At 64.6% G+C, this 57,671-nt stretch carries 43 protein-coding genes (1 of these 43 running past the window's edge); 19 read left to right on the top strand and 24 right to left on the bottom strand.

The window, feature by feature from the left end; all coding sequences use genetic code 11:
• Nucleotides 1-128 precede the first annotated feature (128 nt).
• Both HB634_RS15070 and HB634_RS15075 read left to right on the top strand, forming a co-directional pair.
• Nucleotides 129-1,733 carry an ExeA family protein gene (locus tag HB634_RS15070; protein ID WP_063571106.1) on the top strand — a complete coding sequence of 535 codons (1,605 nt, stop codon included), beginning with the start codon at nucleotides 129-131 and terminating at the stop codon, nucleotides 1,731-1,733.
• Between the two features lie 2 nt (nucleotides 1,734-1,735).
• Complete coding sequence (locus HB634_RS15075; protein ID WP_063571107.1) at nucleotides 1,736-2,419, top strand: rhomboid family intramembrane serine protease; 684 nt, start codon at nucleotides 1,736-1,738, stop codon at nucleotides 2,417-2,419.
• Here HB634_RS15075 and HB634_RS15080 read toward each other — a convergent pair.
• Nucleotides 2,408-3,148 (bottom strand): glutamine amidotransferase, encoded by a 741-nt coding sequence (locus HB634_RS15080; protein WP_063571108.1) that lies wholly within the window; start codon nucleotides 3,146-3,148, stop codon nucleotides 2,408-2,410. The genes HB634_RS15075 and HB634_RS15080 overlap by 12 nt on opposite strands.
• Complete coding sequence (locus HB634_RS15085) at nucleotides 3,145-4,962, bottom strand: GspE/PulE family protein (RefSeq protein WP_213949142.1); 1,818 nt, start codon at nucleotides 4,960-4,962, stop codon at nucleotides 3,145-3,147. Before HB634_RS15085 ends, HB634_RS15080 begins: the two co-directional genes overlap by 4 nt.
• Before the next feature lie 65 nt (nucleotides 4,963-5,027).
• Here HB634_RS15085 and glyQ point away from each other — a divergent pair, with 65 nt between their 5' ends.
• Together glyQ and glyS are read left to right on the top strand one after the other, a co-directional pair.
• The gene (gene glyQ / locus HB634_RS15090; protein WP_063571110.1) at nucleotides 5,028-5,942 is read left to right on the top strand and encodes a glycine--tRNA ligase subunit alpha; all 915 of its coding nucleotides are present in this window, start codon (nucleotides 5,028-5,030) and stop codon (nucleotides 5,940-5,942) included.
• Nucleotides 5,932-8,076: a glycine--tRNA ligase subunit beta gene (glyS, locus tag HB634_RS15095; protein WP_213949143.1), complete on the top strand. Its 2,145-nt coding sequence runs from the start codon at nucleotides 5,932-5,934 to the stop codon at nucleotides 8,074-8,076. The genes glyQ and glyS overlap by 11 nt, the downstream gene beginning before the upstream one ends.
• Before the next feature lie 70 nt (nucleotides 8,077-8,146).
• On the opposite strand, the gene HB634_RS15100 is transcribed toward glyS, so the two are convergent.
• Nucleotides 8,147-8,758 (bottom strand): helix-turn-helix transcriptional regulator, encoded by a 612-nt coding sequence (locus HB634_RS15100; protein WP_157504238.1) that lies wholly within the window; start codon nucleotides 8,756-8,758, stop codon nucleotides 8,147-8,149.
• 576 nt (nucleotides 8,759-9,334) lie between these two features.
• Between HB634_RS15100 and HB634_RS15105 the strand changes: the two genes are divergently transcribed.
• The 3 genes from HB634_RS15105 to HB634_RS15115 all read left to right on the top strand — a co-directional run bounded on the left by HB634_RS15105 (nucleotide 9,335) and on the right by HB634_RS15115 (nucleotide 17,088).
• The gene (locus HB634_RS15105; protein WP_213949144.1) at nucleotides 9,335-12,379 is read left to right on the top strand and encodes a TonB-dependent receptor; all 3,045 of its coding nucleotides are present in this window, start codon (nucleotides 9,335-9,337) and stop codon (nucleotides 12,377-12,379) included.
• A 489-nt stretch (nucleotides 12,380-12,868) separates the two neighbouring features.
• The gene (locus HB634_RS15110; RefSeq protein ID WP_213949145.1) at nucleotides 12,869-15,913 is read left to right on the top strand and encodes a TonB-dependent receptor; all 3,045 of its coding nucleotides are present in this window, start codon (nucleotides 12,869-12,871) and stop codon (nucleotides 15,911-15,913) included.
• A 323-nt stretch (nucleotides 15,914-16,236) separates the two neighbouring features.
• Nucleotides 16,237-17,088, top strand: a complete 852-nt coding sequence (locus tag HB634_RS15115; RefSeq protein ID WP_213949146.1) for a YbaY family lipoprotein — start codon at nucleotides 16,237-16,239, stop codon at nucleotides 17,086-17,088.
• A 121-nt stretch (nucleotides 17,089-17,209) separates the two neighbouring features.
• On the opposite strand, the gene HB634_RS15120 is transcribed toward HB634_RS15115, so the two are convergent.
• From HB634_RS15120 to mnmG, 4 genes are all read right to left on the bottom strand, one after another.
• The gene (locus HB634_RS15120; RefSeq protein ID WP_213949147.1) at nucleotides 17,210-19,006 is read right to left on the bottom strand and encodes an autotransporter domain-containing protein; all 1,797 of its coding nucleotides are present in this window, start codon (nucleotides 19,004-19,006) and stop codon (nucleotides 17,210-17,212) included.
• A gap of 288 nt (nucleotides 19,007-19,294) precedes the next feature.
• The gene (locus tag HB634_RS15125) at nucleotides 19,295-21,652 is read right to left on the bottom strand and encodes a Tex family protein (protein ID WP_213949148.1); all 2,358 of its coding nucleotides are present in this window, start codon (nucleotides 21,650-21,652) and stop codon (nucleotides 19,295-19,297) included.
• A gap of 104 nt (nucleotides 21,653-21,756) precedes the next feature.
• Entirely contained in the window at nucleotides 21,757-22,527 is a 771-nt protein-coding gene (locus HB634_RS15130; protein WP_213949149.1) for an RDD family protein, read from the bottom strand.
• 85 nt (nucleotides 22,528-22,612) lie between these two features.
• Nucleotides 22,613-24,487 carry a tRNA uridine-5-carboxymethylaminomethyl(34) synthesis enzyme MnmG gene (gene mnmG / locus HB634_RS15135; RefSeq protein ID WP_213949150.1) on the bottom strand — a complete coding sequence of 625 codons (1,875 nt, stop codon included), beginning with the start codon at nucleotides 24,485-24,487 and terminating at the stop codon, nucleotides 22,613-22,615.
• A 584-nt stretch (nucleotides 24,488-25,071) separates the two neighbouring features.
• Here mnmG and HB634_RS15140 point away from each other — a divergent pair.
• Nucleotides 25,072-25,248, top strand: coding sequence for a hypothetical protein (locus tag HB634_RS15140; RefSeq protein ID WP_213949151.1), 177 nt, complete (start codon nucleotides 25,072-25,074; stop codon nucleotides 25,246-25,248).
• 12 nt (nucleotides 25,249-25,260) lie between these two features.
• Here HB634_RS15140 and pepN read toward each other — a convergent pair whose 3' ends face one another.
• Nucleotides 25,261-27,909 (bottom strand): aminopeptidase N, encoded by a 2,649-nt coding sequence (gene pepN, locus HB634_RS15145; protein WP_213949152.1) that lies wholly within the window; start codon nucleotides 27,907-27,909, stop codon nucleotides 25,261-25,263.
• A 76-nt stretch (nucleotides 27,910-27,985) separates the two neighbouring features.
• Here pepN and HB634_RS15150 point away from each other — a divergent pair, with 76 nt between their 5' ends.
• From HB634_RS15150 to HB634_RS15160, 3 genes are all read left to right on the top strand, one after another.
• Nucleotides 27,986-28,990, top strand: coding sequence for an aldose epimerase (locus HB634_RS15150; RefSeq protein ID WP_213949153.1), 1,005 nt, complete (start codon nucleotides 27,986-27,988; stop codon nucleotides 28,988-28,990).
• Complete coding sequence (locus tag HB634_RS15155; protein WP_063572151.1) at nucleotides 28,987-29,931, top strand: pyridoxal-phosphate dependent enzyme; 945 nt, start codon at nucleotides 28,987-28,989, stop codon at nucleotides 29,929-29,931. The genes HB634_RS15150 and HB634_RS15155 overlap by 4 nt, the downstream gene beginning before the upstream one ends.
• A 92-nt stretch (nucleotides 29,932-30,023) precedes the next feature.
• Nucleotides 30,024-30,578 carry a DNA-3-methyladenine glycosylase I gene (locus tag HB634_RS15160; protein WP_063572152.1) on the top strand — a complete coding sequence of 185 codons (555 nt, stop codon included), beginning with the start codon at nucleotides 30,024-30,026 and terminating at the stop codon, nucleotides 30,576-30,578.
• Nucleotides 30,579-30,588: 10 nt separating this feature from the next.
• Here HB634_RS15160 and bioC read toward each other — a convergent pair whose 3' ends face one another.
• From bioC to HB634_RS15190, 6 genes are all read right to left on the bottom strand, one after another.
• Nucleotides 30,589-31,476, bottom strand: a complete 888-nt coding sequence (bioC, locus tag HB634_RS15165) for a malonyl-ACP O-methyltransferase BioC (protein WP_063572153.1) — start codon at nucleotides 31,474-31,476, stop codon at nucleotides 30,589-30,591.
• Nucleotides 31,473-32,246, bottom strand: a complete 774-nt coding sequence (bioH, locus tag HB634_RS15170; RefSeq protein WP_269447978.1) for a pimeloyl-ACP methyl ester esterase BioH — start codon at nucleotides 32,244-32,246, stop codon at nucleotides 31,473-31,475. The genes bioC and bioH overlap by 4 nt, the downstream gene beginning before the upstream one ends.
• A complete protein-coding gene (locus HB634_RS15175; protein WP_063572154.1) occupies nucleotides 32,243-32,980 on the bottom strand; it encodes a sulfurtransferase in 738 nt (245 codons plus the stop codon). The genes bioH and HB634_RS15175 overlap by 4 nt, the downstream gene beginning before the upstream one ends.
• Nucleotides 32,981-33,009: 29 nt before the next feature.
• Nucleotides 33,010-34,224: an 8-amino-7-oxononanoate synthase gene (gene bioF, locus HB634_RS15180; protein WP_213949155.1), complete on the bottom strand. Its 1,215-nt coding sequence runs from the start codon at nucleotides 34,222-34,224 to the stop codon at nucleotides 33,010-33,012.
• On the bottom strand, nucleotides 34,221-35,228 hold the full coding sequence (gene bioB / locus HB634_RS15185; protein WP_213949156.1) for a biotin synthase BioB: 1,008 nt from the start codon (nucleotides 35,226-35,228) through the stop codon (nucleotides 34,221-34,223). The genes bioF and bioB overlap by 4 nt, the downstream gene beginning before the upstream one ends.
• A 346-nt stretch (nucleotides 35,229-35,574) precedes the next feature.
• Entirely contained in the window at nucleotides 35,575-35,847 is a 273-nt protein-coding gene (locus HB634_RS15190; RefSeq protein WP_213949157.1) for a hypothetical protein, read from the bottom strand.
• Nucleotides 35,848-36,206: 359 nt separating this feature from the next.
• Between HB634_RS15190 and HB634_RS15195 the strand changes: the two genes are divergently transcribed.
• The gene (locus HB634_RS15195) at nucleotides 36,207-36,413 is read left to right on the top strand and encodes a hypothetical protein (protein WP_063572572.1); all 207 of its coding nucleotides are present in this window, start codon (nucleotides 36,207-36,209) and stop codon (nucleotides 36,411-36,413) included.
• A gap of 15 nt (nucleotides 36,414-36,428) precedes the next feature.
• Nucleotides 36,429-37,151, top strand: coding sequence for a ComF family protein (locus HB634_RS15200; protein ID WP_213949158.1), 723 nt, complete (start codon nucleotides 36,429-36,431; stop codon nucleotides 37,149-37,151).
• Here the strand turns inward: HB634_RS15200 and HB634_RS15205 are convergent.
• Together HB634_RS15205 and HB634_RS15210 are read right to left on the bottom strand one after the other, a co-directional pair.
• Nucleotides 37,145-38,638, bottom strand: coding sequence for a CehA/McbA family metallohydrolase (locus HB634_RS15205; RefSeq protein WP_213949159.1), 1,494 nt, complete (start codon nucleotides 38,636-38,638; stop codon nucleotides 37,145-37,147). The genes HB634_RS15200 and HB634_RS15205 overlap by 7 nt on opposite strands.
• On the bottom strand, nucleotides 38,638-41,136 hold the full coding sequence (locus HB634_RS15210) for a TonB-dependent receptor (protein ID WP_213949160.1): 2,499 nt from the start codon (nucleotides 41,134-41,136) through the stop codon (nucleotides 38,638-38,640). The genes HB634_RS15205 and HB634_RS15210 overlap by 1 nt, the downstream gene beginning before the upstream one ends.
• A gap of 257 nt (nucleotides 41,137-41,393) precedes the next feature.
• Here HB634_RS15210 and HB634_RS15215 point away from each other — a divergent pair, with 257 nt between their 5' ends.
• Nucleotides 41,394-43,625 (top strand): hypothetical protein, encoded by a 2,232-nt coding sequence (locus HB634_RS15215; RefSeq protein WP_213949161.1) that lies wholly within the window; start codon nucleotides 41,394-41,396, stop codon nucleotides 43,623-43,625.
• A 1-nt stretch (nucleotide 43,626) separates the two neighbouring features.
• Here HB634_RS15215 and ubiA read toward each other — a convergent pair whose 3' ends face one another.
• From ubiA to HB634_RS15255, 8 genes are all read right to left on the bottom strand, one after another.
• Nucleotides 43,627-44,634 (bottom strand): 4-hydroxybenzoate octaprenyltransferase, encoded by a 1,008-nt coding sequence (gene ubiA / locus HB634_RS15220; protein WP_213949162.1) that lies wholly within the window; start codon nucleotides 44,632-44,634, stop codon nucleotides 43,627-43,629.
• A gap of 52 nt (nucleotides 44,635-44,686) precedes the next feature.
• Nucleotides 44,687-44,845, bottom strand: a complete 159-nt coding sequence (locus HB634_RS15225) for a hypothetical protein (RefSeq protein WP_154670741.1) — start codon at nucleotides 44,843-44,845, stop codon at nucleotides 44,687-44,689.
• 83 nt (nucleotides 44,846-44,928) lie between these two features.
• Entirely contained in the window at nucleotides 44,929-46,413 is a 1,485-nt protein-coding gene (locus HB634_RS15230) for a mannitol dehydrogenase family protein (RefSeq protein ID WP_213949163.1), read from the bottom strand.
• Nucleotides 46,414-46,422: 9 nt separating this feature from the next.
• Nucleotides 46,423-47,493, bottom strand: a complete 1,071-nt coding sequence (locus HB634_RS15235; RefSeq protein WP_063571368.1) for an ABC transporter ATP-binding protein — start codon at nucleotides 47,491-47,493, stop codon at nucleotides 46,423-46,425.
• 9 nt (nucleotides 47,494-47,502) lie between these two features.
• Nucleotides 47,503-48,333, bottom strand: a complete 831-nt coding sequence (locus tag HB634_RS15240; RefSeq protein WP_063571367.1) for a carbohydrate ABC transporter permease — start codon at nucleotides 48,331-48,333, stop codon at nucleotides 47,503-47,505.
• Between the two features lie 11 nt (nucleotides 48,334-48,344).
• The gene (locus tag HB634_RS15245; RefSeq protein WP_063571366.1) at nucleotides 48,345-49,223 is read right to left on the bottom strand and encodes a sugar ABC transporter permease; all 879 of its coding nucleotides are present in this window, start codon (nucleotides 49,221-49,223) and stop codon (nucleotides 48,345-48,347) included.
• The gene (locus HB634_RS15250) at nucleotides 49,220-50,587 is read right to left on the bottom strand and encodes a sugar ABC transporter substrate-binding protein (protein ID WP_255548630.1); all 1,368 of its coding nucleotides are present in this window, start codon (nucleotides 50,585-50,587) and stop codon (nucleotides 49,220-49,222) included. The genes HB634_RS15245 and HB634_RS15250 overlap by 4 nt, the downstream gene beginning before the upstream one ends.
• Before the next feature lie 254 nt (nucleotides 50,588-50,841).
• Entirely contained in the window at nucleotides 50,842-51,768 is a 927-nt protein-coding gene (locus HB634_RS15255) for an AraC family transcriptional regulator (RefSeq protein ID WP_082878979.1), read from the bottom strand.
• A 47-nt stretch (nucleotides 51,769-51,815) separates the two neighbouring features.
• Here HB634_RS15255 and HB634_RS15260 point away from each other — a divergent pair, with 47 nt between their 5' ends.
• The 5 genes from HB634_RS15260 to HB634_RS15280 form a co-directional block, all read left to right on the top strand.
• On the top strand, nucleotides 51,816-52,415 hold the full coding sequence (locus HB634_RS15260; RefSeq protein WP_213949164.1) for a short chain dehydrogenase: 600 nt from the start codon (nucleotides 51,816-51,818) through the stop codon (nucleotides 52,413-52,415).
• 347 nt (nucleotides 52,416-52,762) lie between these two features.
• Nucleotides 52,763-53,407 (top strand): hypothetical protein, encoded by a 645-nt coding sequence (locus HB634_RS15265; protein WP_213949165.1) that lies wholly within the window; start codon nucleotides 52,763-52,765, stop codon nucleotides 53,405-53,407.
• Between the two features lie 52 nt (nucleotides 53,408-53,459).
• Complete coding sequence (locus HB634_RS15270; protein ID WP_213949166.1) at nucleotides 53,460-54,194, top strand: fimbria/pilus chaperone family protein; 735 nt, start codon at nucleotides 53,460-53,462, stop codon at nucleotides 54,192-54,194.
• Nucleotides 54,195-54,199: 5 nt separating this feature from the next.
• A complete protein-coding gene (locus HB634_RS15275; protein ID WP_213949167.1) occupies nucleotides 54,200-56,644 on the top strand; it encodes a fimbria/pilus outer membrane usher protein in 2,445 nt (814 codons plus the stop codon).
• A protein-coding gene (locus HB634_RS15280; protein ID WP_213949168.1) for a hypothetical protein crosses the window boundary here: on the top strand, nucleotides 56,641-57,671 show its 5' portion. 151 nt of this gene lie beyond the right edge of the window; the window shows 1,031 of its 1,182 coding nt (coding positions 1-1,031); the start codon lies at nucleotides 56,641-56,643; the stop codon falls past the right edge of the window. Before HB634_RS15275 ends, HB634_RS15280 begins: the two co-directional genes overlap by 4 nt.

Genomic DNA, 57,671 nt, shown 5'->3' on the forward strand with positions numbered 1-57,671 from the left:
CCGGCCCCTGTGGGAGCCGCTTCAGCGGCGATAACCAGATTGCGGCACCCGGCCCGCTGCCGCGGGATCGCCGATGAATCGGCTCCTACAGGGGCCAACGGCCGGGGCCAATCGGCTACATTAGGCTCATGTACTTACAGACCTTCGGGCTGCGCGAGCTGCCATTTGGCGACGCACCGGATCCGCGCTTTGCCTGCCTGTTCGCACGCGAGCGGGAAATTCTCGCGCATGTCGAATATGAGCTGACATCGACGACCTCCAGCGTGACTCTCGTGACAGGCGAGGCTGGTGTCGGCAAGAGCCTGCTTTGCCTGTTGGTGGAAGCGGATGCACCCAACCACGGGGTGCGCGCCGTTCGTCAGGCTGCCGGTGACTATGCGCTGGAAACGGTAGCGTGGCTGCGCGCCATGTATGCGGGGTTCGGGTTGCCGTTACCCCTGAGTGCCGAGGCCAACACGGAAGACCATCTGGTCGATGGGCTCGCTGCCGGTCTCGGGAGGATTTCCCAACACGGCAACCACCGGTACCTCTTGATCCTGGATGACGCCGATCAGCTTGCCGATGACGATCTGGCGATCGTCGAGCGCTTGCTCCTCGCCTGCGAGAACGTCGACGCACCTTTCCACATCCTGCTCGCGGGTCTGCCGGCACTGCGCGAACGACTGTCCGGCCCGTCGGCGCCATCGATCGCGGCTCATGTGCGCAGCCGTATGCCCATGCCGGTGTTGAGTGGTGATGAGAGCGAGCGCTATGTTCGTCACCGGCTCCACGTCGCAGGCACGACCCACATGCCTTTCAGCCGTCTCGGCCTGCGCACGCTTCGCGACGATGGCAAAGGCAACCCTCGCCGCCTCAACGCGTTGGCACACCGTGCCCTCGAGCGCGCAGCTGAGCGGGGCGAACAGTCGATAGGCGAGCGGGCGCTCGGATTCGTCGCCCGAGAGGTGCTGCCGCAACATGCTCGGTACTGGCTCCGTCGCTATCGGAAACCCCTCCTTGCGGTGGGCGCCATGCTGGCCATCCTGTTCGTCGGCGGTGCCGCGACATGGTTCCTGTCCGGGCGCAGTCCCTCGCGGCCGAAGAACCTTGTCACGGTGACCCCCGAGCAAGCGCTGGCGAAACTGAGTGATGCCTTGCCCGCAGCGGATGTGGGGAAGGTGAGGGTCTGGGGGGAGCTGCTCGCACGATGGCAGGTCGGATCGAAGGACACCTCGGTCGCCAATGCGATGAACTGCGATGCGGTCATTTTCCCTGGCTTTGCCTGCGTCAGCGGGCGGGGTTCACTCGACCAGCTGCGCCGTTTCGACCGGCCGATCGTGCTCGAACTCGACGACGCTCACGCCAGGCAGCAGGTGCTTCTGGTCGGTGCGGGCGACCAGGCCATCCGGCTCTATCTGGGCGGCAAATACGTCGAACTGACCCGTGACGTCTTCGAACGTGTATGGAACGGTCGCTTCTATGCCGTGTTCCGTGTCGACCCCGCCATGCCCGGAAAATTGACTCGTGGCGACGCTGGCGATGGCATGCACTGGCTGCTTGGTCGCCTTCCGCCCGAGGCCAATCCTGGCGGTTCATCGCCGTCGACGACCTTCGATCGGACGGTGGAGGCGCGGGTCCGAAACCTGCAGCAGCGGTTCGGCATTGCGGCCGATGGCGTCGTGGGCCCCGAAACGATGTTCGCGCTGTCGTCGCTGGAAGCAGAAGGGCCGCATCTCGCCCGCGGCGTGCCTTGAGCATGTTCGTCCATGTCGACACGCGCAGGCGCTCGCGCCTGTGCTGGGCCACGATCCTCATCGTCATCGTCTGCGTGGTGTGTTTCGTCGCGCTGGCCCTGAGCGGGTTGGACGAGCGTCTGGCGGTCATGCGGCGCTGGGGCACCGTGCCGGCTCACCTGCTCAGCACTGGACTGCCCCTGTGGCAGCAGCTCAGCGATCCCGCGCTTCTGCGGCTGTTCACGGCGATATTCATCCACGGCGGCTGGTTGCATCTGGTCAGCAACCTGCTCTTCCTCGTCATTTTTAGCCTGCCCGCCGAACGAAGCCTCGGCTCCCCGCGCTTTCTCCTGCTCTTCCTGCTCGGCGGCGTGGTGGCGAACCTGATCGGTGCCATTTCGTTGACCGGAACCGGTGTGCCGATCGTCGGATGCAGCGGAGCCGTATCCGCCGTGGTGGGTGCTTATGTGACGCTGTTTCCGCGGGCGAAGCTCGGCCTCGTGCTTCCTCTGGGCCTCTTCCTCGAGTTCGTGCGCGTGCCGGCATTCGTACTCATCGGCATCTGGGCGCTGGTGCAGCTGCTCTTCAGTTATGCGGGCGCGAGCTATGGCGCCGTCGTGTGGTGGACCCACATCGGCGGCTTTGTCTTCGGCATCGTCTTCGCGTTGTTTTCGCGCGGGGCCATTGTGCGCCGCTTACGCGGCTGACATCTCGCGCGGCGCGTGCAGGTGCTCGCGCACGAAGTGACGCAGCAACCGGGTGGCCACGGGTGTCGCCACGACGGCGGCCAGCATGTCGTCCGGCGCCTGGCCTTCGTCACGAAGCACGTCGTGCTTGCGCCGGATGTAGGCGCGCATCACTTCGGCGGAAAATTCCGGGTGGAACTGCGTACTGACCGCGTGCTTTCCGTAACGGACCAGATGGTGCGGATCGCGTTCAGAGCGCGCAAGGGCGATGGCGTCCGGCGGGAGCTCCATCACGCTCTGTTCGTGAGTGGCATGGGCGTGGAATCTTTCCGGCAGCGAGGCACCGAGTGATTCGTCGGCCGCGCGCTCCGTTAGCGTCGTGAGGCTCACCGTACCCATTTCGCGCCCGCCGGGAAGGTAGTCGACACGGCCGCCGAGCGCATGCGACATCAGCTGGTGCCCGTAGCACACACCCAGAAGCGGCAGGTCGACATCCATCGCATTCCGGATCCAGCCGGCCGTGCGTTCGCTCCACGCCAGTCGTTCGGTCACCATCGATGCGGAACCGGTGATCACCGCGCCGGCACACTCACCGGGCTCGGGGAGTCGATCGCCTTGCTCGACATCGATGATGCGCAGGTGTGTCGCGCGAAGACGCAGGCCAAGCTGGAACCAACGAGGGAAGTCGCCGTGACGTGCGCTGATCACGTCGGGTGCGCGGCCGGTACGCACGATGAGTAGGGGTTTCATGGGGAAATTGTATCGTCGATATCGGTGGGCGGAAGGACGTTGAGGACTTCGCGCGCCGTCGTGACGCCGGCGGCAACCTGCGCCGCCGCGGAGATGCGCAACGGTTTCATCCCGTCGCGCAGGGCGGCGGCACCCAGGCGCGAAAGGTCCAGTTCGGCGGAGATGAGGCCACGCAACCGCGACGAGACGGGCATCATTTCGTAGATGCCGGTACGACCGAGAAAGCCGGTCTTCCGGCACTCCAGGCAACCCACCGATTCGAACACGCGCTCGGGCACGGGAATGTCCCAGCCATGCGTGACGGCACGCCATTCGTCAGGATCCTGCGTCGTTGCCCGCTTGCAGTGCGGGCACAACGTACGCACCAGGCGCTGGGCGACCACGCCGGTGAGCGTGGACTGGATGAGGTAGTGCGGCACGCCCAGGTCGAGCAGGCGCGTCACCGCACTTGGCGAGTCATTCGTATGCAGCGTCGACAGCACCAGGTGACCGGTGAGCGATGCCTGCACCGCCATCTGTGCGGTCTCGAGGTCGCGGATCTCGCCGATCATGATGATGTCCGGATCCTGTCGCAGCAGGGTGCGAACACCTGCGGCGAAATCCAGGTCGATCGAGGCCTGCACCTGCATCTGGTTCAGTTCCGGCGAGACCATTTCGATCGGGTCTTCCACCGTGCACACATTCAATTCCGGCTTGGCCAGATGCTTGAGCGTTGAATAGAGCGTGGTGGTCTTGCCCGAACCCGTCGGGCCGGTGACCAGCACGATGCCATGAGGCCGCTCGACCATGCCGCGCCAGAGCAGGCCTTCCTCTTCCGAGAAGCCGAGCTGCGCGAAGTCCTTCATCACCAGGTCGGGATCGAAGATACGCATGACGATCTTTTCGCCGAATGCCGTCGGCATGCTCGAGATACGCAGCTCGACCTCACGCCCACCGGCCGAACGCGTCTTGATACGGCCGTCCTGCGGGCGGCGCTTTTCAGCGACGTCCATGCGAGCGAGGATCTTGATGCGAGAGGTGACGGCGGTCATCACCGGTGGCGGTAGTTCGAACACCTTCTGCATCACGCCATCGATGCGAAAGCGCATCTGGCCGGCATCGCGACGCGGTTCGAGGTGGATGTCGGAAGCGCGCTGCTCGAAGGCGTACTGCAACAGCCAGTCGACGATGTGCACGACATGCCGGTCGTCGGCACCGAGTTCGCCACCCTTGCCCAGCTCGACCAACTGTTCGAAGTTGATGATCTTGGAGGTGTCGCCGATGCCCTTGGCGTCCTGGGCCAGCTGGATCGATCGCTGCACGCCGTAGAACTCGAGCAGGTAGCGGTTGATGTCGATCGGGCTGGCGACGACGCGGCGTACGTCGCGACGAATCATGTGGGCGAGGTCGGTAGCCCATCCGGCGTCGAAGGGTTCCGCCGTGGCAAACACCACTTCGCTGGTCGTGGAGGACACCGGCAGGATGCGGTGGCGCTGCGCATACGCGCTGCTGACCACCTGGGTGACCTGGGCCACGTTGACCTTCATCGGATCGATTTTCAGATAGGGCAGGTCCGCCTTGGCGGCGACCCATTCCATGAGACCTTCAAGGCTCAGGGGGCGTCCGTCCTCACGACGGTTCACCGGCTTCGCGTTGGCGACGACCACGAGCGGGTGGAGCTCGATCGCGGTCTTGCCGCTCCTGGACCCCATGCGGACGCGTTTGGCATCTTCCCCGGTCAGGTAGCCGTCGACCACCAGGGAGGCCAGCACCTCGTCGAGTTCGAGGCGGCCACGGCGTCCCAGGAGTGCGCCAAGTTGCGGATTGACTACCATCGCTTGCGACCCTGTGTGAATCCCACGCCGCTATACTAGCCCGCTTTATCAAGGACTCGGGAACCATGTCCGCGCCCACTTTCCAAGACGTGATCCAGACCCTGAACCGCTATTGGGCGGACCAGGGCTGCGTGCTGGTCCAGCCCCTCGATACCGAGGTAGGCGCGGGAACCTTCCACCCGGCGACCTTCCTTCGTGCGCTCGGACCCGAGCCCTGGGCAGCCGCCTACGTGCAGCCCTGCCGTCGCCCGACGGATGGCCGCTATGGCGACAATCCCAACCGACTGCAGCACTACTACCAGTACCAGGTAGTGCTCAAGCCGAACCCGGACGACATCATCGAGCTCTACATCGGCTCGCTGAAGGCGCTGGGCATCGACCCGCTGGTCCACGACCTGCGTTTCGTCGAAGACAACTGGGAATCGCCGACGCTGGGCGCCTGGGGTCTGGGCTGGGAAGTCTGGCTCAATGGCATGGAGGTGACGCAGTTCACCTACTTCCAGCAGGCCGGCGGCCTCGAATGCCGTCCCGTCACCGGCGAGATCACCTACGGTCTTGAGCGCCTGGTGATGTACCTGCAGAACGTCGACAGCATTTACGACATCGTCTGGACGCACGCGCCGCACGGCGTGGTCACCTACGGTGACGTGTTCCACCAGAACGAGGTGGAGCAGAGCACCTACAACTTCGAATACGCCAACGTGGCCGAACTGTTCCATTGGTTCGACGTATGCGAAGGCGAAGCCGCCAAGCTGATCGCCGCGGGCCTTCCGCTGCCGGGCTATGAGCAGGTCTGCAAGGCCAGTCATGCGTTCAACCTGCTCGATGCGCGTCGCGCCATCAGCGTGACCGAGCGCCAGCGCTACATTCTGCGCGTCCGCACCCTGGCCCGCGCCGTGGCCGAGGCTTACGTCGCACAGCGCGAGAAGCTCGGCTTTCCCGGCCTGAAGAAACACAAGGAGGCCGTCCATGGCCGATAAGCGCCTGCCGCTCGTCATCGAGCTGGGCACCGAAGAACTGCCGCCGAAGGCTCTCGACGACCTCGCCGCCGCGTTCGCGCGCGGCGTCGTGGAGGGTCTGGAAAAGCGCGGTGTGGCCGCCGACTACGCGTCGGCGAAGGCGTATGCATCGCCCCGCCGCCTCGCTGTGCATATCGCCGATGTCGCCGTCGCGCAGCCCGAACAGACCGTCGAACGCCGTGGCCCCGCCGTTGCCGCCAGCCTTGGCGCGGATGGTGAGCCGAGCAAGGCCCTGGTCGGCTTCGCGCAGTCCTGCGGCGTCGATGTATCGGCGTTGGAAAAACTCGAGACCGACAAGGGCGCCTGGTTCGTTTTCCGGGCCGTGAAGGCCGGGCAGCCGACCGCTGCGTTGCTGCCGGAGATCGTCACTGAATCGCTGAAGGCCCTGCCGATCCCGAAGGCCATGCGTTGGGGCAATCGCGACGACAGCTTCGTGCGTCCGGTCCATACCTTGCTGATGCTGCATGGCGCGGACATCGTCGAAGGCCAGATCCTTGGCCTGACCAGTGGTCGCCTCAGCAACGGTCATCGCTTCCACCATCCCAAGCCGATCCACGTTGCCGACGCGGACAGCTGGCTGGACGCCTTGCGCCACGCGCACGTCCTCGCCGACCCTGCCGAGCGCCGCCAGCGCGTACGCGACGAAGTCGCCCGCGTGGCCACCGGCGGCGTGCCCAGCCTGTCGGACGGGTTGCTCAACGAGATTGCCAATCTCACGGAATGGCCGGTCGGCATCGCCTGCACGTTCGAACGCGCCTTCCTCGACGTGCCGCCGGAAGCCCTGGTCACCACGATGGAGACCAACCAGAAGTTCGTCCCGGTGTTCGATACCGAGGGTCGCCTCACCGAGCACTTCATCGGCGTGGCCAATATCGAGAGCAAGGACCCGGCCGAGATCCGCAAGGGCTACGAGCGGGTCATCCGCCCGCGCTTCGCGGACGCCAAGTTCTTCTGGGACGAAGACCTGAAGTCCCCCCTGGCGGACTACCAGGAAGGTCTGAAGAACGTGACCTACCAGCAATCGCTGGGTAGCCTCTGGGACAAGACCGTCCGCGTGGCGGAACTGGCCCGGGTGATCGCCAACCGTGTCGGTGTCGATGCCGGGCAGGCCACGCACGCCGCGGCCCTCTCCAAGTGCGACCTGCTCACCCGCATGGTTGGAGAGTTCCCCGAACTGCAGGGCGTGATGGGTCGCTATTACGCCTCCCGGCAGGGTATCGACGCGAACGTGGCGGATGCGCTGGACAGTTTCTACCAGCCCCGCTTCGGTGGCGACGCCATCGCTGCTGGCAAGGTCGGCCAGGTGCTGGCCGTTGCCGAGCGCCTGGACACGCTGGCAGGCATCTTCGCCGTGGGCATGAAGCCCAGCGGCAACAAGGATCCCTTCGCCCTGCGCCGCGCCGCGCTGGGCCTGGCTCGTACCCTGATCGAGGGTGGCCTGGACATCGAGTTGCGCGCCACCCTGACCGAGGCCCTGGAGATGATTCCGGAGACGGCCCTGCTGGCAGGTGTGAAGCCGGGCAAAGACGGCAAGGTCCCAGTGGTCGATGTCGGTGCACGTCGTCGCGAGTTGGGCGACGAAGTGCAGGCCTTCGTGCTCGAGCGCCTGCGCGGCTATTACGCCGACCAGGGCTTTTCGACGGACCAGTTTGAAGCCGTGCTTGCCGTGGCTCCGGCTACGCTGCCCGACTTCGATCGGCGCCTGCGCGCGGTGGGTGAGTTCGCACGCCGCAGCGAGGCCGCCAGCCTGGCGGCCGCGAACAAGCGCGTGGCCAACATCCTGCGCAAGCAGGCCGAAGAGGCCGATGCCGCGCCCATTCCGACGACGGTCGACGCCGGGTACTTCGAGTTCGACGCCGAGCGCGAACTATATGCTGCTCTGGCGGCTGCCCGGGCGGAGTCGCAAGGCCTGCTCGCGGCAGGCGACTACACCGGCACTCTGGAGCGCCTGGCGGCGCTTCAGGCACCCGTGGACCGGTTCTTCGACGACGTGCTCGTGAACGCCGAAGATCCGGCGGTGCGCGCAAACCGCCTCGCGCTGCTTGCACAGCTCAAAGCGACCTTCGGCGCCATCGCCGATATCTCCCGCCTCTGATCCGACCGTGCTGCCTCCCACCCTGCCTGCCTTAGCAGGTGTGGTGGGAGCGGCTGCCGTATCCGGCTGATCAGGCCGCCGCGGCGCCCTTGTCGTCCTGGATACGCGACATCAGGGTGCGGCGGAAGGCAATCATACGATCGGCATAGTCGCCCTCGTTCGAGCGGGCGAGGATGGCGTACATCTCCGCAACCAGGTCCGCGTGGCGCACCGGCGAGAAACGGCTTCCCGTCATCTCGATATCCGACTGCAGTAGCTTCATCGCTGCCGCCAGGCGCGATGCGTCGAGTGCCGTCGCCGGCTGGCCGACGGCATGGTGGCTGCCTTCGCGTCCACGCATCGACTCCGACGTCTCGGTGCGGGTCGCCGGGTCATCGCCCGAGCCGTCCAGCATCATCGGGCCTTCGCCCGCTGCCAGCCACACCAGCGAAAGGCCCAGGGTCTTGGCCATGGTCACGCAACGGCCGCGCGACGGGTCGGTATTGCCGTCGCGCCAACTACGTACGACACCTTCCGAGAACCCGCAACGGCGGGCGATCTCACTGACACTGCCCGAGATCTTGATGACCGCGCGAACGCGGCTGGCGAATGAAGAGGCCGGTACGCTGGCATCTCCACGGCTGTTATCCAGGCCGCCCATGGCGGCATCAGCCAGGACGGATCCCCTCGAATTGTCATTCATGCGCATGGAACCTCGTTGTTTTCTACAGGCCGCCCCCCGGCGATTTCGCGAACAAACGCGCGAACCTCGTAATCGGTGTACAGCGATTCCCCTTCGAAAGCCTTTCGGCTGAGAAGTTTCGTAAGTTTGAGGGACTCCACGGTACCGCGCGGATGTTCCAGGCGTCGCATAACCCGTTGAGTAGACGAGCCTAACCCTTTGGTATGAAGCTTTTTACCTAGGAATGTTTCCTAGGCCGAAGTCCTAGTTTTCGTGAGAGCAAATGAAACCCCTCCGTAACCTGCTGGTAAAGCGCAAGATTTTTCGCGCTTAGCACACTGTCGCGTAAGTAATTGCTACAACATGTTTATGGAATGTAAAAATTTCGCATTGCTTACTCGTGAAACCTTACGTATATGTGTCGCGTCGCCTCCACGGGCGATAGTTCGGGGAGCGTGATCGCAGGTTGGATCATGTTGTTTAGAGGGGCATTTTACTGCCGATTCAAACCAGAGCCTGGCGTATGCCGGGCCGGGGTCGGCTTGTCGCTAATCGCAGGTTCCTGCGATAGCGGATTTTAACGGGGAGAAGCATTCAATGAATTCGCGTCAATACCGCGCAGCGTCACTGGGACGTCGCACCGCGCTCGCCCTGGCCATCGGCCTGGGTTCCGTGTCGGGTGCTGTTTTCGCCCAGGCGACCACCGGCTCCATCTTTGGTCAGGCCCCCGAGGGCGCTGGCCAGACCGTCACCGTCACGAGCGACACCGGCGTCAGCCGCACCGTCAACGTCGACTCGGCGGGTCGTTACACGGTGGGCTCGCTGCCCCTGGGTAACTACAAGGTCACCCTGAACCGCGACGGTGCCGCCGTCGACTCGCGTTCGAACGTCACCCTGCGTGTCGGCTCCGGTACGGAAGTCGCCTTCGCGGGCGCCGCCGCTTCTGCCGCCCAGGCGTCCAGCCTCGAAGGCGTCACCGTTTCGGCCAACGCCCTGCCGTCGATCGACGTCAGCGCGGTCGACTCGCGCACCGTCATCACCTCCGAGCAGCTCGCCAAGCTGCCGCTGGGCCGCAGCGCTGAAGCGATCGCCCTGCTTGCACCGGGCGCTGTCGCCGGTAGCTCGTTCTTCACCGGCCCGACCGGTAACGCCCTGGTCTCGATCGCCGGCAGTGCCGTCACCGAGAACGCGTACTACATCAACGGTTTCAACACGACCGATCCGCTCAGCGGCCTCGGTGGCATCACCCTGCCGTACGGTGCGATCGACCAGCAGGAAGTCCTCGCCGGTGGTTACAGCGCCGCGTACGGCCGTTCCGCGGGTGGCGTGATCAGCCAGGTCGGCAAGCGTGGTACCAACGAGTGGCATTTCGGTGCACAGGTGCTGTGGGAGCCGAACGGCACCAAGGCCGACCAGTACAACTACTACCGCCAGATCGGCCCGAACGCCGGTCAGTTCTATGACAACAACCGCAGCGACAAGACCTGGCGCACGACGTACGCCGCGTATGCCGGTGGTCCGCTGATCAAGGACACCCTGTACATCTTCCTTGCCGCAGAGCAGGAGAAGCGCGAAGGTCAGCAGATCACCAATCGCGATGCGCCCTTCGTCTACAAGACGAACTACAAGAATCCCAAGATCTACGCCAAGGTCGACTGGAACATCACCGACAGCAACATTCTTGAAATCACCGGTGCGCAGAACAAGCAGGAATACAACGCGTCGGTCTACAAGTACTCGTATGCGACCGGCCTTCGCGGTGCGTATACCGGTCCGGACGTGGCTGGCGTGCCGCCGAACAAGTCCGGTGCGGACCTTTACTCGGCCAAGTTCACCAGCTACATCACCGATGACCTCACCGTCACCGCGCTGTACGGCAAGATGAAGGGCACGTACTACACCGCGCCCGGCCTGGATGTCACGAACCCGTCGATTCTCACGGCAGGCAACCAGAATCCGGCCTACACGCCCAACGGCACGATCACAAACGGCAACCCGAGCGCACGCGTCAACGACCCGAAGCACAAGTCGACCAATACGAACTTCCGCGTCGACCTGAGCTACCACATCGGTGACCACACGATCGTCGCCGGTATGGATAACCAGAACGTCCGCGACAACAACGACGGTCTGACCACGTCGGGCCCCGGCTATGCCTGGGAATACAGCAAAACCGACCCGGGCAAGCCGATCATCGGCAAGCTGCCGACTGACAGCGCGTACGTTGCTCCGCCGGGCGGCCAGGGTTACTACGTTGCCCGCTACATCTACAGCACGCAGGCGTCCGTCCGTACCGCGCAGCGCGCCCAGTACATCGAAGACACCTGGCAGGTGAACGATCGCTGGTTGGTGAAGGCCGGTGTCCGTAACGACCAGTTCACCAACTACAACCAGAATGGCGAAGCCTATCTGCGTCTGAAGAAGCCGCAGTGGGCCCCGCGCCTGGGCGTCAGCTGGGACGTCAACGGCGATTCCAGCCTGAAGATCTACGCCAACGCGGGTCGTTACTACCTCGCGCTGCCGGCAAGCGTCGCGCTGCGTTCGGCCGGTGCTTCGCTGTACACCCGCGAGTACTACAACTACACGGGCATCGATGCCAACGGCATCCCCCAGGGCCTGACCCCTATCGCCAGCAGCACCGGCGGTCCGATTTCGGCCAACCGCGAGTACGGTATTGCCCGCGACCCGAAGACGGCTGCCGGTACCGACATCAAGTCGGAATACCAGGATGAGTTCATCCTCGGCTTCGATGCCCAGGCATGGGCCGGCTGGACCTACGGCGCCAAGGCCACGGTGCGCAAGCTGCGCAACGCCATCGACGACGTCGGCGACGCCGATGCCATCGAGCGCAAGATGGTCGCCAGCGGTATCGATCCGGACACCATCGGCGAGATCCAGGGCAGCTACCTGTTCAACCCGGGTCGCGCGAACACCTTCCTGGTGCCGAACACGGCCGGCGGCTTCTACAGCGTCAAGATGACCAACGACGACTTCGGCTTCCCGCACTCCAAGCGCAACTACTACGGTCTCGAAATGTTCCTCGAGCACCAGTGGGACGGTAAGTACCAGGTGAAGTTCGATTACCTGTACTCGAAGAGCTACGGCAACTCCGAAGGCCAGGTCCGTTCGGACATCCGCCAGGATACGGTCTCGGCGACGGTCGACTGGGACTACGCGGAAGTGATGCAGTACTCCAACGGCGAACTGGCCAACAGCCGCAAGCACCAGTTCAAGGTGTACGGCTCGTACCAGATCTCCTCGGAATGGCTGGCCTCGGGTAACGTCCTGATCGCATCGGGCACCCCGAAGAGCTGCCTTGGCTTCTACGGTCCGGACCAGACCAACCCGAACCTCGGCTACGGCTCGTTCTACCACTGGTGTGACGGCGAGCCGTCGCAGCCGGGCAAGGCGGGTCACAACCCCTGGACCTACATCCTTACTGGCAGCATCGAATACCGTCCGGAGTGGGCAGACAAGAAGCTGGCCTTCAACGTCACGGTGTTCAACCTGCTCAACCAGCGCAAGGCAACGCAGACGTTCCCGCAGTACGGCAGCACGGATAGCGTGAATCCGCGTTACAACGTGCCGATCTACCAGACGCAGCCGCGCTACGCTCGTTTCGGTATCTCCTACGACTTCTGATGACATCGCCACCGGGGCGATCCGCCCCGGTGGCCTTCACCGGAATAAAAACAAACGAGCCATCAGAACAAAGCATCCACGGACCGGAATGCCAAGCGTCTCCCCAGATGCCACCGGGCTTCCCGGTGGCCTTTTTGAGGCAGGTGCTTGTCAGATAAGGATTTCATCGTTAGATAGCGCTCTCCCAAGCGTTACGTAGACAGTGTGCCGTTGTAAATATTTTGTTGACACGACAAGCCCCCTAAGCCTATGTTCGGCATCGACGAATCTGGGCGGGGCATTCACAAACTGTGATGCTGCTCCCGTTCAGTAAGAGTCGTAGGACTTGTCGGGAGCAGTTTTTATGGGGGCGCTTGTCACTCTGGGAGGAGTGGCGGTGATTCCATCCCCTTGAAACGAGCACCGACGAGGCCGCCAATTTTTTACCGGCCTGGCGTCGGTTTTTGCTCGTTTTCAGACCCGGTTGGGTCGATCTGGGGAGATTTGCTCATGAGTTCTCGCATCATCCGGCAGGGTTCCGCCCTGCGTCATTCGGCGTTGGCTATTGCCCTCGCGATGGGTCTGGGCAGCACGGGCGTCGTTTTCGCCCAGGCCACCAGCGGTAACATCTTCGGTACGGCCCAGCCGGGCGACACCGTTCAGATCTCCGGCAACACCGGCTTCAACCGCGAAATTCCGGTTGACGCGTCCGGCCGTTTCCAGATCAGCAACGTGCCCGTCGGCACGTACAACGTCGACCTCAAGCGCAACGGCGCCGTCGTCGATTCCCGCAAGAACGTCAGCCTGACGGTTGGCAAGGGTTCGGACGTCTCGTTCGCCGCCGCAGCAACTGCCGCTTCGGCGCAGTCGCTCGACTCGGTCACGGTCACCGCCAACAGCCTGCCGCCGGTCGACGTCTCGACGGTCGACTCGCGCACGGTCATCACCTCCGAGCAGCTCGCCAAGCTTCCGCTCGCCCGTACTGCCGAAGCGATCGCGCTGCTGGCTCCGGGTGCTGTCGGTGGTAGCGGTTACTTCAAGGGTCCGACCGGTAACAGCCTGGTCTCGATCGCTGGCGGCTCGGTTACCGAGAACGCGTACTACATCAACGGCTTCAACACCACGGATCCGCTCAGCGGCTTCGGCGGCATCACCCTGCCTTACGGCGCGATCGACCAGCAGGAAATCCTCGCTGGCGGTTACGGTGCGGCCTATGGTCGTTCGGCCGGTGGCGTGATCAGCCAGGTCGGTAAGCGCGGCACGAACGAATGGCACTTCGGTGCGCAGGTCCTTTGGGAGCCGAACGGCGCCGCCTCGGCACCGGGTAACGACCACTATGTGATCAGCGGCCCGAACACCAGCGCCGGCGAGATCTACAAGTACAACGAGCGTGACAAGCAGACCCGCACCGTCGAGTCGGCCTACGTCGGTGGTCCGCTGATCAAGGACAAGCTGTACATCTTCCTCGCCGCTGAGCAGGAGCGTACCGAAGCGACCAACGTCGAAAACCAGGACACGCCGACCTACCAGAGCCAGAGCTACCGTAATCCGAAGTATTACGCCAAGCTCGACTGGAACATCAACGACAGCAACATCCTCGAAGTCACCGGTGCGTCGAACAAGCAGAGCTACAACGCTTCGCAGTACGTTTTCGACTACGACTCGCTGCAGCGCGGCGCGTACATCGGCAAGGACACCTCGGGTAACCCGACGTTGAACAAGACCGGTGCAGATGTGTACTCGGCCAAGTTCACCAGCTACATCACCGACGACCTGACCCTGACGGCCCTCTACGGCAAGATGAAGGGCACGTACTCCACCGACGTGTCGTCGTCGACGAATCCGCACATCTCCGGCCCGAACAGCCAGGATCCGACGCTCAACGGCGGCAACGGCGGCATTTCGAACGACAATCCGGCCAGCCTTACGTTTGCGCCGAACCATAAGTCGACCAACACCAACCTGCGCATCGATCTGAGCTACCACATCGGCGATCACACGATCACCGGCGGTATCGATAACCAGAACATCCGCGACAAGGACGATGGTCAGTACACGACCGGTCCGGGTTATGCGTGGGTCTACGCACAGGGTACGGAAGGCAAGCCGATCGTCGGCGCACCGGGCGACAGCGACTTTGTCGGCAACCCGGGTCCGGGCGGCTATTACGTCGACAAGTACAAGTACAACACCACGGCGTCGGTCCGCACGACGCAGCGCGCTCAGTACATCGAAGATTCCTGGCAGGTCAACGACCGCTGGCTGGTGAAGATCGGTCTGCGTAATGACCAGTTCACCAACTACGACACCAACGGTTCGGCTTACCTGCGTCTGCGTAGCCCGCAGTGGGCGCCGCGCCTGGGTGCCACCTGGGACGTCAACGGCGACTCCAGCCTGAAGATCTACGCCAATGCGGGTCGTTACTACCTCGCCATGCCGGCGTCGGTCGCCCTGCGTTCGGCGGGTCAGTCGCTCTACACCCGCGAGTACTTCACCTACACGGGTATCGATTCGCTCGGCCAGCCGACCGGCCTGACCCCGATCCAGAGTGCCACCGGCGGTCCGATTTCGGCCAACGGCGAGTACGGTGTACAGCGTGATCCGAACACGGCTGCTTCGCGCAACCTGAAGTCGGAATACCAGGATGAGTTCATCCTCGGCTTCGACAAGACCCTGGGCGACAAGTGGGTCTACGGCGCGAAGGCTACGCTGCGCAAGCTGCGTAACGCCATCGATGACGTTGGCGATTCCAACATCATTCGTCAGACGCTGATCAACCAGGGCGTCGATCCGACCACGATCGGTACGATCCAGGGTAGCTACCTGTTCAACCCGGGCCGCGCTTCGCAGTTCCTGGTGCCGAACACGCAGGGCGGCTACTACCAGGCCAACGTGTCGAATGGCGACTTCGGCTTCCCGAAGCTGCAGCGTAACTACTACGGCCTCGAGATGTACCTCGAGCATCCGTTCGATGGTAAGTGGTACGGCAAGCTCGACTACGTCTACTCGAAGAGCTACGGCAACTCGGAAGGCCAGGTTCGCTCGGACATCAACCAGAAGGACGTCTCGGCGACGGTCGACTGGGACTTCCCGCAGTTGATGGAATACTCGGGTGGCGAGCTGTCCAACAGCCGCCGTCACGTGGTCAAGGCCTATGGCTCCTACCAGCTGACGGAAGAGTTCCTGCTCTCCGGCAACCTGTCGATCTCGTCGGGTGCTCCGAAGTCGTGCCTCGGTCAGTACGGTGCGGATGAGTCCGATCCGGTTGGCTACGGTGATTTCTATCACTACTGCTACGGTCAGCCGTCGTCGCCGGGCTCCATGGGTCACACCCCGTGGCTGTACCTGTTCGACCTGAGCGCCGAGTACCGTCCGGTGTGGGCCGACAAGAAGCTCGCGTTCAACATCACGGTGTTCAACGTGTTCAACAGCCGCGAGACGATGCAGATCTATCCGCAGGCCGGTATCACGGGTGCTCCGGAGTCGAACTACAAGGCGACGGTGTTCTCGTCGACGCCGCGTTACGCTCGCTTCGGCATCACCTACGACTTCTGATCCATCGAAGTCGGATCGAAGCCACCAGCCTTCGGGTTGGTGGCCTGGATCGCAGGAAAAAGGCCACCTTCGGGTGGCCTTTTTTTTATAAGTGGTCTGTTCGCAAACCGTTTGTCGATCAGGGGCTTGCCGATTTTCGGCATTTCTGACTGCCAGCTTGCCAACCGGCCCGCAGTTACGAATTCCTAGGGATTTTCACCCTTGACTTTTCCAGCGGCGCATTTGCCGGTATGCTCCAAGGTTCCCCCGGAAGGTCTTGCGCCATGCGCGCGCGTATCTTCCGTGACCCAGTCCTTCTTTCCGTTCCGTTACGAGGTTCGACCATGCGCAGGATTTTCTTGTCGCTCGCATCCGTGGCCGCACTGGCCCTCGCCGGCTGCGGCGGCTCTTCCGATAACGGCCAGCAGGCCGCGGGTGGCACGCCTGAGGCGTCCGGCCCGGCCAACGCCGTTACCGGCAGTGTTTCCCTGCGTGATGCTGGCGCCCAGCTTTCGCCCGACGCCAAGCTCGACCTGAAGCTGATCGACGTGACCGCCGAAGGCTCGCAGCCGCTGGCGACCAAGACGATCGCCCCGGTGACCCTGCCGGCGCAGTTCCAGCTCGACTTCAATGCCACGGACCTCAATCCGAACGACATGTACATCGTTGAGGTGTCCCTGCAGGACGGTGATCGTCATTACTCGTCGCCGCTGAAGACCCCGGTCCTGACCAAGGGCGCGAAGAACGTCGCGAACATCCAGCTGGTCGGCGAAGCCACGCCGGGCGAGAAGGAGCTCAACGGCTTCAACAGCGTCAAGAAGAACATCGGCGGCATGAAGGTCACCCAGGGCACGGCGCTGAAAGACGGCGAGTCCCATGGCTGGCAGATCTTCAAGAAGGGTAACGACGTCCAGTTCGTGCGCGAACTCGTCGATTACGGCGACAAGGGCTTCACTGCTACCGACTTCGCCTACAAGAACGGCAAGCCCTGGGTCGTCATCCAGGAGAAGAAGCCGAGCAAGGACGGCAAGCCGACCTCGACCGAGCGCGCAGGCTGGAACGATGCCGGTGAGCTGGTCCTGAAGGAAAACCAGGCCGGCAGCAAGACCGACGTCCTCTCCGACGACGCCGCCAACGATCTGCGCAAGCAGGCCGAAGCGATGTACGCGAAGGCCGGCGGTAACGGCAAGAAGTAATTCGCACTACTCGCGAAGACAAAAAACGCCGGCTTGCGCCGGCGTTTTTTTTCGCCGCTGAAGCGGCTCCCACACAGAGCGCCAAGGGAATCCCACGTAGGGATCCCCTTGGTCGGCTTGATCAGAATGCCATCTTCACGCCGAGATTCAGGCTGTTGTCTCGCTGCGTCTTGTCGGCGAAACGGCCGCTGTAGGCAGCCCAAGCGCTCCAGGTCTGGTTGAGGTCGGCGGTGACGCCGAGGTCCGCTGTGGCCCAGGTCTTATCGGGCGTGAAGCCCTGCAGCTCGAAGCTGCCGCTCATGCTCATGAGCCCGGCATCGATGTAACGGGCGTCGGCACGACCGTCGCGGTTATAAGCCACTTCTGCGAACGGGTGCAGCACGGTGTTACCGGACTGCCACGAACCCTGCACGCGCCAGCCGGCGGTGGCGATGCGCGAGTTACGGGTCTGCTTGCCGAAGTTCATCGCGGTGCTGTCGCCGCCGTACTCGTTATAGCCGTCGACTTTCAGCTGTTCGAAGGTGAGGCTGACGAACGGGCCGGTCTTCAGCGTCTCGCTACCGAACCACCAGCCGCCCTGCAGGCCACCGCCGACGTGCGAACCGTCAGCCTTGCCCGTTTCCGTGCGACGCGCGGCACCCAGGTCGATGCGACGGTCGATGTCGGTGAAGCTCAGCTGGCCGAAGCTGAGGAAGGTACCGACGTAGCCGCCACCGGCGTGGTAGAACGCGTAGCCCGAGCCGGCGAGATCGGTCATCTTGTAACCGCCACCGCCGGAGAAATCGGCATTGGTCGAGGCCACGCCCATGGCGACGCCCACCGAGATGTTCTCATTGACCTTGGCGTCGGCACCGATGGTCAGGTTGACGTTGTCGCTGTCGGTCTTCGGTGAGGTGTCGCCGCTCTTGAACGTCTGCTGGCCATATTCGGCCGAGGCGAAGACGCGCGTACCAGCACCGAAGTTGTCGGCCATCATCTGGTTGCGCAGCACGCGGGTGTGCGCTTCGCTCGTGGCGAGGCCGGCTTCGCCCAGAAGCGAGATCTTCTGCGGTGCTTCGATGATCGAGAGGGCGTACTGGCCGAGCAGGGCGTGTGCGGCCGTCGTCGGATGGATGCCGTCGGCGAACAGGTAGGTCGACGCAGCATTCGGATCGCGCAGCGTTGCCGGCGTACAGGTGATCGAGCTGGCTGTGGTGCAGGCCGGCACCGTGACGTTGCTGAAGCCGTAGGTGCTCGGGCTGGCGATGACTTCGTTGAGCAGCGCGTAGGTGTCGATCGGCACGATGCCGCGCTGGGCCGAGGCCAGGCCGCCAGAGAGGATGCCGTTGTAGACCTGGGTAAGCTGGGTGATGCCTGCCGAAGCAGCGGCGCCCTGCGACATGGCGGCAGGCGTCTTGCCGACGTCCGGCAGGTTGAAGACGACGATGGTCTTCGCGCCGGCGGCCTGCAGCGCCTTGATCTGGCCGACTTCCTGCGACGCGGCGGTGGCGACGACAACCTGCGCGGTAGCCGGGTTGGCGGTCGCGGCGAGAAGGTCGTTGGCGCCGATCCACATGGTGTAGAGCGTGTTCGGGTCGGCCTTGCCGCCGGTCGAGGTCAGGTACTGCTGGATCTGCGCGCCCGTACCCGGAACCGGGTTCGGGATGGTGGCGCGGGCGCCACCGAAAGCGTAATCGGTGCCGCCGGCCAGCGACGGGTTCAGCGAGAGATTGAAGTACTTCGCGATGTTCTCGACGGCGGTCGAGCCCGGATTGGTCGTGAAGCGGGAAATGACCGGTGAGCCGGACAGAATGGAGACGTTGCCGCTATCGCTCAGGCTGTCGCCGAACGAAACGACCTGGTTGAACCCGTCGGCGTGCGCCCCGGCACTGAACAGAAGGGCCGTACCAATGGCACCGGCAAGATAGCGAATACGCATGTAGATCACTCCGTGTGTGGGGCGTTAGAGAAACGTTACGGTAATGGAAGCCATACGCCGGCGCATGCTGCGCCGCCGCACCAGCAGCCACGCAGGTCGTGGCTGTGAAATGTAGGAGCCGATTCATCGGCGATCCCGCGGCAGCGGGCCAGCTTGTGGCGAGCACCCTTTCGCCGATGAATCGGCTCCTACCTGAGCGGGAGAAGCCGTGGGCGTTAAGAAATTTCTCGGAAGTTGCCGAATAAGTGCGCTTCCACCGGGCGCTCCCCGCCCGGTGGAAGCGTCGCCTTATTTCTTCTGGGCGCGCGAGAACGCGTCGGCAAAGGCGCTGTTCGCCGGTGCGGCGGCGGGCTTGGGCGGCTGCGGCGGACGGCTGCCGCCGCCCTGACCACCGCGACGATTTCCGCCACCACCACCACCACCACCACCGGCCGCGCCATCGTTCGGCTGTGCCGGGCGGCCACCGCGGGCTTCACCGGGCACGTCGTCAAGGCGCATGGTGAGGGCGATACGCTTGCGGGGCAGGTCCACTTCCATGACCTTGACCTTGACCACGTCGCCGGCCTTCACCGCATCACGGGGATCCTTGACGAAGGTGTGCGACAGCGCGGACACGTGAACCAGGCCGTCCTGGTGGACGCCGATATCGACGAAGGCACCGAACGCGGCAACGTTGGTCACGCGGCCTTCGAGCACCATGCCGACTTTCAGGTCCTTCAGGTCCTCGACGCCTTCGGCGAAGCTGGGCGCGACGAACTCCGGGCGCGGATCGCGACCGGGCTTTTCGAGTTCCTTGAGGATGTCGCGCACGGTCGGCACGCCGAAGGTCGTGTCGGTGAAGTCTTCGGGCTTGAGGCCGCGAAGGAAGGACGTATCGCCGATCACCTGCTTCACTTCGCGACCGCACTGCTTGAGGATGCGCTCGACCACCGGGTACGCCTCCGGATGCACGGAGCTGGCATCCAGCGGATTGCTGCCGTCGGAAATGCGCAGGAATCCCGCGCACTGTTCGAAGGCCTTGTCACCGAGGCGAGGCACCTTGAGCAGGTCCTTGCGGCTGGGGAACGGACCGTTGGCATCGCGGTGCTTGACGACGTTTTCCGCGACGCTGCTGGACAGGCCGGCCACGCGTGTGAGCAAGGGTGCCGATGCCGTGTTGACGTCGACGCCGACCGCGTTCACGCAGTCTTCGACGCGGGCGTCCAGGGCACGCGCGAGCTTCACCTGGTTCACGTCGTGCTGGTACTGGCCGACACCGATGGCCTTGGGTTCGATCTTCACCAGCTCGGCCAGCGGATCCTGCAGGCGGCGCGCGATGGAAACGGCGCCGCGGATCGACACGTCGACGTCCGGGAACTCCTTGGAGGCCAACTCGGATGCGGAGTAAACCGACGCGCCTGCTTCGCTGACGACGACCTTGGACAGGTTGAGGTCGGCGTGCTTCTTGATGACTTCCGCCGCGAGTTTGTCGGTCTCGCGCGAGGCGGTGCCGTTGCCGATGGCGATGAGGTTCACGCCGTGCTGCTTGCTCAGCTGCGCGATGCGCGCCACAGATTGATCCCACTGGTTGCGCGGTTCGTGCGGGTAGATCGTATCGAACGCGACCAGCTTGCCGGTGGCATCCACGATGGCCAGCTTGCAGCCGGTGCGGATGCCCGGGTCGAGGCCCATCACGGTTTTCGCGCCAGCGGGTGCGGCGAGCAGGAGATCCTTCAGGTTGTCGCCAAACACGCGGATGGCTTCGTCCTCGGCGCCTTCGCGCACGCGGCCGAACAAATCGAGCGTGAGGTGGAGATGCAGCTTCACGCGCCAGGTCAGCCGCACGGTTTCGCGCAACCAGGCATCGGCAGCGCGGTTTCGGTTGACGATACCGGCACGCGCGGCGACACGGCCTTCGCCCTCGGCATGGCCCTGGTCGGCGTCGGTGCCGGGGTTGAGGTCGATCTCGAGCACACCTTCGTTGCGTGCGCGCATCAGCGCGAGCAGGCGGTGCGACGGGATCTTCGACACGGCTTCGCTATGGTCGAAGTAGTCGCGGAACTTGGCGCCTTCATTCTCCTTGCCGGCAACGACGACGGCGCGGATCTGGCCCTTTTCCCACAGCCAGTCACGAAGTTCGCCGACGAGCGCGGCATCTTCCGCGATGGACTCCATGAGGATGGCGCGCGCGCCGTCCAGGGCGGCCTTGGTGTCGGCAACGCCCTTATCGGCGTCGACGAAGCCCGCAGCGAACGTTTCCGGGTCTTGCGTGGGGTCTTCGCGCAGGCCGAGCGCGAGCGGCTCCAGGCCGGCTTCGCGGGCGATCTGGGCCTTGGTGCGGCGCTTGGGCTTGAACGGGAGGTAGAGATCCTCCAGACGCGCCTTGGTGTCGGCGCTGAGCAGATCCGCCTTGAGGGCGTCGGTCATCTTGCCCTGTTCGACGATGCTGTCGAGGATGGCAGCGCGGCGGTCTTCGAGCTCGCGCAGGTAGCGCAGTCGCTCTTCGAGCAGACGCAGCTGAATGTCATCCAGACCGCCGGTCACTTCCTTGCGGTAGCGGGCGATGAACGGCACGGTGGCGCCGCCGTCGAGAAGTTCCACCGCTGCGCGCACCTGTTCGGGCTTCGCGGCGATGTCCTGGGCAATTCGTTGTTCGATGCTCTGCATGTGGTTCCTGTGCGTTGCTCGGCCGGCCGAAACGTCGGTTCGAGCCGTAGATGATAGCAAGCACAGGCGAGGCCCCGGCCGGGAGGCCGGGGCGGGCAGGGCGATCAGGCGTCGAAGCGGCCGCTATCGCCATGGCGTGGCGCGGCGACCGGCGCCGTGGCCTGGTCCGTACGACCCGTCAATACGTAGGTCTTGGCCAGGAGGTCATGCACGCCCTGCTTGCGCTGGGTGAAGGCGGCGACCACGTAGCAGATCAGCGGAAGCGGCACCGGAAAGCGCAGCACGTTGGTCAGGCGTACGGCATTGCGGCCGGCACTGCGGGCGAGCGAGATGCGCTTGCCCTCGGTGTCGGTGACGCGGATGCCGACGGCCATCTTCCCCGGGGTGGCCTGCCACTTCGAAGCCTCGAAGAGGGTGTAGTACACGAAGCCGACGACCATCAGCACGTAGGTGATCGGCAGCATGGCCTCGCCATAGGCCTGCAGCGCCGCGACCTGGTCGGTCTTCATCTGCTCCATGAAGCTGGTCGCGATGGCGCTGAGCCCCATGCCCAGCGCGATGAAGGTGAACGGCACGATGAGGATGAGGTAGTCGATCACCCAAGCGCCGAAGCGCAGCCAGAAGCCGGCGTATTCGGGCGTGGCCACGTCGGTGACGCCCAGGAAGGGCGGCGGAGACGGCGGCATGGGTGGGACGCCCTCGGCGGCGGCGGGGCGCTCGTCCGGGAACAGCTCCCCCAGCGGACGCCAGTCGACCATGCCGTCGTACCAGCCGAGTTCGTCGGCGCGGCAGGTGCCTTCACGCAGCCACTGACGGATTTCGTCGTCCGTGTAGGGACCAAAGCGCTCACCGTTACGTCCGATCCAGACTTGCATGGCCTACCTTTTCACTGATGCACTGACTATCGCCGATGATGCCAGATGGACCAGCGCACCGCCGCCTGCTGGTTGGCACATGCGCCTACGCGGCGCGGCGCTTCAGGTGCACCAGCAACAGCGAGATCGCTGCCGGGGTCACGCCGCTGATACGCGATGCCTGGCCGATAGTGACGGGAAGTGTCCGCTTCAGCTTGAGCAATACCTCAGCGGAGAGTCCTCGCACGCGGTCGTAGTCGAAACCTTCGGGAATCGCCGTGGCCTCATGTCGGCGCTGACGCTCGATCTCGTCGCGCTGGCGCTCCAGATAGCCGGAGTACTTCGCCTGCACCTCCACCTGCGTGGCGACTTCGGCGTCGTCCACCGGGGGTCCCAGTTCGGGCACGCTGGTGAGGGTGGCGTAGTTGAGTTCGGGCCGACGAAGCAGGTCCAGGGCGTGCGTTTCGCGGCTGACCGCGATACCGAGCGAGCGCTCGATAGCGGCGCCCAGCGCATTGGTCGGCGCCGCCCAGATGCCGCGCAGGCGCGCGGTTTCGCGCTCGGCCGCGTCGCGCTTGGCCTCGAAACGACGGAAGCGTTCCTCCGGGACAACGCCGCGCGCGTAACCGTGTGGCGTCAGTCGGAGGTCGGCGTTGTCTTCGCGCAGGTGCAGGCGATACTCGGCGCGCGAGGTGAACATGCGATACGGCTCAATCGTGCCGTTCGTCGTGAGGTCGTCGATGAGGACGCCGATATAGGCCTCGTCGCGGCGCGGGTACCACGGCGTCTCGCCGCGCACGGCAAGCGCGGCATTCATGCCGGCGATGAGCCCCTGCGCGCCGGCCTCTTCGTAACCGGTCGTGCCGTTGATCTGCCCGGCGAAATACAGCCCGGGAATGCCCTTGGTTTCCAGCCACGGATGCAGGCCTCGCGGATCGAAGTAGTCATATTCGATGGCGTAGCCCGGGCGCGTGATGTGCGCGCGCTCGAAACCGGGGATGGACCGCACCAGCGCGTACTGGATGTCGAAGGGCAGGGAGGTGGAAATGCCGTTGGGGTAGATCTCAAAGGTGTCGAGGCCTTCCGGTTCGACGAAGATCTGGTGCGAGGTCTTGTCGGCGAAGCGGACCACCTTATCTTCGATCGACGGGCAATAACGTGGGCCGACCCCTTCGATCTGTCCGCTATACAGCGGTGACCGATCGAGCGAGCCGCGGATCAGGTCGTGGGTGGCTTCGGTGGTGTGGGTGATCCAGCAACTCACCTGCCGCGGGTGTTCCGCTGCCGAGCCCATGTACGAGAAGTGCGGCATCGGGTCGTCGCCCGGTTGCTCCTCGAGTACCGAGAAGTCGATGCTGCGGCTGTCGATGCGCGGCGGGGTACCCGTCTTGAGGCGGTCGGCGGCGACCGGCAACTCGCGCAGCTTCGCGGCGAGCGTCGACGCCGGCGGATCGCCCGCCCGGCCACCGGCGTATTGCGCCGAACCGATGTGGATCTTGCCGGCAAGGAAGGTGCCTGCGGTCAGCACGACGGCGGGGGCGTGGAAGTCGAGGCCCATCTGGGTACGCACGCCGGCGACGCGACCGTCGATGAGGATGAGGTCTTCGACGGCTTGCTGGAACAGCACGAGATTGGGCTGCGTTTCCACCATGAGCCGTATCGCCGCCTTGTAGAGCGAGCGGTCGGCCTGGCAGCGTGTCGCGCGGACGGCCGGGCCCTTGGACGCATTGAGCGTGCGCCACTGGATGCCGGCGCGATCCGCCGCACGGCCCATGGCGCCACCGAGGGCGTCGATCTCCTTGACCAGGTGCCCCTTGCCAATGCCGCCGATGGCCGGGTTGCAGCTCATCTGGCCGATCGTTTCGATGTTGTGGCTGAGCAGCAGGGTGCGGGCGCCGGCGCGCGCGGACGCGAGCGCGGCTTCGGTGCCGGCGTGTCCGCCACCGACCACGATCACGTCGTAGGTTTCTGTATGCAGCATGGTCAGGGTTTCGGGCGTAGGGCCAAGGCCGCCATTTTACGCCTGCCGGACGAACCGCGCTGCGTTGCAACGCGGTTCGCCTTCGGCAGGTTCTGGCATGGCTTGTGCTTGCTATTCCGTGCACTTCACCCGGGCAGACGCTGCGCGATCACACGCGCGCCGAGACCGAACGACAGGGGTTTGGTCGTGTGCCGGGAGAAGGAAGCGGGATGTGGGCAAGGATGCCCCATTCGGTTTATCGAATGAGATCTGGCGCCCGGCGGTCTCAGGAACAGGGGGAATCCAGGATGACCGTGCTGCCGGGCGCCAGAAACCGAGTGACTGGCACGAAGAGCCGAGGCCAACGCCTCGGCTTTTTTTCGTTGAATTGAACACTACACCGAACGAATGAACTGTGTGTGACTTTTTCGTCAACGAAGTGCTCGATTTCGGCAATTGGTGACGCAGTACGTCAGTTTCTCCTGCGGAGCGAGACCCTGTGTGATCCAGCGCACATTTTATCGCGCGGTGAAACGTGTGGCACGGCCGATGCATTGCAGCATCGTGACCACCGAGGGAAGGGGCTGAACGCCATGAACGCTGTCATGTCCACTAACGAACCCATGATTCGCCACCACGATCTGCTCATCGAAATGGGCAGCCTGGAAATGGCGATGGAGAAGCTCAACGAACGCAACGCCGCGGAACAGGGTCGCCTTCGTCCGCGCATCGAGCAGCGCCTCGCGCGCATTCGCGAAGCACTGGCCGGAATGAACGACTGACCGACCCTGGGCTCAGCCCAGGGCGACCCGGGCGAGGATATCGGTCAGGTCGCGCGACAGATCCTTGCGTGCAGCCAGTTCCGCAACCACGGCATGCGCTGACTCGCGACGTAGGGGCTCCAGGCGCTTCCACCCATTGAAGGCCGTCGCCACGCGCGCGGCGACCTGCGGATTGAGAGCGTCGATCGCCACGAGGCGGTCCGCCAGCCAGCGATAGGCCGCGCCGTCCGCACGGTGGAAGCCGCTCGGATTGGCCCGCGCGAAGCTGCCAAGCAATGACTGCACACGGTTCGGGTTCTTCAGCGTGAACGCGTCGTCGCGTTCCAGCGTCTGGATACGCCCCAGGGCCGTCTCGCCCGGCAGCTGCGCCTGCACGGCAAACCACTTGTCGAGCGCAAGGGCGTTCGACTCGTACTTCTTGCGGAAGTGGGCGAAGGCCGGAGCCGCGCCTGCGGGATCGATCGTCGCCAGCGTGGCCAGCGCCGCCAGGCGGTCAGTCATGCCGGGTGCTTCGTCGTACTGCGCGCGAGCCAGCTCGCGGGCGTGGTTCTCGTCGACCAGCGAAAGCAGGTCCAGCACACGACGCTTCAGCTGGCGCTGGGCCTGGCTTGCCGCATCGAGCGATGCGCTGGTGGCGGCGCGAAGGACGTCGTAACGCGCGCGCAGCGCAGGGACGCCGATCTTGCTGGCCAACGCCCGCAGCATGGCCTGACGGCTGGCGCGGATGCGGTCCGGATCGCGCTCGGGCTGGCGCTCGACCAGCTCGATCTCACCCGGTGGGGTGAGCAGTTCGGCGAGCAGCGCGTCTTCGACGGAGGGATCGCCGAACAGTTGGGCAAGCGCCGTGGTCCAGGCGCCGATAGCCGCACCGTCGACCTTGCGGTCGCGACAGTCGTCGTAGGCGAGGCCCGCGAGTTGCTGCCCGGCTTCCCAGCGGTTGAAGCCGTCCGGATCGTGGCGAAGCAACACGCCCAGTTCCTCCGGCGCGTAGTCGAACTCGAGGATCACCGGCGCCGAGAACCCGCGTAGCAGCGAGGGGACCGGCGCGCTGTGGATGTCTTCGAAGACGATGCTGCGTTCGGCGCCATCGAGCACGATCGTGCGCTCGGCAGCGCCCGTCGTGGCCTCGCCCTCGAGCCGCAGCGGCAGCGCCTTGCCCGTCGCGTCGAACAGTGACAACCGCACCGGGATGGGCAGCGCGTGTTTGACCGTCTGCCCGGCGCTGGCCGGCGTGCGTTGGCGCAGGGTGAGCCGATAGCGCGATTGCGCCGCGTCGTAGCGCGCTTCAGCGGTCAGGCGCGGCGTCCCTGCCTGGCTGTACCACGCCAGATAAGCAGACAGATCGGTGCCACTGGCGTCGCCCAGGGCCTTCAGGAAGTCCTCGATCGTGGCGGCATCGCCGTCGTGGCGATCGAAGTAGAGGTCCATGCCCTTGCGAAAGCCGTCGCGGCCGAGATGGCCGGCGAGCATGCGCACCAGCTCGGAACCTTTCTCGTACACGGTGGCGGTATAGAAGTTGTTGATCTCGCTGTACTGCGACGGACGTACCGGATGCGACAGCGGACCGGCATCTTCGGGGAACTGCGCACGGCGCAGCAACGCGACGTCTTCGATGCGCTTGAGCGAGACCGAATTCATGTCTGCCGAGAAGCTCTGCTCGCGGAACACCGTGAGCCCTTCCTTCAGGCTGAGCTGGAACCAGTCGCGGCAGGTGACGCGGTTGCCGCTCCAGTTATGGAAATACTCGTGGGCGACGACGGCTTCCACGTGGCGGTATTCGTCATCGGTGCTCGAATCCGGATCGGCCAGGAGGTACTTCGCGTTGAAGATGTTGAGACCCTTGTTCTCCATCGCGCCCATGTTGAAGTCGTGGGTGGCGACGACGTGGAACACATCGAGATCGTAGTTGCGCCCGTACGCGCGCTCGTCCCACTGCATGCTGCGGATGAGGGAGTCCATCGCGTAGTCGCAGCGATCGATGACATCGGGCTCGGCCCAGATGTGCAGCGCCACCGCGCGGCCATCGGCCGTGGTGTAGTCGTGGCTGATCCGTTCCAGGCGTCCCGCGACCAGGGCGAACAGGTAACTCGGCTTCGGATGAGGATCCATGAAGCGTGCCCAGTGACGGCCATCGGGCAGGTCGCCCTCGCCGTCCGGATTGCCGCCGGCGAGCAACACCGGGAAACGCTGGCGGTCGGCGCGCAGCGTCACCGTGTACTTCGAAAGGACATCGGGCCGATCGGGGAAATAGGTGATGTGACGGAAGCCTTCGGCTTCACACTGGGTCAGCAGGAAACCGCGATCGCGGCTGCCGGAAAGGTACAGGCCCTCGAAGGCGGTGTTCTCCGCCGGGCGGACCGCCACGCGGGCACCCAGGATGCAGCGGTCGGCGTCCACCGCGACTTCCAGCACGCCATTGGCGAGGATGTACTCGCCGTCGCCCAGCCGCCGGCCATCCAGGGTCAGCTCGAGTAACTCGATGCCTTCACCGTTCAGGCGAATGGGCTCGTCGGCCTGCCGCACCAGGGTAAGGCGGCTGGTGACCTCGGTGTGGTCGATACCGAGGTCGAACTCGAGAGCCACCTCCTCCACGGCCCATGCTGGCGGGCGGTAGTCGGCGAGGCGGATAACGGACGTGGGGGCGTCGGAACGATCACTCATGGCGGTAAGACAACACATGTTCTGGTCTGACAGGCAGGCTAACATGCGGTCGGATTCGTCAAAAGGAAGCCTCCCCATGTCCCGATTCACCGTGACGCGCTCCACCCTGGGCGCCAACGAGCTGGTGGTGCTGGTCGATGCCGATGCCGATCGCGAGGTCCGTATCGCCCGGCGTGGCGCCACCGTGCTCTCGATCACGACCCGCTGGCGCGACGAGACGCGCGCCGTGACCGACGGTTTTCGCAACGAAAAGGAGCTGGTCGGACATAAGGGGTCGCGCTTCGCCATCATGACGCCGTTCGCCAACCGCGTTAACGATTCGCGCTACACCTTTGAAGGAACCACTTACGACTTGCAGCCAGGTGCTGTCGGCGCCGATCGCGCCAGTCGGCACGGGTTCCTCCGCGGAACGCTGTTCGACGTGCAGCGCGAACATGGCGATGACATCAAGGCGTCGGTCACGCTCGTCACCGACGCGATCCGCCCGGGCGTCAATCCCGGGTACCCGTTCGCGCTCGATTTCAGCGTGACCTTCACCCTCGACGAGCACGGTCTCACGGTGGAAGCGAAGACGCGCAATGTCGGCGAACACGCCGCGCCCACGTTCTTCGGCTGGCATCCGTACTTCCGTCTCTCGGATCATCCGATCGAAACCTGGGAGCTTCAGGTGCCCGCGGACAAGGTCATCGCCACGGACAAGGATTTCATTCCCTTGCCGGGCACCAGCGCCTGGCAGGCGATGGACAAGGCCGACCGTTCGCTCGATTTCCGCAAGGCGCGCCCCATCGGTGGTACCGAGCTCAACCACACCTATGCCGACCTCCAGCTCGACACGGATGGCAAGGCGCGCACGCATCTGCGCGACCCGAAAACGGGTGCGGGCATCGCCGTGTGGCAGGAGCGAGGCGTCATGCTCGTATTCACTTCGGACACCGCCGACCGCGATGCGCGCAAGTCGGTGGCGCTGGAACCGATGGAATGCATGCCGGATGCCTTCAATCGCGACGACTGCACACCATTGATCACACTGGCCGCCGGCCAGGAGCGTCGCTTCGTCTGCGGTGTGGAGTTCGATACGTGACCTTGCCGACCTTCGCCGACGTACGCGACGCCGCTGCGCGCATCGCACCCCATGCGCTGGTGACACCCGTACTTCGCAGCGACCGCATCGACGCACTGGCCGGCGCGGCGGTCGTCTTCAAGTGCGAGAACCTGCAGCGTGGTGGGGCCTTCAAGTTTCGCGGCGCGACCAACGCCGTGTGGTCACTGAGCGACGAAGACGCCGCACGCGGTGTCGTCACCCACTCCTCAGGCAATCACGGGAATGCCCTCGCGATGGCGGCGCGCACGCGCGGGATCACGGCGCACGTCGTCGTCCCCGAAGGCGCCGTGAAAACCAAGGTGGATGCGATCGTCGCGGCAGGCGCTTCCGTACATCGTTGCGCGCCGACGACGGCCGCGCGCGAGGCGAAAGCCGCCGAACTGATCGCCAGCACGGGCGCGACCCTCGTGCATCCCTATGCCGACTCCCGGGTCATGGCAGGTCAGGGAACGCTCGTGCCGGAGCTTTTGCGGCAGTCTCCCGGGATCGACACGATCATCTTTCCCGTGGGCGGTGGTGGGTTGGCCTCGGGGTGTTCGATCGCCGCTCATGGCATCGACCCTGCCATCACGTTGTTCGGTGCCGAGCCCGAGGGCGCTGACGATGCCGCACGCTCGCTGGAAGCCGACGAGCGTGTCGGGCCGTTCACGCCACACACGATTTGCGACGGGCTGAGAACACTGATCGGCGAACCGAACTTTCATGTCCTGCGCGAGCAGGGCGTCACCGTGCTGCGTGTCAGTGATGCCGAAGTCATTGCCGCCATGCGCCTGCTCTGGTCCGAGTTGCGCATCGTGGTCGAGCCATCGAGCGCGACCGTTCTTGCCGCTTTGCTGCGGCATCCGGAGCGAATCAGGGGACGACGCGTCGGTGCGGTATTGACTGGCGGCAACGTCGATCTGGACGACCTTCCCTGGTAAGCATTCGCACGGCCCACGCTATCTGAAGCGGACATCCGCAGCCGCTTTGCGTGGCTATTCTCGTCCCTTCTTCAGGACGTGTGAGACGGGACATGCGATGCGCCTGGGCCGAGCAGAGCGACGCTGAACGCGTCTATCACGACACCGAGTGGGGGCTGCCGGTCCGCGACGATCGCCATCTCTTCGAATTGATCACGTTGCGCGGGGCGGCGGCCGGTTTGTCATGGCGAACGGTGCTTGGAAAACGTGAACACTACCGCCGGGCCTTTCACGATTACGACCTGGTGCGCATCGCCGCCATGACTGACGACGAACTCGCCGTGGTTCGTCGTGACCGCGGCATCATTCGTCATCGCCTCAAGATCGCCTCGGTGCGTGGCAATGCGAGGGCGGCACTCCGGTTGATCGAAAGCGAGGGCTCGCTGTCGAGGTTTCTTTTTGCCCTCGTTGATGGCGAAGCTATCTCCACGCCGCCGCGTTACATGTTCGGCCTGCGCTCGCGTAGCGATGCGTCCGATGTCATGAGCGCGACGTTGAAAAAGCGGGGGTTTCGCTTCGCGGGCACGGCCATCTGTTATGCGCTGATGCAGGCCACCGGCATGGTCGACGGTCACGAGCCCGGTTGTAAGCACCGCGCGGGCCGCTGACGGACGTCGATCAGAAGGGCGTCTTTCTCCGCGAGCCGCGCAGGTTCTCGATGGGGAAGCTCGCAATCTCGCCGCTGCCTTCGCGGCGCGACTGTCCGGCCGGCGGGCCCCACGCATGTGCGGTCACCACTTCCCAGGTCGAGGGAATGACGCCCTCGTTCCGCATCGCCTCGTAGGCATCGAGCATGCGTCGGTAATGCTGCTTGCCGGTGAGGCCGCGCTGGCGGTCGGCGTCGGCGTTGTTTGCGCCGAGGCCGCGCAATTCGTCGAGCAACGCGCGTGGCGTGGGGTAGGTGAGGGTGTAGCGCTCGGCGAATAACACAGGATCACGCAGGCCGGCGCTCAACATGGCGTCGCCGACGTCGTGCATGTCCAGGAAGCGTGCGACATGGGCGTGCTGGTCGGCTTCCGCCCAGGCGGCGCGCAGCTCGCTGAGCGTGTCGGGGCCGAACGTGGAGAACGTGAGCAGGCCGCCGGGCTTGAGTACGCGTGCGCACTCGGCAAACAGACGGCCGACGTCCTCGCACCATTGGAAGCAAAGATTGGAGAAGAGGATGTCGACACTGTGGTCGGGCATCGGCAGCGTGTACGCATCGGCGGCGACGCGTGAGAAGGGCTTCAGCCAGCTGCTGTGCTGTCGGGCCTGACGCAGCATCGGCAGCGCGAGGTCCATCGCGATCACCTGGGCCTTCGGATAGCGCTTCTTCAGTGCAGCGCTGCCCCGGCCGGTACCCGCACCCACATCGAGGATGACCTCGGGCACCTGCTCATACATGTCGAGACGGTCGACCAGGGTCGACTGTACCTCGCGCTGCAGCGCGTCGTGCTTCTCGTAGGTGCCGGCGGCGCGACCGAAGTTACGCCTGATCCGGGTCCGGTCGAAATGAAAGTCGCTCATGCGTCTGCTTCGGTGAACTGCGTCAGGACATCGGCCACGGCGATGGCGTGTCCGATGAAGGGGGCGTGGCCGGCGTGGGCGATTTCTTCGAAGCGGCCGCCAGCCGCCTCGGCGCACCAACGCATGGCCTCGGGATGAACAATGCGGTCGCGTCGGCCGGCTATCCAGAGGCTTCGCGCACGCAGTTCGGAAAGGCGCGGCCGCAGGTCGGTGCTTTCGAGCAGGCGAAGGCCTTCCATCAGCACGCGCGGGTCGGGTTCGCCGCGAGAGAAGGCTTCTTCCTTGAGACGTCGGGCTTCGGCGCGTGGATCGGCACTGCCCATGGCCTCAAGGGCGATGAAGCGCTCCAGCGTGCCGTGGTAGTCGGCTTCCAGGTCGGCGGCGAGTTTCTCCACCATGGCCGCGTCGTTACCGTAAGGCCAGCCTTCGGTGCGAACAAAGCGCGGCGTGGAGCACATGGCGACGACGGAGGTGACGTGGTCGGGCAGGTCGAGCGCCGCGGTGAGCGCGACCAGCCCGCCGAGCGACCAGCCCAGCCATGCCGCCGGCGGGGTAACTGCGGCGATCGCCTTTGCGCACGCCAGCGGTTCGAGCGGGATGTCGCAGTCGCGGGAGTAGCCGTGACCGGGCAGGTCGACCACGTACATCGTGTAGCGCGACGCCAGTGCCTCGACCAGCGGCGCAAGGATGCCGCCGTGCATGGCCCAGCCGTGGATCAGCACCAGCGGTGTCTCGCCATCGCCGTGACGCTCGACGTGCAATCCGCTCACGGCGCGTCGCTCGGCGCGAGCGTCGGATCGACCGCGCCGCGCTCATCGAAAACGAAGCAGTCACCGCGCCAGTGCGCACCACCGGCCTCTTCGAAGTATTTCAGGATGCCGCCTTCGAGCTGGAAGACATGGTCGATGCCGATCTCGCGCATGTGGATGGCCGCCTTCTCGCAGCGGATGCCGCCGGTGCAGAACGACACCACGGTCTTGCCGTCGAAGCGCGCGCGGTCCGCGGCGATGGCTTCGGGAAAACCGGTGAAACTCGACAGGCCGTATTCGACCGTGTTCTCGAACGTGCCAGCCGCTACTTCGTAGTCGTTGCGCGTATCCACCAGCACGACCGGACGGCCGTCGTCATCGTGTCCTTGATCCAGCCAGCGACGGAGATCCACCGGCAATACATGCGGCGCCCGTCCTTCTTCGGGACGAATCGACGGCGCGCGCATGGTGATGATTTCTTTCTTCAGGCGCACGCGCATGCGTCCGAACGGCACGTCATCGGAGAGGCTCTCCTTTGGTGCGATGTCGGCGAAGCGCGGATCCTCGTGCAGCCATTCCATGAAGGCGTCGATCGCTTCGCGTGGCGCGGCCAGGAAGAGGTTGATGCCCTCCGGCGCGAGCAGGATCGTTCCCTTCAGCGCCAGGGCGTGGCAGCGCTCGACCATCCGCGCGCGCAGCGCGTCCAGGTCGTCGAGGCCGACGAACTTGTAGGCGGAAATGTTGAGGATCGACATGGGCATAGGGGGAGGGACGCGGCCGCCCATTATACGGCGGCGGTCCCGGCGGGTCCGGGGAGGCGGCCCAGGGCATCCAGCAGGGCGTCGATCTGGTCCGGTGTATGCGCCGCGGACAGGGTGATCCGCAGCCGGGCGGCGCCCTGCGGCACGGTGGGTGGGCGGATGGCGACCACGAGGAAGCCGGCGGCTTCCAGGGCTCGCGAGGCGCTCAGGGCGCCCTCGGCCGGACCGATGAGCAAGGGCTGGATCGCGGTCGATGACGGCATCACGGGTAGCCCGAGCTGACCGGCGCCCAGGCGGAACCGGGCGATATTTGCCGCGAGCTGCTCGCGGCGTCCGTCCGCGTCGGCGCGGACCAGGCGCAGGGAGGCGCGCGTCGCCGCCGCCAGGGCGGCCGGCATCGCCGTCGTGTAGATGTAAGGGCGCGCGAACTGGACGATGGCCTCGGTCAGGGCGGCATCGCCTGCAACGAAGGCTCCCGCCGTTCCCAGCGCCTTGCCAAGCGTGCCCATCAGCACCGGCACCTGCGTCGCGTCGAGACCGGCCGCGGCGACGCTGCCGGCGCCCTGGGTGCCCAGCACACCGAGGCCGTGGGCATCGTCGACGTAAAAGAGGGCGTGACGTTTCCGGCAGAGCGTGGCCAGCGCCGCCAGCGGGGCGACATCCCCGTCCATGCTGAAGACGCCATCGGTGGCAAGCAGGGCCGGGTGGTCAGGCCGCGCATCCAGCTGCCGTGCCGCGGCTTCGGCATCGGCATGCGGATAGCGGCGAAGCTCCGCACCGGCCAACTGGGCGCCGTCGATGAGGCTGGCGTGGTTGAGGCGGTCCTGCACGCAAAGCGCGTCACCGCGGCCGGGCAGGCCGCCGGCACCGAGCAACGCCTGCAAGGCGCCCAGGTTGGCCATCACACCCGTGGAAAACAGCACGGCACGTTCGCGACCGGTCCAGTCGGCCAACTCTTCCTCGAGCGCGGCGTGTTCACCGCGGTGCCCGGAGACCAGGTGCGCGGCGCCGGTGCCGACGCCTTCGACGGCCGCCGCACGACTTAGCGCCGCCATCAGATCCGGATGACGGGCGAGGCCGAGATAATCGTTGCCGCAGAAATCGACCAGCGTCCGCCCATCGACGAGACGTTGGCCGTCCGGCGTGACCTCGCACGTGCGCGGGCGGCGTAACAAGCCATCCCGCTCGCGTTGTGCCCGCGCGGCTTCCACACGGGCACGGAGGTCCGGCCGGCTCACGCCGCGTCGGCGCGTTCGACGATGTCCGCGTGAACCGTGCCCGGCTCGATCTCGACTTCCATCGGCTTGAGGCCGAGGCGTTCGAACAGACGGCGGTCGTGCTCCACGTCCGGGTTGCCCGTGGTCAGCAGCTTCTCGCCGTAGAAGATCGAATTGGCGCCCGCAGCGAAGCACAGCGCCTGCAGGGCATCGTCCATCGACTCGCGGCCCGCGGAGAGACGCACGACGGAGGCAGGCATGACGATGCGCGCGACCGCGATACTGCGCACGAATTCGAAGGGATCGAGCGCTTCGGTGCCGGCCAGCGGCGTGCCGGCGACCTGGACCAGCCGGTTGATCGGCACGGATTCGGGATGCTCGGGCAGGTTCGCCAGGGTCGTGATCAGCCCGGCGCGCTGCGAACGCGATTCGCCCATGCCGACGATGCCGCCGCAGCAGGTCTTCAGGCCGGCCTGGCGCACGTGGTCGAGGGTGTCCAGACGGTCCTGGAACTCGCGCGTCTGGATGATTTCACCGTAGAACTCCGGCGCGGTATCCAGGTTGTGGTTGTAGAAGTCCAGGCCGGCGGCCTTGAGCGTGTCGGCCTGCGGCTGGGACAGCATGCCGAGCGTCGCGCAGGTCTGCAGCCCGAGGCCCTTCACAGCGGCCACGATCTCGGCCACCTTGACCACGTCGCGGTCCTTCGGCGAACGCCACGCGGCACCCATGCAGAAGCGGCTGGCGCCGGCGTCCTTGGCCGCCTGGGCGCGCTCGAGCACCGCTTCCACGCTCATCAGCTTCTCGGCTTTCACGCCGGTGGAGTAGCGCGCGGCCTGCGGACAGTAGGCGCAGTCCTCAGGGCAGCCGCCGGTCTTGATCGACAGCAGGGTCGACACCTGGACCGCATTGGGGTCGTGGTACTGGCGATGCACGGTCTGCGCCTGGAAGAGCAGGTCGTTGAAGGGCAGGGCGAAAAGGTGTTCAACCTCCTCGCGGGACCAGTCGTGGCGGATGGCTGCGGTCATGGTGGGCTCCCGTGGCGAAGGCGCGAAGTGTCGGCGCCGGCAGGGTCACTGTCAACCTTGGACTATCCACAAAAGTTGACCAAGCTCGCCCTCGCACGGTAGAGCCGATTCATCGGCGATACCCACCCTTGCCGCTCAGAATCCCATCACCCTCGGCCGGGTTGGTTAGTGCGGTAGTGGACGCTACGGATATTCAAGCGCAACTGCTGATGTCTTGCGCTGCTATCGAGTCGGCTGCAGATGTACCAACCATTGATACTGCACCGGGCCTTCGGGTCGCTCTTCAGGCGGTAGAAGACGTGGTTGTCATTGCCTCGATAGCACACCGCGTGGCTTAGATCTTCAATTAGCCGTGGAAGCTGAAGAGAGAATTTGTATCGCTGTGAGCAAAAAAAACGCGCTCGTCGAGCGTGTCGTCCTTCTTCCACTCGCGGAAAAGAACCGCCTCCTCAGGATCCTTAGCTGTTCGCGAGCGGGTATAGCAGTGATTGGCGTAGTACACGTGCAGGTCCACCGACACCTGCTGCTTATCAAGCAGTAGGCGGTACGAAATTACCTTGGTCCTGAGGTGAGCAATGCCGTATGACCTACCGGTGATGACATCAAATATTTCGTCCACGGCTGCCTAGTCGTCCTGGCGCGACGGTCGCAAGCGCGCATTGCCATTCTGAACGCACTAGCAGGCTCACCCGTAAGCCGCGCCTTCACGCCGGTGTGCGTCGAAGGTCGGGGTGCGTGGGAAGCGGACGATAGCAACGCCCATGCAGCGTTGGCTCTAGGAGGATTCTGAAAAATCGCGCGGATGACTTCGTCCACGAATCCGACGCGGTGGACTGTAGACGAATGGCACTGGCCCTCGAAGCGATCGGCGTGATGACGCAGAGGGGCGTGTCGCCAAACTTAACGGCCGGTCAACGGCAAACGGCGTGCTCCCGGATACTCAATTACTATGAAGTCGTCCACACAGGAGGATTCCACATGAGCGATGGACAAGGCAGCGGCGGCAACGTACTTGCCGCAATCTGCAGTTGCGTCATCCCCGGCCTCGGTCAGCTGGTGCAGGGGCGCGTTTTCAAGGCACTGTTCATGTTCGTGCTGGCCGCTGTTCTGTGGGTGATCTGGCTTGGCTGGATCATCCATCTGTGGTCGATCGTCGATGCGGCCATGTTCCGCCGGCGCGACTGATCGATTCGCCGACGCATGGACGCGTCCCGCTTCACTCGATGGATCGCGGCGGCCGGCCGTTTCGTCCTCCCGCCGCGATGCCTGGTCTGCGGTGACCAGGGTAATGAGGCGCGTGAACTCTGCCGCGCCTGTTACGCCGCCTTGCCGCGCAACCTCGCCTGCTGTGGACGTTGCGCGCTTCCGCTACCCACGCCGATTGCCGAATGCGATGCATGCCGGATGGCATCGCGTCCCTGGGCTGACCTCTGGGTGCCGTACGAATACGGGTGGCCGCTGGACTCGCTCGAAACGCGCTTCAAGTTCGCCGGCAGCCTTGCCGCGGGCCGCGTGCTCGCCGATGCCTGGATGGATGCAGGCCCACCGCCGTCGGTGCCCGAACTGCTGTTACCTGTCCCGTTGCACCTGAGTCGCCTGCGTTCGCGCGGTTACAACCAGGCACTCGAGCTGGCGCGACCGATGGGCAGGCGCTATCGCGTCCCCGTTAACCACGACGTTCTCTATCGAGCACGCCGCACCGACGCTCAATCCGAGCTCGACGCCGCCGCACGCCTCGGCAACGTACGCGGCGCCTTTGCCGTACGCCGCGTACCGGTGCAAAAGCATGTCGCGATCGTCGACGATGTCATGACCACCGGGGCCACCCTCATCGAATGCACTAAGGCACTGCTTGCCGTGGGAATCGAACGGGTGGATGTCTGGGCGCTGGCGCGCACGCCCTTGCCCGGCGGTCGTCAGTGATTGATGTACAAGGGATTGCCGAGTATCAGCAGCTTGCCTTCGGCTGAGCGCACATCCACGCGCAGCCAGTGCGGCTTGCCGTCGCTCGTCCATTCGAACGCCAGCTCGCCACTCTTCGGGATGAGGTCATGCCCAGCGAGATCGATCGGCTTGCCGTTGTCGAGCACGCGCAGCGGTCGACCGCCGAGTGCCGAGGTGTGCACGACCACATGCACTGACGCTCCCTTTGCAACAGCCAGCGCGTCACCCATTTCCACTGTCTTCGAGCCCGCGGTCGCCTGGATCTCCAGCGACCGATCACGTGTACCTTCCACATCGACGAACACATGCCCCGCACGAATGCCGTCGAGGATGCCCTCCATCGACAGCTCCCGCGAATGCACCACGGTGGTCGGCGAGCCGATGCGTCCAGCGAACGTATCCCGCGGCGCGTCGCTGCCATCGTGACTGTCGCTACCGCCGATGCCGGTGATATGCAGGCCCGCATCGAGCTGCGCCTCCCAGAACGGGATGCCGCTGTCCGCTCGCTCCGCATCGCCACCGTTGACGGCCTCGATGGCCTGGAAGCCGTGCATGTCGACGACGTTATGCGGCGTGAAGCCACAACCCATGCAAGTCTCGTCGTTCGGGCGGCGCGGGTGGTTGATCGAGATCACGCCGCGGGCTTTCGCGACGTCGGCCAGTAGTGCGTTCCAGTCGGGCACGCTGCCGCTGCCGACGCGGAAGTCGAGCGGTCGCGACACGCCGAACAGATTCGCATGGCCTTCGAAGGTGGTGATCTCGCGTGCCGGGATCATCAGCATGGTGTCGAAATACGGTTGCAGCTCGCGCATCTCCGACACCTGCGACATGGTGTTGTGTTCGGAGATAGCGATGAACTCGAGACCGCGCCTTGCCGCGTTGGCGACGGTGAGGAACAGCGGGCAGGGCACCTTCTTCGTCCCCGATGCGTTGGGACAGCCGCCATCGCTGTGCGCCGTATGCATGTGAAGGTCGCCGCGGTACCAGCGAGCTTCGGGATTGAGTGGCGCAGAGAGCCCATGTTCCGGACCGAAACCTTCGTCATCGCGCGACAACCATACCTGCGCCGTATACGTCGCCGTCGAGGCAGGGCGAATGTTCGGAATACCCAGCAGCAGTCGCCACTTGCCCGGTTCGATCACACCCGGCAGGAACGACGCCGTGGCATCCGTCGCGGAGACCGTGAAGCGACGCTTGCTTCCGCCACTCCACCCGCGAAAACCATCTTGTCCCGTGAAGCCAGTGGGGCCCAGCAGGCCGAGGTCGATGGTCGTCTTCTCCTCGCGGCCGGTGTAGGCGACATCGATGGTGATTCGCGTCGTGCCTTTCGGTACATTGAACGGCACTTCGCGATAGGTGTGCTGGTCCTTTCCCGACAACGCGCCGCGAAGCACGAGGTCGGGCGCCCGCTCCGCCGCCACGGTGGCAGCGAAGCAGGTCAACAGCAGGGCAATGAGTCCGCGCATCAGAAGCGGTACATCACGGCGGCGCGGAACGAGCGGCCGAGCAGCGGGCGCGCGATAAAGGTGTTGGCGCCGGCATCGGAGCTCGCCAATTCACCGGCACGCGGGTTGCCTTCGGTCAGGCCGAGCGAGTTGAAGATGTTGTCGGCGTAGAGATACAGCGACAGCTCCGGGGTGGCGTCGTAGCGAGCGCTGGCGCCGACGACGTGGTACGACGGCAGGACGACCGAGTTGGCGGTGTCGACGAAGCGCTTGCCTTCGTGCTCGTACGACATCTGCAGGCGGAGCTTGCCTTCCATCAGGTTCACGCCAGGTACCACGCGGTAACTCATCTTGGGCACGCGGATCAGCTGGTTGTCGTCATAGTCGCGCAACACCGGACCATTGTTGACGTTGTCCGTATACGACAGGCCCTTGTACTTCGGATCCTGCAGTGTCGCGTTGAACTGCACGTCGAACCACTTGGTCGGGTACAGCGTGCCTTCGAGCTCGAGGCCGTAGGTCTTGGTGCTCGCGAAGCCGGTCTGCGGCGTGGACGTGTTGCCGGCGCGATCGAAGACGTTGTTGGTGAAGCTGACGTTGTCGTACTTCGTGTAGAACGCCGTCGCATACAGGTCCATGTAGCGGTCGCTGAACTTCCAGCCGGTTTCGGCCAGATCCATCGTCTGCAGCAGCGGCGTGGCGGTCGGGCTGGTGATGTAGGTGCTCAGGTTGGGCAGGCGGAAGGCCGACGTCCAACGCGCGAACAGACCCTGGCGCGGCGAGAATTGCCAGTTGGCGCCGAGCGTCCAGCCGGTCTTGGAAAATGTCTGGTCGTAGTGGGTGAACTGGCCGTTGCCGGTGAGCACGGAGGCCGCCGCCGGCGAGCCGCCGATGTCCACCGTCTGCTTGCCTTCGGTATAGCCCTGCACGTTGACCCGTTCGTAGCGCAAGCCGCCGTCGATGCGCAGCTCCGGCGTGATGGTCCACTCATCGGAGACATAGGCCGCATTGGTGCTGGACTTGCCGCTTGCGTGTTCCCACTCGTAACCGTAACGGTATACGCCGTGATCGGTCAGCGAGCCGACGACGTTTCCGTTCGGGTCCACGCCAACCAGATCGATTAGGTGCGCGTTGTCACGCACATCCGTCAGCACGGTGGACGAATAGCGGTCGAAGTCCTGCTGGAAGTTCGCGTGGTAGTAGCCGAAGGTGACATCGTGCGTCTGCTCGCCGAACTCGAACTGGCGCAGGACACGCGTGTCGTTGATGAACTCGTTCACCGGCATCGTCACGCCGCGCAGGCCGTCGGTGAGAACAAGGCCGTTACCGTTCTGGTTGGCCGTGTTGAACACCTGGCCCGGGTTGTCCACGTAGCGGAACTGCAGCGCGGTGGCGCCCGGTATGAGCGAAAGGCGCTTGCTGTCCTGCGTGATGAACGACGATGCACTCTGCAATGCGTTGGGAAAAACGCCATTACGCTGCGTATCCGTGGTGTTGTAGCGCATGGACTCGGCCAGCTTCCAGTCGTCGCCGAGGTCGTGATCGAACTTGAACGATACCTGCGTGCGTTTGACGTGGGTGCCTTCGCTATTGTCGAAGTTGTAGAGGCTGCCGTCGCCCTCGCGCATCTGCAGGTGTTCGGTCTCCGGGCCTGCCAGCGTGCCGTAGTTGCCGTTGAAACCCGGCACGGCACGAATGTCGCCGTTGCCATTGGTTCGCATCGGCACGCCGAGGTACAGGGCCACCTTGTCGTCCATGTGCTTCACGTCGAAGCTGATATCGCCGTTCTCGAGCTTCTTCGACAGCGTGGCGCGCAGCTGGCCGCCGTCGTTGGCCCGGTAGCCCGGGTTGCGCTGGCCGTCATCTACGCGCCAGAAGCCACCGACACCCAGCTTCCAACCGCCGCCAATGGGCGTGCCGTACCAGAAGTCCAGGCGGTTCAACGAATAGTTACCCACCGTGTACTTGATCAGTCCCTCGGGGGTGTCGCCAGCCTGGCGCGGAATGAAGTTGATCGCGCCTGCCGGTGCGTTCGAATAGAAGATCGACGATGGGCCGCCACGGACGACTTCGACGCGCTCGATGGTTTCGTCGAGGCGAAACACCTGGTCGGCGTTGAGGTAGCCCAGGGCGGGATCGTGCTGCACGGGAATACCGTCTTCGAGCAGGGTGACCGAGCCGTAGCCGTCCACCGGGATGCCGCGCGCACGGATGTTGCCCGAGGCCTCGCCGCCGGAGGATTCCACCCAGAATCCCGGCACCGACTTGACCGCCTCGGTGACGCTCGTCGGCGCCTGCATGCGCAGGCGATCTTCGTCGATGGTGGTGATGGAGTAGCTCGTCTCGGCCTTGGTGCGGGTCTCGATGCCCGAGCGGGCAGTCACCACCACGTTGTCGAGATCGGTGGTTTTCTTCTGCGGCGGCGTGTCGTCGGCGTGGGCAGTCGAGGCGGCGGCGACGAGCAAAGCAGCGGCTAGCACCGCACGAATAGCGCGGTGGAGGGGCTTGGTACGCAACATGGGCTAACGCTCCGGGGAGGGGGCAACACAACCCGTAGGAACTTATGCGTTACTCATGACGGATCGACTCACCTCGCATGACCATGCGGTTTCAATCGTGATAAATCGTCATGGGACGCTCACAGCGTGACGACGATCACAGAGCGGGTGCGGGTGAGGCGACCGGGCCCGGTACGGAGCGGTGCGCGCAGAAATCTGAGGCTGTCGCAAGATCCTATACACTCCCGCCGCCCCCCCTTGAGCGCCGGCGCGCCGCCTTGATCCCCGAGACCACCTCCTACCGCCGCCTGCTGCTGGCCCTTTGCGTCGTCTGGGTGCTGCTGAATTTCAATGTGCTGTTCATGGGGCGGGTGCTCCCCTGGGATGCCATCGATCAGTTCTATCCCACGGTGTATTTCAACGCGCATGCCCTGCGTAGCGGCCAATGGCCCTGGTGGAACCCGTATATCTACGGCGGTTACGCCCAGATCGGCGATCCCCAGGGGATGATGTTTTCGCCGCTCCTGATGGCCTGGATGGTGTTGCGCGCAGAGCCCGGTGCCGTCTGGTTCTGTTGGGGCGTGCTCCTGCATCTCCTCCTCGGTGGTGCGGCCATGCTCGACCTCCTTCGCAGGCACGGTGCCAATGCACTGGGGTGTCTGGTCGGGGCGACGGTTTTCATGGCCGGTGGCGTGGCGGCTTCCCGGCTGGAGCACACGCCGATCGTCATTGCCTACGCCTACGTTCCCGTCGTACTGCTGGCTCTTCGCTACCTGCTTTCCCGGCCGTCGATCGGGTTCGGCTGCCTGTTGGGCTTCGCCGCCGGTGCGATGGTGACCCAGCTGGTCCAGGTGACTTACCTGTTCGTCCTGATGATCGCCGCCTACGGCGCCGTGGCGGTCGTGCGCCAGTGGTCCGCCGTCACGGTCGCGCAGCGTCGGGCGCTGGCCATGGCCATGGCGGTGGCCCTGGTCGTCGCCCTCGTCGTGGGTCTGCCGCAGCTGGCTTTCAGCTGGGCGGCGATGAGCCTGTCGAACCGGAACGCATTGCCCCTCTCGTTCGCGACGGTCGGCTCGCTCGATCTGCGTACCTTCGCCTTTCTCGTCCATCCCAATGCGTTCAACGCGCAGCGTGACCTGGCGCACTCGCCCGTCGACGTGATCGAGGGCTTCCTCTATATCGGCGTCGTGCCGCTTCTGGCGTTGTTCGGGCTGAAGCGCGCATGGTCGGACGGCGCGACCCGTCGGACCCTGGTGTTCTTCGGTGCCGTGGCGGTCGCTGCCAGCCTCTACATGCTCGGAACCCACACGCCGCTGTACGGCTGGCTCTATGCCTGGTTGCCCGGGCTGGTTCACTTTCGGCGCCCCGCCGATGCGGCCTACCTGCTCAACTTTGCCCTAGCCTTCGTCAGCGGCATCGCTGCCAGCCGGATCGACCTGCAGTCACGCCGCGAGCTCACCGTCCTGCTGGTCGTTGCGACGGCCTGGCTGGCTGTCCTGGCCGCGTCGATGCATCACGGCAGTTCCTTCGTCTGCGTGGCGGTCGCCGCCTTTGCCCTCTGGCGGCTGCGAAAACCCGGCAGCGACTGGCGCGCCGCCGTCTGGTTGATGGCGGTGCTCGTTGCGGACTACCGCAGCTTAAACCTCAATGGCACCTTCAACGAGGGCGGCGACGGTGCTGCGCGTTTCGCACGCCATCCCGCCGTGCGCTATCTGTCCCAGCAGCTCTCATCCGGCCAGGTCGGCATGGCCGATCGGATCACCACCACGAACACGAATACAAACTGGGACAACACGGTCATCGTCACGGGCATGTCGTCCACGCAGGGATACAACCCCCTGCGTTATGCGCTGTATGAAACCTGGTACGGGCCGCGAGAGAGCAGCAGCGTGCCGGCCGTGGGGGTGCCGTACAACGTCAGTCCGACGAACCGGCTGGATGATCTGCTCGGTGTCCGCTATGTGGTGGTCGGGCATCGCACCGACCTGCCGCCATATACGCCACCGCCTCAGCACCACATGGTGCAGGCGGGCAGGGATGTCGACATCTGGCGCCGCGAGACGGCCTACCCGCGCTTTCTCAACCCGACCCTGTCGCGATCGCTGGCCGTGGATGAATGGCCGGCTGTGTCCGACTTCGAAGCGACCGACTTCGCAACGACGCTCTGGCTGACCCCCCGAGACAACGATGACTTCGTGGTGGGGCGCGCCACCTCGCTCTCATGCGGTGGCATCGTGGATGCGCGTGTCCGTGCCAGCACGCATACGCGCATCGATCTGTTGACCCGCTCGACCGAAGCGGGGTGGGTCGTGGCGGGAGAGCTCGACTATCCCGGATGGGAGGCGGAACTGGACGGCATACCCCTTGCGGTGCACCGGGCCAACGGCATGTTCCGCGCGGTCTGTGTGCCCGCGGGCGATCACAGCCTGAGCTTCGTGTTTCATCCCTGGCATCTGGTCGCCTACGCGTGGCGGCGGCAGTTCGGAACCCCCGGCACGCCGGGCTCCTGAGTCACAGAGCCAGCGCGATCACGATGCCGAGCCATAGAGCGAGGCCGACCCAGTTGTTGTGGCGGAACGCCCGAAGGCACGCATCGCGTGCGCGGTCGCGCATCAGCCATTGCTGGTACGCGAACAGGCCGGCCGTGGCGGCAAGACCGAGCCAGTAAGGCCAGCCCAGCGCCGACCGCGTACCGACCAGCAACATTGTGAGCAGGAAGGTACCCATCAGGATGCCGATGATGACGAGGTCCGCATCGGCGAAAAGAATCGCGGTGGACTTCGCACCGGCCTTGATGTCTTCCTCGCGATCGACCATGGCGTATTCGGTGTCGTAGATCACCGACCACAGGATATTGCCGATGAAGAGGAGCCAGGCGACGGGCGGCACGCTGTTGGTCACCGCGGCGAATGCCATCGGGATGGACCAGCCGAACGCGGCACCGAGTACCACCTGCGGCAGGTTGGTGTAGCGCTTGCAGAACGGATAGATGGCAGCCAGCGCGGCACCGCCGAACGAAAGCAGGATGGTCAACCGGTTGGTCAACAGCACCAGCAGGAACGAGAAAACCAGCAATCCGGCGAAGACGTACAGCGCCTCGCGCGGCGTGACCCGCCCGCTGGCGATCGGCCGGCCTGCGGTGCGCGCTACCTGGGGGTCAAGCTTGCGGTCCGCATAGTCGTTGATCGCGCAGCCGGCCGAGCGCATGGCGAACACGCCCAGGGTGAAGATGAGCAGCGAACCGATCGGCGGAAAATCCTTCGCTGCCAGCCACAGCGCCCACCAGGTCGGCCAGAGCAGCAGCAGGGCGCCGATGGGCCGGTCCATGCGGGTGAGCACGAGGTACGCGTGGATCTTCTCGCGTCGCGCCGGCGGCAGGCCGTTCAGAAGGAAGGCAAGCACGCGCTCGGCCGTGGTCGAAGCATCGGCGGGCCGGGCGACGGGCTTCGGCGGGGCGACCTTGCGCGCGGACGGCGGCGCCGTGCGCCGCGGCTGGGGCTTCTTGGGTGGGGGGCTCATGCGGGGAAGTCTAGCCAAAAAAAGGGCGCCTTTCGGCGCCCTGGGAAACACATCAACGCTTGAGCGGCTCAATGGGATCATTGTCCTCAGGCGGTTCGGGGTCCGCATCGTACTCGGGCTTATAGCTGCCGGGCTTGCGGATCTCGCTATCCGGGCGGTTCTTGCCCGGCTCGGCGAAGGGCGGTTGCGGATTGCTCGGGTTGTACGGCATCGGCGGGAACCTCACTCGACTACGGGGAAGGCATCCAACGTAGGTTCGAGGCGGTGAAGCGCCTGCGACGATACCGTTACCCTTTAGTCGACGAGGGCATCGAGGTTCTCCAGCGTCGCGCGCACGCCCTTCTTTTCCAGAGACGTTACATAGATGTCGTACTGCTTGCGGAAGCGTCTGTCCTTCGCGGGGAGCGGGCCGACCAGCTCCACGCTTTCGATCAGGGTGTCCTTTGAGCCGCTGTCGATGAGTGGCTGAACCAGTCGCATCGCGTTGGGCTCCCGCAGCGAATAAGCCTCGCCGTGGTCGTCCTTGCCCACCCGCACATAGCGGTCGAAGGCGGCGAGCAGGAAAGCCAGGCGTCGCGCATCCTTGCCGTTCTCCAGGCAGGCGGTGATCGTCGGGCCGAGGAAGCCGGGGATCTTCGAACCGCCGTCCAGGCACAAGCGGTCGAGCTGGTCCGCGATGGAGGCGTTGCTGAAACGATCGAGCAGCTTCTTCTTGTACGGGTCAAGATCCATGCCGGGGAGCGACGTGAGCCAGACGCCGGCGTCCTCGTTGAGGAAGTCTGTCAGATACGTGTTGAACAGCGGATCCCTCACCGCCACGTCGACCTGCCGATGCCCGGAAAGGAAGGCCGGGTAGGAGAGCATCTGGTGCGAGCCATTGAGCAGGCGGATCTTCGCGTCTTCATACGGCGAGACGTCGTCGACGATCTGCACACCGTGACGTTCCCAGGCCGGGCGGCCCTGACGAAACTTGTCTTCAAGCACCCACTGGATGAAGTCTTCGCAGACGACGGGTGCCTTGTCGTCGAGGCCGGTGGCGGCATTGAGCTGGTCGCGTACCTCCGGCGTGGTCGCCGGCGTGATGCGGTCGACCATGCCGTTGGGGAAATCCACTTCCTCGTCGATCCAGTCGGCCAGTTCCTTCGAGCGCGCGTTGGCGAACGCGAGCACCGCCTTCTTCGCCTGCGAGCCATTGTGGCGCAGGTTGTCGCAGGACATGACGGTGAACGGTGCGACGCCAGCCTTGCGCCGTGACTCGAGCGCGCCGACGATGAAGCCGAAGACGCCCCTGGGTGCGTCGGGGTGTTTCAAGTCGTGCGCCACCGTTTCATCGTTGAGGCGGAACGTGCCGTGCTCGTCGATCAGGTAACCGCCCTCGGTAATCGTCAGCGAGACGATGCGAATGGCCGGGTCTGCCAGGCGTTTGAGCACGGCGTCACCGTCGTCTGGCGCATACAGGTATTCGACCATCGCGCCGACGACGTGGGTCTTCCGCACGCCGCGTGGATCGAATTCACTGACCGAGTACAGGCCGCCTTGCGCCTTGAGTGCCTCCGCCAGCGGGCGATCGTGCTCGAGAAGGTTGATGCCAAGGATGCCCCATCCGTGCATGTCGACATCGGCCAGGACGTGGTTGGTGTAGATGGCCAGGTGCGCACGGTGAAAAGCACCGATACCGATGTGCGCGATGCCGGCGGTGACCTTCGTGCGATCGAAGGGCGGTGCATCGACGCCCTGGGGAAGGCGGTCGAGTGTGGCGTTGCCTAGGGGGACAGACATGAGGCGGTCTCAGGGATGATGGATGGCGGCGCCGGAGGCGTCGAACACGTGGGCGTGCGTGAGGTCGAGACGAATGCAGATGTCGCGTCCCGCGCGCCGCTCGAAATCGCCGTCGGCACGCACGGTGATCGAGCCGACCTGCGGCACATCCACATAGGCATACGTCTCGCTGCCAAGGCGCTCGACGACCGAGAGCTTGCCGCTAACCGTTTCGCCGGTGCCGTCACCGTCGCAGACGCGAAGATGCTCGGGCCGGATGCCAATGGTGACCTTGCCATTCAACTGGCTGGCACCGGGAATGGTCACGTTGTTGCCATTGTCGAGGCGCACGTTGCCGCCTTCGACCGTGGCCTCGAAGAAATTCATCTGTGGCATGCCGAGGAAGCCGGCCACGAACTTGTTCACCGGATGGTGGTACAGCTCCATGGGCTTGCCGATCTGCGCAATGCGGCCTTCGTTGAAGATGGCAATGCGATCGGCCAACGTCATCGCTTCGACCTGGTCGTGCGTGACATAGATCATCGTCGCATTCAGTTCCTGATGCAGCCGCGCGATTTCCAGTCGCGTTGCCGCACGCAGTGCGGCATCGAGGTTTGACAGCGGCTCGTCGAAGAGGAACACGCGCGGCTCGCGGGTGATGGCACGTCCGATCGCCACGCGCTGGCGCTGCCCGCCCGACAACGCCGAGGGTTTGCGGTCGAGGTAAGGTTCCAGCGCGAGAATCTTCGTCGCCCGGCCGAGCTTCTCGTCGATCGCGCGCTGGTCCATCTTCGCCAGCCTCAGTGCGAACGACATGTTCTCGCGCACGGTCATGTGCGGGTACAGCGCGTAACTCTGGAACACCATGGCCAGATCGCGCTTGTCGACGGCGCGGTCGGTGATGTCGTCCTTATCGAGAAGGATCTGCCCCTCGTCAGCCTCTTCGAGGCCGGCGATCAGGCGCAGCGTGGTGGACTTGCCGCAGCCGGAGGGGCCAAGGAACACGCAGAACTCGCGGTCCTCAACGACCAGGTCGATGCCCTTGATGACCTCGACGCCCTCGAACGATTTGCGCAGCGAACGGATTTCCAGACGGGACATGAGCGACTCCTATTTGACTGCGCCGAAGGTGAGGCCGCGGACGAGCTGGCGCTGCGACAGCCAGCCGAGCACCAGGATCGGTGCGCAGGCCAGGGTCGACACGGCGGACAACTTCGCCCAGAACAGCCCCTCGGGACTCGAGAATGAGGCCACCAGCGCGGTCAGGGGCGCGGCGCTGGCGGTGGTGAGGTTGAGCGACCAGAAGGCCTCGTTCCACGACAGGATCAGGCAGAGCAGCGCGGTGGAGGCGAGGCCACCGCGACTGACCGGAATCAGCACGCGGAACATCGTCTGACCCGTGCTGGCGCCATCCATCCGTGCCGCTTCGAGGATGTCGTACGGAATGTCGCGGAAGTAGGTGTAGATCATCCAGACCATGATCGGCAGGTTGATCAGCGCGAAGATGATGATCAGCGCCGTCTTCGAATCGAGCATGTTGAGGTCGCGGCAGATCAGGTAGATCGGTACGAGTACACCCACGCTGGGCAGCATCTTCGTCGAGAGCATCCACAGCAGGATGTTCTTGGTCTTCAGTGTCGGGTGGTAGGCGAAGGCATAGGCGGCCGGTACCGCGACGATCATGCCGAGGATGGTCGCGCCGCCCGCGGTAACGATGGAGTTCCATGCGTAGTGCAAATAGTTGGCGCGCGCGAGGATCTGCTCGTAGTTCTCCAGCGTGGGCGTGAAGAAGAAATGCGGCGGCATGCTGAAGGCGTCGAGCTCGGACTTGAAGCTGGTCAGCAGCATCCAGAGGATGGGAAAGAAGACGACGATCGCGACGATCCATGAAGCGATGATGCGGATCGTGCGGGCGGTTTGATTGTGTTTGCGCCGGGTCATGTCGTTGCTCCTCAGGTCTTCTCGGTCAGCGACTTGCCGATCAGGCGGATGAGGAACACCGCCATGATGTTGGCGAGCACCACGGCCACCAGGCCACCGGCCGAAGCCGCGCCCACGTCGAACTCGAGCAGGGCCTGCGTGTAGACCAGGTACGGCACGTTCGTCGTCGCATCGCCCGGACCGCCGTTCGTCGTGACGAAGATCTCGGCGAAGATGTTGAGCAGGAAGATGGCCTCGACCATCACCACCACGGCGATGGGCCGTGCGAGGTGGGGCAGGGTGAGGTAACGGAAGATCGCGAAGCCACGTGCGCCGTCCATGCGTGCCGCTTCCATCTGCTCGCGGTCGAGCGACTGCAGCGCGGTGACGAAGATGAGGATGGCGAAGGGCAACCATTCCCACGACACCACCGTGATGATGGAGAACAGCGGCCAGTCGGCGAACCAGTTCACCGGCGTGGCGCCGAACAGCTTCCACACCCAGGCGAGGAAGCCCGAGACGGGATTCATCAGCAGGTTCTTCCATACCAGTGCGGCGACGGTGGGCATGATGAAGAATGGCGAGATGAGCAGCATCCTCACGATGCCCTGGCCGGGGAAGGTCTCGTCCACCAACACGCTGATAAGCACGCCACCGACGACAGTGACGACAAGGACGCTGCCGACCAGGATGATGGTGTTGAGTATCGAGGTCCAGAAGCTCGGGTAGGTAAAGAAGTAAGCGAAGTTCTCCAGCCCGACGAAGGCCGATTTACCGGGATACAGCAGGTTGTAGTACTGCGTGGAGAAGTAAAGCGTCATCGCCAGTGGCACGATCATCCACACCAGCAACATGATGATCGCGGGCTGGGCGAGCAGCCGCTCCGGGCGTTTGCGGATACGCGCGCTCATTTCGGCGGCTCCTTCGAGATGACCGGTTTCTGGTCGTAGTAGCCGGCACGCTTCATGGTGCGGCTGACGGCGGCGTCGGCGGTGTGCAGCAGTTGGTCCACATTGCCGCGACCGGCCAGGGCGCCGGCGATCTCGCGGCCGACCAGGGTGGCGACTGCCTGGAACTCGGGAATCGAGACGATCTGGATGCCCTTGTATGGCACCGGCTTGAGCGTCGGATGCGACGGGTCGACGGCCTTTAGCGAGTCGTACGTCACCTTGGCGAACGGCGCCGCCGTCATGTACGCCGGGTTGGCATACGTGGACTCACGCGTGCCCGGCGGCGTGGCCTGAGCGCCGTACTTCTCGGCGACCAGCTTCAAGTACGGCTTGGAGGTGGCCCAGAGGATGAACTCGCGCGCTGCATCCGGCTGCCTGGTGCTGTCCGGGATGGCCAGCGACCAGACCCACAACCACGACGAACCGCGATCGGTCACCTCATGGGGCGAGCGTGCGAAGCCGACGTTGCCGACGACCTTGCTCTCCTTCGGATCGGTGACGGTGCCGCCGCCGACGCTCGCGTCCACCCACATGGCGCATTTGCCGGAAGCGAAGAGCGCGAGGTTCTCGTTGAAGCCGTTATCGGAGGGGCCCGGTGGGCCGTAATGCTTCAGCAGGTCGACATAGAAATTGACCGCCTTGTGCCACTCCGGCGTGTCGATCTGCGGATGCCATTGCTCATCGAACCAGCGCCCGCCATAGCTGTTGACGACGGTGCCGAGCAGGGCCATGTTCTCGCCCCAGCCAGCCTTGCCACGCAGGCATATGCCGTACACGCCGTGATCGGGATCGTGCAGTTTCTGCGCGAAGCCACCGATCTGATCCCAGGTGGGCTCGGCAGGCATGGTCAGGTTCGCCTTGGCGAACAGGTCCGTGCGGAAGTACGTGATGCTGGCTTCGGCGTAGAAAGGCACGGCGTAGAGATGGTTATCGACCGTCAGCTGCTCGCGCACGTTCTTGAAGATGTCGTTGGTATCGTAGTCGGCAGGAAGGTTATCCAGCGGCTTGAGCCATTTCTGCGCGCCCCATAGCGGTGCCTCGTACGCGCCGATGGTGATGACGTCGAACTGTCCGCCATGTGTGGCGATGTCCGTGGTCAGGCGCTGCCGAAGGGTGTTCTCTTCGAGCACGACCCAGTTCAGGTGCACGCCCGGGTGGCTCTTCTCGTACTCGGACGAGAGCGCCTGCATGCGCACCATGTCCGCGTTGTTCACCGTGCCGATGGTGAGCGTGGTGTCGGCGTACGCGATCCCGGCTGTTCCCAGCCACGTCGCGAACAGGACGGAGACGACACCTTTTCCAAGGCCGTTCCGATAATCGCTCATCTTGCCTCCCTCAACGGCGAACCGAATGGATGAGCGTTTATAGGTTCAAGGGCACTACGACCACCAATACGTGTCTCGTCGTTTTCCGGTGAAGATGCGTACTTTTTTGCAGATTGAGTGCCTTGCGGGACGTGGAAACGCCCGCTGCGAAGCCGCTAATGCTGCGGTGCAGCACCTCGTGAGAGCAGCAATAAAGTACGTATACAGGCCGGGCCAGGCAGGGGCGGGCATCTACCGCGTGACGCGGCGCGCCATTACAGGTCGGCAGCGGGTTGCCTGTGTCGCATCCGATATTCGCGCGGCGTCATGCCGGTGAGGACGAGAAAGCGGCGATTGAAGTTCGACAGGTTACTGAAGCCGACCTCGTAACAGATGTCGGTAATGGACCCTGGGGAAGCCACGAGCTTCTCGCATGCGCGTTGCACGCGCGTCTGGTTTACGTAGTCGATGAAGCGGTATCCGGTGTGCTGGTGGAAGAATCGCGAGAAGGCGGTTTCGGACATGCCCAGGCGTTCGGCCACGGTCTTGAGCGACACGTCGCCAGCGTGGTGTCGGTCGATGAAGGTCACCGCGCGGTGCAGTTTCATCGATTGGCTGGGGTCGGCCGATGCCTGGAAGGGACGACTGCTCAGAGGTCGTCGTGTGGGGTCGTCGGCGAGGGCTTCGATCATCTCGAAGAAGCTCGCCACGCGACGTAATCCGGGATTCTCCGCTACCCGGCGGAAGTACGGTTCCAGCTGCCGGCCGAGGTTCGGCGCGAACTCGATCCCGTAGCGTGCTTCCTCCAGCAACAAGGACTTCACGTGCCGGGCCGAGGGGAAGAACTCGATGCAGCGACGCACGAAGGCTTCCGAGAACAGGATCACGCGATCGCGCAGCGCGGCCGGCTCGCAAGTCGTATCGGTTACCCAGTTATGCGGCACGTTGGGGCCGGTCAGCATCAGGGTGTACGGCGCGAAGCGGCCTTCGTAGTCGCCTACGTAGGCGGTACCCTCAGTCGCGACGATGAGATGAAGCTCGTAGGCCGGGTGGTAATGCCAACGGATGAGCCGGCTACGCGAGCCATGATCGAGGTAGTGGATCGACGGTTCGTCCGAGAGGCCGAGCACATCCTGCTCACGGCCGAGCGCCGAGGTATCGGCCATGGGCGGCGGCAGCGAAAGGGCGGCGCGACGGTTCATGCGACCGAGCGTACTCTTTCCTGTTATCAATCACCAAGGAGGCGAATATGAAGGTCCTGATCGTGGGCGCCAACGGCACCCTGGGCAAGGCGGTTGCGACGGAACTGGGTGCTCGGCACGAGATCGTCGGCGCAAGCCGTTCCCACGGCGACGTGCGCGTCGACCTGCGCGATACGGACAGCGTCGAGGCGATGTTCCTTGATGTGGGGCCGGTCGATGCCGTGATTTCCACCGCCGGCAAGGTACCGTTCGCGCCGCTGGGCGAGCTCACCGAGGCGCAGTACCTCGAGGGCCTGCAGGACAAACTGTTCGGCCAGATACGTCTGGTCAACGCGGGCACGCCGCATCTGCGCGATGGTGGCTCGTTCACCCTGATCACCGGCATCCTCACCGAGCAGCCGATTCTGTCCGGCGCGGTGGCGAGCACGGTCAACGGAGCCGTCGAGGCTTTCGTCCGCGCCGCTGCCATCGAATTACCCCGCGGCATCCGCATCAATGTCGTCAGCCCGACCGTGCTGACCGAAGCGATGCATGCCTACGCGCCGTACTTCCGTGGTTTCGAGCCGGTGAGCGCCGCGCGCGCCGCGATGGCGTTCTCGCGGTCGGTCGAGGGTCGACAAACAGGGCAGGTTTACAAAGTCTGGTGAGTGTCGGCGCGCGCATGTCCTGTGGGAGCCGCTTCAGCGGCGATGGGTGCTCGCGGCACGCGGGCCCGCTGCCGCGGGTTCGCCGATGAATCGGCTCCCACAATGAATCGGCTCCCACAATGAATCGGCTCCCACAATGAATCGGCTCCCACAATGAATCGGTGCCCGTAAATAGGAGTGATCCTATGTCGGTCCGACGATGTCATCGATACGATAGCCGACCTCTCAGAACGCGCTCCGGCGGCAGCAGTCAGATAGCTGGCGGGACGCGTCGCACAGCCATGACGCATCGCACTGGGCGTGCAGGAGTTTTACGGCCGTAACGGCCTCTTCAGGAGAAGTATCAGATGCGTCATCTTGCATTGTTTACCGGCGTCGCCCTGGCATCGCTGGTTCCCGTTTCCGCCATGGCCGACGACACCGCCCATCTCACGGTGACTGGCACGATCTCGCCGGCGGTCTGCAATGTATCGCTGGCAGGTGCCTCCGAAGTGAAGCTCGATCCGGTGAAGCTGTCGGACTTCACGCCGGGTCAGGATCTGCACCTTCCTGAAAAGACAGCTTCCCTGAGCATCGAGTGCCAGGGTGCCTCAGCGAAGTTCCGCCTCAAGGCCTCCGATGCCAGGGCGGACCTCGGTATCTCCGCGCCGGGCGCTTCCCATTACAGCCTGGGCTTCAACGAGGACGGAAAGAAACCCAACGGCTACTTTGCGCTGAACATCGATGCGGCTTCCATGTCGACGAACAACTTCGTGCTGAAGTCGACCGATGGCGGCCTCGGCGAAGCCTGGGCGTCGGCGGTGACCGGGCCGGTAGCGTTCGATCACGATGGCGAAGCATTTGCCTTCGCAACGAGTGCGGGGGCCACGGAACCCGCGGATCTCGCGTCGCTCATCGTGCCGCTGAAAATCAAGGCCGTCCTTGCCAAGGATCCGGTGGTTACCGACGAGGTCGAGCTCGCCGGCCAGGCGACGATCGAAATCTTTTACTGAGCAACGGCGTTCCCGGCACCCCGTGCCGGGAACGCGCGTGTGGAGAGCTGACATGTCGAGAATGATAGCGCCCCACAGGCGGCCGGCGCGCTTCGTGTTCGCCCTGACGCTGGCCGGACTGTTTTCCGGATTACCTGTGCACGCAGACGGCATGCTGCCGGAAACCTCGGTCGTCCTCGTTTACGAGGAGAAGGGCGAGGCGGCGATCAAGGTGCGAAACAGCGATACGCGGCCGTCGCTCCTGCACGTTACCCTGCAGGACATCCCCGAAGACGTCGAGCCGTTGCTGTTCGTTACGCCGCCGGTGTCGCGCGTCGAGCCAGGCCAGGACCAGCTGGTCCGTTTCATCCTGCGCCATACCAAACCACTGACGACGCAGCGTCTCAAACGCGTCGTGTTCGAAGGCATCCCGCCGAAGAACAAGCTCGAACCGGGCCGTGCCACCGTGGCGGTGAATATCCGACAGAACCTCCCGGTCATCGTGCATCCGAAAGGGCTTCCCTTGAACCGCGAACCGTGGACGGGTCTTACCTGGTCGATCGCGAACGGCGAGCTGACCGTTCGTAACGACACGCCTTATGTCGTGCGCATGGGCCAGGAAGTGCATTTGCTGCCGACGATGGCGTCGGTGAAGGTTCCCTCCGCGTACGTGCTGCCGGGTGCCCACCACGTAGTCCCGATTCCCGAGGCGGCGCACGCTTCCATGTCGGTTCGCCTGTATCCCGCGACGGTCTATGGTTTTGCCGTGGACGCGTACGATGCACCGTTGACCACGGTCGCCCGCTAAGCACCGTGAGTTCACCTGCGCCAAGCCGTCGACTGCGAGGCGCACATCTGCGGCTGGCGTTACTGCCGCTGGCTTGCGTACTCGACCTGCCCGATGCCTGCGCCAACGAGGTCGAGTTCGATGTGGGTATGTTGAAGCTGCGCGGTATCGACCCGAAGCTGGCCGATTATTTTCGAGAAGCGCCTCGCTTTACCGCCGGGTCCCATGAGGTGTCCTTGCGGGTCAATGGACAATCCTTGGGACGGGTGAGCGTGCGGTTCGACGATCACGGTGGGCTCTGCGTCGACCCGGGATTGCTGGAGGCCGCGGCGATCGTGTCGCCCCGGACACACGATCCGTTGACGAAGTCATCCAAGGCGCAGCCCTGCCTGAGCCTGGCTTCGATGTTCCCCACCGCGCACGCCGAGCTCGATCCGGCCGGTGGCGAGGTCTCCCTGCTGGTACCCACCCATGCACTGCGCGAGCGACGGCAAGATATGTCGGGGTATGCACGCGGTGGAACAGCGGCGCTCTTCAACTACGATCTCACCGGCCTGGAAAGCCGATGGGGTTCGCGACGCAGCCGCTACGCGTCCGCCAATACCGAGACGGGATTCAACGCTGGCGATTGGGTGGTCCGCAGCCGTCAGGTGTCGACATCGATCGATGGTAGACACCGTACCGAGGTACTCGACACGTACGCTCAACGTTCGTTTGCCGAGCACGGGGCGGTGCTCCAGTTCGGCGAGATCAATGTTGTGAATCCCGCACTGCCCGGGGCCCAGATCACCGGCGTGCAGGTGATGAGCGAGCAGGCCCTGGCTACGCCGGGCGCGGGCGCCGTCGTGGAGGGTGTTGCCCAGAGCCAGGGACGTATCGAAATCCGTCAGGACGGTGTGCTCGTTTACTCCACCGTGGTACCCGCAGGGCCGTTCGTACTGAGAGACATTCCGCGTATCAACCGCCGCGCCGACCTGGACGTCACCGTCGCCGGCGCTGGCGGCGAGTCGCAACACTTCGTCGTGCCGATGTCCATGGCCGGCGCCATCGCGCCATCCACCGGCTATTCGTTTGCGCTGGGCAGGACACGAAATACAGGCGGTACCGAGGCCCCATGGATGGTCAGCGCGGGCTGGAGTGCTACCGCTCGTCGTCGGCTCAAGGTCAGCGGTGGCGCCACGCTGGCATCGAACTACCAGGCGATCGGGGCGGGCGTCGGCTCAGGGTCGGCATCGGGCAGCCAGGTGCAACTCGATATCACCGGAGCACGAGCGTCGCGCGAGGGCGTCACCGGTATGCAAGCGCTGCTGACCTGGTCGCAGCGCCTGGGCGAGGCATGGTCGGTCGCGCTTTCGCACTCGAGGCAGGGTCCGGGCTTTCGTGAATTCCTCGGTTCGTCCTTGCGCGTCGCCGCCGGCGCGCGTCGAACACGCTATCGCGACCAGACCTCGCTCTCGCTTTCCTGGTCACGCCAGGGGTTGGGCAACCTCAGTGCGGGATATTCACGTACCGGTCTGTTCGACGGCCAGACGACAAGCCGGGCCCTGGCTTCCTGGGGTACCCGTATCGGCCGCGCATCGGTATCGTTGTCGGCGGAATGGACGCTTAGCCACGAGCGTCGCACCGGTAACAAGAGCTTCTATCTGAACGTCAATGTGCCGCTTGGCGATAGCCATCGCCTGGCGAGCACCGTGCGTCGGTACGCCGGCGAAACCCGCTACGGTGCAAGCTTCTCCGGGCAGATGAGCGAGTTCGCTTCGTACAGTACCGGGCTGGAATATCGGTCCGGCGACCACCAGCGCAGCGAGTCAGCCGCCGTCTCCTTGCTGCCGCGTTACTTCCAGCTGGACGCCGGGTATGCGCACGACACGCGCAGCCGCACCACGAGCCTCGGCCTTCGCGGCGGTCTGGTAGTGCACGATCGGGGCGTGACGGCGTCGCCTTATGCCGTGCGTGAGACTTTCGGTGTCCTCTCCGTGGGCGATACCGCTGGCATACGTGTATCGACGCCGGGCGGGCCGGTATGGACCGATGCACGCGGCTACGCGGTGCTGCCGCAACTGAGCGCCTATGGCAACAGCAGCATCGAAGTCGCCACCGATTCGCTCCCGCGCGACATGGATATCGATCACGGTGCCTCGGTCATCTCAGCCGGCCGTGGCACGGTGGCGAAACTCGCCTTCGGGGTGAGCAGGACGCGTCGCGTCCTCGTGCGTGCGCAGACTGTGGACGGGCAGCTCCTGCCGTTCGGTGCCACGGTGACGGACGAGACGGGTGAGGTGGTCGGCATGGTGCAGCGTGAGGGCGAGATTTTCGTACCGAACGTGATGGCGACACCCCGGCTATGGGTGAGCGGCCCCGATACGCCTCCCTGTGAGCTCGACATCGACATCGACGATCACGTCGATCGAGACACGTATTACGAGTCCGCGTCGGCGGTATGCCGGGTGAGCGGCGAGGCCGTTCGATGATGGCCGGACGGAGGGCTGTCGCCAAGGCATTCGCCCATGTCGCCGCGTGGTTGCTCGCGCTGCTGTTCGTGCCCACCGTTGGTGCGCAGGATCACCCCTGCAACGTGCTGCTCGGCGCGCCGCACGTCGACTACGGTCGGCTCAGCCGGGCGACGCTGGCGGTCGATGCCCATGGCGTGCTCGGCCTGCCGGCTCGTACCGTGGCCCTGCACATCCATTGCTCCGAGCCTGGCGACATGGTGCTTTTCTTCCGCGGGCCGCCTGCCGATGCCGTGGCATTTCGTTTCACCGACCAGGGCCGTTTTGCCCTACGCCTGCGCGACGGACGTCTGGACGGCCTGCCCGTGGACCTGGGGTGGGTGGACCACAGCGGTGGCATGTCACGTCGGACGGATGACCGGCTGGCATGGACGCCTGACCAGGGATTATCGCCGGTGAAGAACGGCATGGCGGCGACCGGTCGCGATTTCAGCGCGCAGATCGACATCGATACGTACGTCGACGAAGGTGCGTTGAAGGTCAGTGACGCCTCGCGCTGGGTAGTGACGGGTACGGTCGACATGGGCCGTGCCGCGGCGCCGCGCGAGCTCACCCTTCAGGCCGACGTACAGCCGGGACGTTGCAGCGTGGATATCGTTCGCCACGTGTCGTTCGGGCATCTTCGCTCGATGGACCTGGATAGCCATGGCGCTTCGACACGGATCCCGTCGGCCGGGAACGGCCAGCTACGGGTGGTGTGCGATGCGCCGATGCCCTTCGCCTTCCGTGTGATGCGTGACGAACGCGCAGGTACGGCGTCCGCACCGGTCGGCCTGGGAACGTCGTACAAGGACGGCGAACTATTTGGCCTGGGCAAGACAGGTGCCGGCGAGAACATCGGCGCCTACGTATTGCACTGGGCTGCGCATGCGACGTCCGACCAGGGCGACCTTCGCGCGACACAGTCGCTCGACGGCGGCCGGTCGTGGCTATCCACGGAGGCTTCTATCGTCGCCAATCACGCCAATGCCGGGCGGGTGGGTTACGT

The sequence above is a fragment of the Luteibacter sp. dw_328 genome, assembly GCF_018449605.1.
Taxonomy (GTDB): domain Bacteria; phylum Pseudomonadota; class Gammaproteobacteria; order Xanthomonadales; family Rhodanobacteraceae; genus Luteibacter.

Coding starts and splice junctions, on each gene's coding strand:
- bioC (WP_063572153.1), bottom strand. CDS start 31,476: ATGAGCGACTTTCATTTCGACCGGACCCGGATCAGGCGTAACTTCGGT.
- HB634_RS15140 (WP_213949151.1), top strand. CDS start 25,072: ATGTCCACTAACGAACCCATGATTCGCCACCACGATCTGCTCATCGAA.
- HB634_RS15115 (WP_213949146.1), top strand. CDS start 16,237: ATGCGCAGGATTTTCTTGTCGCTCGCATCCGTGGCCGCACTGGCCCTC.
- HB634_RS15250 (WP_255548630.1), bottom strand. CDS start 50,587: ATGAGCGATTATCGGAACGGCCTTGGAAAAGGTGTCGTCTCCGTCCTG.
- HB634_RS15245 (WP_063571366.1), bottom strand. CDS start 49,223: ATGAGCGCGCGTATCCGCAAACGCCCGGAGCGGCTGCTCGCCCAGCCC.
- HB634_RS15260 (WP_213949164.1), top strand. CDS start 51,816: ATGAAGGTCCTGATCGTGGGCGCCAACGGCACCCTGGGCAAGGCGGTT.
- HB634_RS15085 (WP_213949142.1), bottom strand. CDS start 4,962: ATGGTAGTCAATCCGCAACTTGGCGCACTCCTGGGACGCCGTGGCCGC.
- HB634_RS15255 (WP_082878979.1), bottom strand. CDS start 51,768: ATGAACCGTCGCGCCGCCCTTTCGCTGCCGCCGCCCATGGCCGATACC.
- HB634_RS15265 (WP_213949165.1), top strand. CDS start 52,763: ATGCGTCATCTTGCATTGTTTACCGGCGTCGCCCTGGCATCGCTGGTT.
- pepN (WP_213949152.1), bottom strand. CDS start 27,909: ATGAGTGATCGTTCCGACGCCCCCACGTCCGTTATCCGCCTCGCCGAC.
- HB634_RS15200 (WP_213949158.1), top strand. CDS start 36,429: ATGGACGCGTCCCGCTTCACTCGATGGATCGCGGCGGCCGGCCGTTTC.
- HB634_RS15195 (WP_063572572.1), top strand. CDS start 36,207: ATGAGCGATGGACAAGGCAGCGGCGGCAACGTACTTGCCGCAATCTGC.
- HB634_RS15075 (WP_063571107.1), top strand. CDS start 1,736: ATGTTCGTCCATGTCGACACGCGCAGGCGCTCGCGCCTGTGCTGGGCC.
- HB634_RS15205 (WP_213949159.1), bottom strand. CDS start 38,638: ATGCGCGGACTCATTGCCCTGCTGTTGACCTGCTTCGCTGCCACCGTG.
- bioB (WP_213949156.1), bottom strand. CDS start 35,228: ATGACCGCAGCCATCCGCCACGACTGGTCCCGCGAGGAGGTTGAACAC.
- ubiA (WP_213949162.1), bottom strand. CDS start 44,634: ATGAGCCCCCCACCCAAGAAGCCCCAGCCGCGGCGCACGGCGCCGCCG.
- HB634_RS15160 (WP_063572152.1), top strand. CDS start 30,024: ATGCGATGCGCCTGGGCCGAGCAGAGCGACGCTGAACGCGTCTATCAC.
- HB634_RS15230 (WP_213949163.1), bottom strand. CDS start 46,413: ATGTCTGTCCCCCTAGGCAACGCCACACTCGACCGCCTTCCCCAGGGC.
- HB634_RS15240 (WP_063571367.1), bottom strand. CDS start 48,333: ATGACCCGGCGCAAACACAATCAAACCGCCCGCACGATCCGCATCATC.
- HB634_RS15150 (WP_213949153.1), top strand. CDS start 27,986: ATGTCCCGATTCACCGTGACGCGCTCCACCCTGGGCGCCAACGAGCTG.
- HB634_RS15100 (WP_157504238.1), bottom strand. CDS start 8,758: ATGAATGACAATTCGAGGGGATCCGTCCTGGCTGATGCCGCCATGGGC.
- HB634_RS15130 (WP_213949149.1), bottom strand. CDS start 22,527: ATGCAAGTCTGGATCGGACGTAACGGTGAGCGCTTTGGTCCCTACACG.
- glyS (WP_213949143.1), top strand. CDS start 5,932: ATGGCCGATAAGCGCCTGCCGCTCGTCATCGAGCTGGGCACCGAAGAA.
- HB634_RS15110 (WP_213949145.1), top strand. CDS start 12,869: ATGAGTTCTCGCATCATCCGGCAGGGTTCCGCCCTGCGTCATTCGGCG.
- HB634_RS15120 (WP_213949147.1), bottom strand. CDS start 19,006: ATGCGTATTCGCTATCTTGCCGGTGCCATTGGTACGGCCCTTCTGTTC.
- HB634_RS15125 (WP_213949148.1), bottom strand. CDS start 21,652: ATGCAGAGCATCGAACAACGAATTGCCCAGGACATCGCCGCGAAGCCC.
- HB634_RS15175 (WP_063572154.1), bottom strand. CDS start 32,980: ATGTCGATCCTCAACATTTCCGCCTACAAGTTCGTCGGCCTCGACGAC.
- HB634_RS15105 (WP_213949144.1), top strand. CDS start 9,335: ATGAATTCGCGTCAATACCGCGCAGCGTCACTGGGACGTCGCACCGCG.
- HB634_RS15270 (WP_213949166.1), top strand. CDS start 53,460: ATGTCGAGAATGATAGCGCCCCACAGGCGGCCGGCGCGCTTCGTGTTC.
- HB634_RS15225 (WP_154670741.1), bottom strand. CDS start 44,845: ATGCCGTACAACCCGAGCAATCCGCAACCGCCCTTCGCCGAGCCGGGC.
- glyQ (WP_063571110.1), top strand. CDS start 5,028: ATGTCCGCGCCCACTTTCCAAGACGTGATCCAGACCCTGAACCGCTAT.
- HB634_RS15080 (WP_063571108.1), bottom strand. CDS start 3,148: ATGAAACCCCTACTCATCGTGCGTACCGGCCGCGCACCCGACGTGATC.
- HB634_RS15210 (WP_213949160.1), bottom strand. CDS start 41,136: ATGTTGCGTACCAAGCCCCTCCACCGCGCTATTCGTGCGGTGCTAGCC.
- HB634_RS15235 (WP_063571368.1), bottom strand. CDS start 47,493: ATGTCCCGTCTGGAAATCCGTTCGCTGCGCAAATCGTTCGAGGGCGTC.
- HB634_RS15070 (WP_063571106.1), top strand. CDS start 129: ATGTACTTACAGACCTTCGGGCTGCGCGAGCTGCCATTTGGCGACGCA.
- mnmG (WP_213949150.1), bottom strand. CDS start 24,487: ATGCTGCATACAGAAACCTACGACGTGATCGTGGTCGGTGGCGGACAC.